A 57671-nucleotide genomic window follows, 5' to 3' on the forward strand; every position below is an offset into this window, starting at 1 on the left:
TCAATGGAGATAACATCTGCATCCATAGCTTCAATGGAATCAATCATGTCATGGAATTCGCAATAGCACATATGCGTATGGATTTGAGTCGTTTCATGCACCGTGCACGTGGAGATACGGAACGCTTTGACTGCCCAAGCCAGGTAATCGGCTTGTTCATTTTCTTTCAGCGGAAGCCCTTCACGAACAGCCGGCTCGTCAACCTGGATCATACCAATGCCTGCCTGTTCAAGTGCTTCGACTTCCTGTCTCAGAGCATACGCCAATTGATAGGCAATCTGCTCACGAGCAATGTCTTCGCGTACGAATGACCAGTTCATGATGGTAATCGGGCCAGTCAGCATGCCTTTGACAGGACGCTCTGTCTGCGATTGGGCATATTTCGTTTCTTCCACTGTCATTTCACCCGTAAATGCAACATCACCGAAGATAATAGGTGGCTTCACGCAACGTGAACCATATGATTGTACCCATCCAAACTGTGTAAAGGCAAAGCCGGCCAGTTTCTCGCCAAAGAATTCAACCATGTCGGTACGCTCAAACTCACCATGCACCAATACGTCAATTCCGATCTCTTCCTGAATCTTAATCCAGATATCAATCTGCTCCCGGATGAAGGCAGCATACTGTTCGTTGTTCAACTCACCCTTGCGCCACAACTGACGTGCTTTTCTGACTTCGGCAGATTGTGGGAAACTACCAATCGTTGTTGTCGGGAAGAGTGGCAATTGCCATTTGGCCTGTTGAGCTTCATGACGCTCTGCAAAAGGACGGGAGCGCTCCGGCTGTTGAACACTGATGGAAGCAACGGCTTTCTGTACAGCGGTACGGTTTCGATCTTCGGATTGCTGAAGCGCTTGAAGAGGAAGCTCTGCTTCGTCTATTTTGGCAGTAATCTCTGCACTTGGTGAAGATAAGGCTGTAGTCAAAAGAACAATCTCTTCCAGCTTTTCATCTGCAAATGCAAGAGCATTTTTCAGTTCAGATGTAAGTTTTGCCTCACGGTCTGTTGTTACTGGCACGTGTAGCAGGCTGCAAGATGATTGCACGATGATACGTTCAGGCGTCACGAACTCAGTCAATTCATTCAGCAAATTCAGTTTTGCTTGAAGGGAAGCTTTCCAGATCCCACGTCCATCAATAATACCTGCTCCGAGCACTTTGTCTGCCGGGAAACCGGATGTCCGAATAGATTGTGTGTTACCAGAGAGTCCGTGTACAAAATCAAGTCCTACACCTTGAACTGGCAGTGCAACAATGTCGTTGTAGTTTTCGACAGATTCAAAGTATGTTTGCAGCATGATATTCAGGCCTGGAACGGCTGCTGCAAATGTTTCATATATTTTATTCAGACGCTGTACGTCTTCATCGCTTAATTTGGTTACCAGAATAGGTTCGTCGACCTGCACCCACTGAACGCCTTCGCTCGCAAGTTCTTGAAGCAATTGAGTGTAAAGTGGAAGCAAGCGGTCCAACCAAGCGTCTGTCTCGGATTTATCATAGCCTTTGGAGAGCTTTAGGAAGGTTAACGGTCCAACGATAACCGGCTTGCCTTCAATGCCGAGTTTTTCTTTTGCTTCACGATAAGCGAGAAGTGGTTTGTTCTCCGTCAGAGTTGGGGAAGCTCCGTCCAGTTCAGGTACAATGTAGTGATAGTTCGTGTTGAACCATTTTGTCATTTCACTTGCTGCGGCATCTTTCGTTCCCCGTGCAATGCCATAATATACGGACAACGGAACCGAGCCACCATCATAAGCAAATCGTTTAGGGATAATGCCAAACATCACAGCCGTATCCAGGATATGATCATAATAGCTAAAGTCATTCACCGGAATGATGTCGATGCCTTTTGCTTGTTGCTTGCGCAAATGATCGATGCGGATCTCTTGCAAACGTGCATGAAATTCTGTTTCCTCCAGCTTACCTGCCCAGAACGCTTCCAATGCTTTCTTCCATTCCCGATCAGCACCAATACGCGGATATCCCAATACACTACTTTTTGTCATCGTTTAAAACCCCTCTGCTTTTATGTTACACAAAATTTATCACAGATCCGGAGTTATAATGTAATTCCATTAAATTATACCTAGTTATAGCCTAGGGCTATATCAAAAGGTGCACGCTATATAAATTGAACTAACAAGTATTTACACTTGCCACTCCGATGACAGAATAACCTTCCACTCAGCTAAGCATAAATAATAGATCATAATCATATTTTGTATGCTTTTGCATTCACTCGGAATAATATAAATTAAAAAAGGTTGATGAGTATGGGAAATCAGAAACGTCTTTTTCACTTTATACTTGCAGCAACATTAATGATAAATAGTGTTTCCCTATACACAGATGTTACATATGCAGATCCTGAGAGCAGACAGGAGCATGACTATAAGGCAATAGCACTTACGATGCTCAACCCATACATTGCCCGTGAGATTACCAGCTATTATCAGGAAAATCATAAGCAGGTCCCTAGCTACGGTCTATATGATATTCATATATTGGAACTTAAAAGGCGCACACAAGGTGGTTATAACTTTCGAACGGTTCTGGAAGTCAGAACGTTCTATGGTCCGCATAACCCGCCATATGGGAAAGAGATCATTACGTTTGAAATAGACCCCGCTAATGTTAAAATGGTGAACTATGTTCATACGAATGATTGAAAGGAAGGCGCTACGCATGAATCTGTATCACATCCAGTCCACCGTGCACGGAGTCAACAGAGTAACATCCTTTTTGGAAGACAATTATATTGGTATTGCTTGGTCAGGTACAGGGGATCTCGAGCGAACGCCCCCGGAGCTATGGAAGGAACAGTTGGTTCAACACTATCCCTTGGATGAAGCAGAATTGGCGAGCACACTCGCGACATTACATATGTTTGGTAACCTCATGCAGGATGGAGATTATGTATTAATTAGCGATGATGAATGGACGTATGTTGGGGATATCGGGGATTATTATTACGACGATTCCGCTGGCACAGAAAACGACTTGATCTGTCACCGTCGGGGAGTTACATGGTTGGGTCGTATTCCTCTCGCTAAGCTGAATGGCAAAGTGCAGGCACTGCAAAATGATTCAGCCATTCTTGCGAAATTTGAGTATCCCATATCACAAGCACAGCTGGATCGAGGTCTTGCAGTCAGTATAACAGCCGAAGCAACCAACTCTCTCTCAACAGGGGTAGATGAAGCCACAATTCAGACAGCTCTCCAGGTGCTGAGAGAAGCGTTACACAGTGAAGAAGAAGAGCTGCGAATTCGTGCGGCTACAGCCATTTAGCAGTATGCCAAACAATAGGAAGACTATGCTAAAACTAAGAATGGTTTCTGGGTTTAGACCGTAACCATTCGCGGATCAGCAAATTTACTATTTATGACCCTTGAGTAAGTTCTGAGATCTGTTCATTTACATTCATATCACTTCGTCCACCGTGGTAACAAATCACAGATGAAATGTCGAGTTCCATATACTTTTTCAAGGAGCAACGAGCCGTTTCGATATCCAGTGTAGTTGGTTCATGAATGCCTCCAAGCATGCCGTCTACACTGTACATTGAATCTCCGGCGATGAGCGTCTTGCTGTCCATCAAATATAGACTGATATGACCTGGCGTATGACCAGGTGTATGAATAACGCGAATTCCGCCGCAAAACGGCAGTTCCTGACCATCGATTACAATTTCATCTACTTTGCCCATTGGAGGATGCTCAAGGTGACCGTCTTTGAGTAGAGGGAGCTGTCCCTCAATATATGGCTTATCCAGCTCATGCGCATATATCTTAACTTGTGAGCCACACTCCTGCAAAATCTCGGGAAGACAGCCGATATGGTCCACATCCTGATGCGTCAAAATCACTGCTTTAAGTCGGCTGATCGGCACACCAATCTTTTCGAGTGCAATACGCAAATCGTCATATTGTCCAGGGAATCCTGTATCAATTAACACAACCATTTCTTCATCCCATATCAGAACAGGGTGAATTATATTCCCCTCAAAATCAAGCTGAAGCATCGCTATTCCCTTTGAAATTTCCATAATATCAGGCCTCCAAGAATCTAAATTCATATACATCGTTGCTCTTTATATTTCTTATGTAAACGAATAAAGACGGCAATAAGATACGTTCGGGTATTTATAGGGTGTACTTATAGAAATATTCAATGAATGGGGGAATTGACGCTTGCTGTTGGGAATGATAATTTAGATATATCATTAAAACCAATAAGTCCAATAAGATAAAGGGGGTATGTAGGATGACACATATCGTGCATGCAGCAGCTGAAGATATTCGGAGCGAGGATTCGCTGTTATTGATCAAGGAACTGAGTGAAGAACTCGGTTTGTTATATGGTGGTGATGGAACTGCAGGATTTCAACTGTCAGACGTTGAGGTGCCCCGTGCGGCTTTTATCGTTGCCAGGATCGACGGGTATCCGGTTGGTTGCGGAGCACTTAGACCCCTTGATGATACATCTGTAGAGGTTAAACGCATGTATACACGCAGTGGTTACCGCCGTAAGGGGATTGCCCAGGCTATATTGGCAGAGGCAGAGCGTCTTGCGAACGAACTTGGTTATACCAATCTGAAACTGCAAACAGGTCCCTTGCAACCAGAAGCAGCAGCGCTGTATGAGCGTGTAGGGTATTATCGAATTCCTGTGTTCAGTGGCAATTGGGACAGAGTGTTGGCCTACCAGAAAGATCTGGTACACGAAAAAGTATAATTCTACGAATTACAGCTTTTATTTGCTGAACGGACAGAGGAACACAAGATAAAAGTAAAAAAGTCGCCGATTGGCGACTTTTTGCATTTTAACATACTCCATTTACTCCAATTATCTCATCTGAAAATATAGACAAAAGCGTTCAATCCGTTGCGCTATTATTGATCAATAAAGGTTCTTGATGTTGGACACCCCATTCGCATAGTCCTTCCAAAACGGGCAATAACGTTTCAGCTTTGGCTGTCAGACGGTACTCGACTTTAGGAGGGACTTGAGGATACTCTTTCCGTTCGACCATACCATCTGCTTCCAATTCTTTGAGCTGTGAACTCAGCGTTTTATACGTGATAGCGCCGATCTGTCTTTTTAGTTCATTGAAACGGACAGGTGGGTTTTCTGCCAGAAGATACAAAATCACCATTTTCCATTTACCACCAATAACAGACAACGTATATCCAAAAGGGGTATCTTGAATGTTTTTAACTTTACCGTGGTATTCAGCCATACTCATCATTTACACTATCCTTCCGGGTAGTACCTATCATAAAAGACCGTACTATTTATTTGTTTGGGCTCAGTTTATACTAACCTTACTTGGAAGTAAAGGAGATTTACGATGACTCAAAAAACAATACGTCTGCTTATGCCACAATGGCAAGGTGGAGATAATCCAAACTACTCATTTGGAGCGGAGCTGCTTGCATGGCTTGCACCTGACAATGATCAACCTCTCATTCATGTTCCTGTTGACGCTTATGATGGAACATCTCTGGTAAGCGAGAACGGGATAAAAGGCAGAGCACAGCTACTTCAGCAATTGCAGGCTGCCTAGCATATTATTCAAGCTCACCAGCCCGATCGCATTGTCATGTTTGGCGGTGACTGTTTGGTTGAACAAGCCCCGTTTGCTTATTTAAATGAACGATATGGCGGAGAACTTGGTTTGATATGGATTGATGCACATGGTGATCTGGTTAGATACGAGGGCTATGACAACGGTCATACTTTACCGCTTGGGAACCTTCTTGGGGAAGGCGATCCGGAGTTTGCTAAACATGTGAGTGTCCCCTTGAAGCCCGAACATGTCTTCATGGCCGGGTTGACAACCCCCACGGAACAGGAAACCGAAGTAATTCAAAGATTGGGTATCCGAACGGCTGGAACTGAAGAATTAACCCATGGCATGGATTCGATTAAGAAGTGGATTAAAGAGACTGGGTTCAAACACCTGGCAATTCATCTTGATCTGGATGTGCTTGATCCCAACATGTTCCGTTCATTGTTATTCGCCAAGCCAGGAGAACCTTATGAGTTTTCACCAGCGGGAACCATGCAATTACCTCACTTGCTTCATCTGATCAAAGAACTGTCTGAAGAAACAGATGTAGTTGGATTAGGAATAACTGAGCATATGCCGTGGGATGCCATTAACTTGAAGAATTTGCTTGGAGAAATACCTATCCTGAACCAGTGATATAGGTAATAAGTCACCAGAATATATCAGAATACTGATATAAGGAGTCAAAATATAGGAAGATTACAGATAAAAATATCAATATTATTATATGGGTGGTTCGACGAGAATCAGAAATTAAACAAACTGAGGAGAGACACCCAGATGGTCACGTTATTGTTAATCATTATTTATCTCGCATTTATAGGGCTGGGATTACCGGATGCTTTACTTGGCAGTGCCTGGTCCGTTATGAAAAACGATATACATGCGACAACAGAAATGGCTGGTTACATATCGCTAATCATTTCATTTAGTACAGTAGTGTCCAGTCTAACGGCCAGCCGATTGTTACACCGGTTCGGAACGGGTAAAGTCACAGTATTCAGTATCCTCTCAACAACGATCGCGCTGTTGGGATTCTCATTTTCTGAGAATTTTGTGTTTTTACTGATTCTGGCGATCCCTCTCGGCTTAGGTGCAGGTTCGGTGGATGCGGCACTAAGTAATTATGTAGCATTGCATTTCAAGGCCAAGCATATGAACTGGTTGCATTGTTTCTGGGGAATTGGCGCAGTGACAGGCCCACTCGTTATGGCATATTGGCTGAATCAAGCAAACAACTGGCGTGCAGGATACGTTACTGTGGCGTTGATTTTGCTTGGGATCGTGGTGGTCTTATTATCAACTTTGTCTCTATGGAAGATTTTTGAGAAGGGAAGAGTAGAGGGTTCAGGCGATGAGAAGAAACGCGTAAGCAACCGTGAGGCCATACGTATCCCCGGCGTGAAAATGTCGATGATTGCGATGCTCTGTTACAACGGTTCCGAAACTGCTGCCGGTCTGTGGATGGCTTCTTTCTTCATTGTTAGCAAAGGAGTTTCTCCAGGCACTGCCGCAGCACTATCCTCTCTATTTTTCATTGGCATTATCTTGGGACGTGTAATCTCAGGTTTTCTTTCGACTCATGTAACCAGCAAAAATCTCATTAGATTTGGTGGAATCGTTGGATGTTTCGGATTAGTTATCCTGGTTATGCCGATTCCTTACTGGATTGCCGCAGGGGCTTTATTTATTGTAGGATTGGGCGGAGCACCGATCTATCCGAGTATTGTTCATGCGACACCGGAACGCTTCGGTGAGAAGGCATCCCCAAGTGTAATTGGACTCGAAATGGCCAGTGCCTATACAGGTTCAACACTCATCCCGTTAGGTATGGGACTTATAGCCAGCCAATGGGGAATGTCCATGGTACCCCTGATCCTGCTGATTCTGTTCAGTGTTATGTTCGCGGCTACAGAGCTGGTTAACAGAAGCAACAAGGCTACGCGCCTGACCGTCTAGCTCTTGCTATAGGTCATTAAGGTTCTGCCACTATACAACAAAGGAACAACCATCGCTGGTTGTTCCTTTTGGTGTGTGGACTATTTTTTATAAGAAGATCAGTAACAATGTTCCTGCGGCAAAACAGTAATACGAAAAGTATTTCAGATTGCCTTTGGCCATAATGCCCATAAACCATCTCATGGAGAAATACGTGACAAAGAGTGTCGTGATGAATGCGATCAGATAAGGGATAGCCAGTTGTGATCGATTCGGATCATTGGCAATGTCGGATACCCCCATAATGAGTCCACCAATACTTATGGGAATGTACAGCATAAAGGAGAACTTCAAAGCCGTTTCCTGTTTCATGCCAACAGCGATGGACGCAATTACAGTTGCCCCTGAGCGGCTAATCCCCGGAATAAGAGCGACCGCCTGAGCCAGACCTACCAACAATGCATCTTTCGTAGACAGATCACCATCTTGCTTGCGACCACGAAGATTACGAATAAGCCACAATGCAACCCCGGTGATTAATAGCGCGATGGAAACGGTATATACGGATGAGAAGATTTCTTCAATCCGGTCCTTGAACAGGACTGCAACGACAGCAGCAGGGATTGTACCAATAATTATGTATAAGCAAAACATGAAGTCTGCTCGATATTCTTCTTTACGAGTACGCAGGTAACCTAATGCACCAATAATCAACTTTTTGATATCTTCCCGGAAAATAAAAATAATAGCGATAAGTGATGCTGTGTTTGTTAAAATCTCAAATGACAATCCATTCTGCTTGATGCCCATTAGTTTCTGGGCGATGATCAGATGACCGCTTGAGGAGACGGGGATTGGCTCCGTCGCGCCTTGAACAATACCTAAAAACAAATACTTTAACCACAATATAATCTCTTCCATGTTGTCCTCCTTGAATACGTTTCATTGGCTTTTCAAAACTCTCTTTTTTAAAAAAAGTGAATGGTTTACTCTATTGATGATAGCTGTTTAACTTGGTGACTTGCAAGTTAGAGTTCATAGAGGGGGTGAAATAAACATAGCTTGTCAAATCCTGCATAGCATGATATCGTTGATAACGATTATCAATATCAACGAAAAGGTGGGTTTATTTTGCGTAAACAGATAAAATCAATATGGATCATGATGGCACTTATCTTGCTGATTGTACTTAGTGCATGTGGTCAGTCTGCTACGACCAATAGTACAACCGGGGACAGCACGAATGCGGCTGCGGAGACAGAAACCAAGACGAACTCGGATTCAGCTTCTCCCGTTGAATCAACGGCAACTGCCGAAGAGGAACTTGTTACATATCAATCGGATGCAGGCGAAGTACAGGTACCGAAGAATCCTAAGCGCATTATTGATTTGACATCATTTTCGACAGGCTACTTTGTTGCTCTGGATGCACCGGTAGTCGGCGCTTTATCAGGAGCGATGAACAACAAATATATCAAGGATCAACTTGCAGCAGCGGGCACCAGTGATCTGGGTCAAGAGCCTACACCAGAGAAACTAATCAGTTTAAAACCTGACTTATTTATCGTGTACACTGGAACAGAGGGCATCGACAAGCTGGAGCAGATTGCGCCTGTTGTACAGATTGCATATGGTAAGCGCAATTTCAAGGATCTAATGCTTGAAATGGGTAAGCTCACCAATAGAGAAGACGCAGCGAAAGCTTGGAATGCTAAATGGGAAGCGAAGATCAACGAACTGAAGCCCAAGGTTCAGGAAGCTGTAGGCGATCGTACCGTTTCCATACTGAATCCATACGCCAAAGGATTATTTGTATTCGGTCATAACTATGGTCGAGGTGGTGAAATTATTTACGGGGAGTTTGATCTCAAGGCACCAGCCAAGGCCCAAGCTGAAGCGATTGACAGCGGAACTGGATGGGCTTCAATCTCCATGGAACTATTACCGGAGTATGCGGGGGATATCATCTTCACCAGCCCGTGGTCGGGAGATACAACCGATCCCAAGATCGTATATGACAATACATTATGGAAGAACTTGCCTGCGGTGAAGGCAAATCATGTGTTCCAGCTTGATCCGACTTCAGACTCGTACAACGATCCGTTAACGTTGGAAGGTCAGCTTCAATTTATTTCCGATAGCCTGCTTACCGCGAAGTAAGATTAGACTGCATAAATGGTAATACTGGAGCATTTCCAAATGTCGTTACAAGACGGGGAAATGCTCTTCTTATGAGCTTAGGATGTTATATACGTCGAACTTGGATGGGTTTTGACCAATGTAATTAAGCTTGATACAATAGGATAACAGCTGATGAACATTAAATATCAAGTGGGGTGATCTAGATTGCAGCAAAAGAGTGAACGTTTGAATGTTTGGTTGGCTTTCTCTAACATTCATACCCATCTGAACGAGAAGCTGGAACAAGCTCTGCTTCAACAATATGACTTATCTTTGAAGGAATTTTATGTGTTAAACTTCATATATAATGCGGAGGGTAAGGAATTACGCCTACAGCAACTTCAAGAACTAGTGGGGTTGAGCCAAAGTGCTACTTCCAGGCTCGTCGTTAGGATGGAAGCCAAAGACTGTGGGGCTCTGGAAAGACATGCATGTGAAGATGACCGGCGTGGCATTTACACTCGAATTACGGAGCTTGGAGAGAATAAATACAAGAAAGCACTTCAAACGTTTAATCAGGTCTTGCAAACTGAATTGGAACAGGATGGATTTGAGACTCGATTAGAGAACCTCACTAAAGAATTGTTCTAAGGCTAGGGTGAATATAGGGTAATGTAGTCATTTACCCTATAAGAAGACTTGACACTCATTAATATATCCGTTAAATTAAATGCATGCGCATGAATTTAATATGGATGCGGTGATTTTGTATAAAGGAGGTATTGAACATGAGGGTGTTCGTCGTGGGATCAAATGGACAGATTGGTCAACAACTTATTCATCTTTTGAAGAATAGTGAAGAACACACCGTTCTTGCCATGGTACGAAAACAAGAACAGGTAGATTCATTTGCAGCACAGGGTGTGGAAACGGTGCTTGCCGACTTGGAAGGTACGGTTGACTCACTTGTAGCTGCTGCAACGGGTTGTGATGCCATTGTATTTGCGGCTGGTTCTGGCGGTACAACGGGATATGATAAAACACTCCTGATTGATCTGGATGGTGCCGGGAAAACCATTGAAGCGGCTCAAAAAGCGGGTATTGATCGATTTATCATGGTGAGTGCGATCCAAGCCAATAATCGTGAGAACTGGCATGATAACATCCTTCCATATTATGCAGCGAAACACTATGCTGATAGATTGTTAGAGATCAGTGGATTAACATATACCATTATACGTCCAGGGATTCTAATGAATGAACCGGGAACAGGTAAAGTTACTGCTGCTGAGAATATCACAACCGGTAACATTGCTCGTGAAGATGTAGCTCATGTGATTTTGGCCAGTTTGAGTGAGAAGAATACCTACAAGCGTTCATTTGATCTAATCGCTGGTGAGGATACAATATCTGAGGTATTGAGTGGGCTCTGATCCAAAACAAAATTTCCGACGATATCAGATGAGTTAAGAGAGGGCTATACAATGATTATGTTGATGCTTCTGACCTTCATATTAGGTATCTTCATCGTTGTACGTCAATTTTGGCCAGTGCGCAATCTTGAATATATAGATTATCAAGTATTTCTCAGACAAGAGCGTGATTTTCGGCAGTATAAAGTGATTGATATTCGAGATGCGACGGATTATATGGCTAATCCTACTCCGGATACGATTAACATCTCATTGGGACGCCTTGCTTTCACATGGGAAAAATACCTTCTTCGAGAAGATAACGTAATTATAATGTCACCTGGTATGCTTCAATCCAAAAAGGCTGTTCGTATTTTGCGAAAGCATGGATTTGAATGTATTTATGTAATGAAGTAAAAGATAAATGTGAGATCTAAATCATACGAGTTATTAATTGCAGGATTAATTTGATGCTTGCGCATGCATTTTTATTATTCATGATTCATGAAAAGGGGAGTTTTATTTTGATGACAGATTTGTTTAGTCCATATTCTTTTAAAAGCCTAGAGCTTAAAAACCGTGTCGTAATGGCTCCAATGTGCCAATATTCAGTTGAGCAAAAAGATGGTATTGCAACAGATTGGCATTATATGCACTACGTTAGTCGTGCCGTGGGAGGAACAGGTCTCATTATCATTGAAATGACAGATGTGGAGCCGGATGGCCGAATCTCAGATTATGATCTTGGGTTATGGTCAGATGAACAGATCCCGGCTCTGAAGCGGATCGTAGATGCGTGTCACAGTTATGGTGCCAAGGTTGGTATTCAGATTGCTCATGCGGGCCGCAAAGCAGAAGATGCTGAGGTACCAGTTGCTCCGTCCGCGATCGCCTTTGATGAGAATTCCAAGCAACCTCGAGCGCTTACAACGGACGAAGTAAAAGGAATGGTTGAAAAATTCCGGAGTGCTGTAGCTCGTGCTGTGAAAGCTGGTTTTGATGCGATTGAGCTTCATGGGGCACATGGATATCTGATTCATCAGTTCCATTCTCCATTAACAAACAAGCGAGAAGATGAATATGGTCAAGATTTAACGTTATTCGGACGGGAGATCATTCAGGCTGCAAAGGCAGAGATGCCCGAGGATATGCCCTTGATGATGCGTATTTCAGCCAAAGAATACGTCGAAGGTGGCTATGGCATTAACGAAAGTTCCGAGTTTGCCAAGGCTTATAAAGAGGCAGGTGTTGACGTATTTGACATCTCATCTGGTGGCGAGGGACCTATTGGTGCATCGGGCAGACCAGGAACTCACGCAGCTTATCAAGTACCTCTCGCTAAAGCAATCAAAGAAGCTCTTGATGTACCTGTGATTGCTGTTGGAAGACTGGACGACCCGAAATTGGCAAATGCAGTCATCGGAAATGAAGAAGCCGATCTCGTTGCGGTCGGAAGAGGGCTGTTAAGAAATCCTTACTGGGCCTTGGAAGCTGCGTCTGCTTTGCGCAAGACAACGGAAGTTCCAAAACAATATACGACTGGTTTTTAATGTATTGATAATTTAATGTTAATGATTTAGTGATCTTCATTAATACATGAATAAGGGAAGGACTCCGACTGGCAAAACAGAAGGAGTCCTTTTTGAGGTTAAACTAGACGAGCTAAAGGAGCGATATTAGCCAGTAACCAGTCAAGAGATGGTAGTCGTCTCATCGGTTTTACCTCGCAGGCGTTTAATATCTTCTCTGGGCGGAAATCCAAACATGCGTGAATATTCACGGCTGAATTGGGAAGGGCTCTCGTAACCTACCTGAAATGCTACATCTGCTGCATCGGTGGACTTGGATAATAACAGGCGGCGAGCTTCTTGCAGCCTCAGTTGTTTTTGAAACTGAATCGGACTCATGGCAGTCACTTCTTTAAAGTGTCTGTGCAGCGAGGCAGTACTCATATTTGCCAAATCCGCCAATTCCTCAACCCGAAAATTCCGCTCAGAATGATTCATAATATATTCAATAACGTCTCTGATCCGATAGGTATGGCTGCCTTCCATGGTAGCTTGTTCTAGTGCAATCCCATGTGGACCTTTCAGAACTTTATAGAGAATTTCCTTTTTGAACAAAGGAGCGAGCAGAGGAATATCTTCCGAATGATCTTCCAACAAACGGGCTAACCTGACGACTGCATCCAGCAGAGACGGCTCAGCTTGGCTGACAAACATGGCACGTCTCGTCGTTTTTCGCGGTCTTGCTGGGAAATCGGAATGGTTCAATACCTCCAGAATCTCACTGGATGTGAATTCAAGCTTCAGGGCCAGATAGGGAGCCTCAGACGAGGCTTGAATTACTTGTCCACTAACCGGCAAGTCAACGGTTGCCACGATATAACTTCCTGGACCATATCGGAAACGATCTTGTCCCAGCAGGACCTCTTTTTCACCCTGAACGATAATGCAAAAGGATGGTTCATTCACTCTAAATATAGGTTCAGTAACGACCGATTCACGGATTAGAAATAATGAAGGGATTGCCGTAGGATGTACCCCATCCTTGTCAGAATAACGATCAATGAGTGTGGCTAATTCGTTTTGTTGTTCATGTATTTGATCAGACATGCAAAGTTCTCCTTTTTTCCTCACAACATAATAATGACATTCTATCGTATATTGACCGAAGACGGTAGAAAACGGATAGGAATAGGCAAACATTTGATGTGAATGGATAAGGCATTCTGATTGCTGGTTACATAATCACAAGTACACAGGTCATGATATACAACAAGTACAGAAGATATACACTTACGGTTCAGCTAATACATGATCAGATGAGAATGAGAAGGGTATCTGCATCTTTTATTTACTGATCGTTCCCGATGTGTTAGATTGATTTTGGGAGGGAAGTAGAATGGCTAGAAGTAAAGAGTTTGAAGTGAACGAAGTATTGGATAAAGCAATGAAGATCTTCTGGGAACAAGGTTACGAGAAAACGTCGATGAGTGACCTGGTTGAGCATATGGGAATTCATCGCAGAAGTATATATGATACATTTGACGACAAACATTCGCTATTTTTGCAGGCAATGGATCGTTACAGAGGTAAGGTCAGCACCACATTACTTGCAGAAATCAAGGCATCCAAGACGGCAGTGGAAGCACTGCATAAAATCTTCGAAGTTATGATCAGTGAAGTAGAGGATACGCCATCGGGATGCTTGATCGTGAACTCCGCCGTAGAGCTTGGTACACGCGATTCGGACGTGGATACGCGATCTCTTGATTCATTTAATGAAGCAGAGCAGATGTTTGAGCAAATCATTCAATGGGGGCAGCGGGAGGGGGAATTCTCTTCTGATCATGATGCGAAGGAAATGGCAGAGTACCTGCACAATATTTCTGTCGGCATCAGAGCCATGGCAAGAACCTCGACGGATAAGGAAAAATTAAACCGGATTATCCATGTAACGATGAAACTTTTGGGAAAATGATGAGTAGAGACGTACCCAAAAAAGTAGCTTGAAATCCGTTAGAGGACTTCAAGCTACTTTTTTTTTGCGCTAATTTTAGAAAATAGAAAGCATGAACCATCAATTGGTGATGGCATTTTCCATCGGTTTAATTTTATGAATCTCTTCGGTCCCAGCCTCCAAAGCTGTTTCGTAGTAGGAGCGTTTGTGCTCGATGACTTCCATGGTTCTTCTTAGTTCCTCCATTTGTGCTTCCACAATAGCTTTTCGCTCCGTAAACATGTCATATCTTTGCTTCAGCGAGGAGTCCCCTTCAGAGCACCATTCAATGAAGTCTTTAATGTCTTTAATAGGCATGCCGGTCAGCTTCAGACATTGGATGATCTTTAGAAAGTCAATGTCGGAGTCTTTGAACAAACGTGTTCCACTCGTGGTACGTTCCACAAAAGGCATGAGTCCTTCCTTGTCGTAGTAACGCAATGTATATACCGTAAGGTCTAATTTTTTGGCAACTTCACCGATTGAATAGGTCATTTTCATAAAATTCCTTTCTACTGGGGGTAGACTTCGAGTTAACTCTAGGATGATCCGAGTGAATTCTAACATGTTGGATTACTGGATGTCAAAGTACGTTGGAGATAAAAAAAATAAGATAAACATTTGACCTAGAGTTAACTAGAGGGGGTAAGATTATTTTGAACTTTAAATTACTAGGAGGTTATACCATTGATTATAGCTAAAGCCAGAGCCGTTGACGGACCAGACCAACAATTCAGAAGTGCTGAAATTAAACGACGTGATCTGGATACTAATGATGTATTAATCGAGATTAAATATGCCGGTATCTGCCATTCAGACATCCATACTGCCCACGGTGAATGGGGTCCTGTGAATTATCCACTCGTTCCTGGACACGAGATTGCCGGGATTGTAACCGATGTAGGAACTGGAGTCTCCAAATATAAGGTCGGTGATCGAGTAGGAGTCGGATGTATGGTTGACTCTTGTGGCGAGTGTGATAACTGCCGCAAAGGTGAAGAGCAATACTGTCTCAAAGGAAATATTCCTACTTACGCTGGTGTAGACAAATACGGTGAGCCTACGCAAGGTGGATATTCAACTCACATTGTTGTCGTAGAGGATTTCATCGTGCGCATCCCTGATAACATTGCACTTGATGCTGCTGCACCTTTGCTGTGTGCCGGTATTACGACGTATTCACCACTTCATCACTGGGGAGCTGGCCCAGGTAAGAAGGTTGCCGTTGTAGGTATGGGTGGTCTAGGTCATATGGCTGTCAAAATTGCACATGCGATGGGTGCGGAAGTAACGGTTCTCTCCCAATCCTTGAGCAAAAAAGAAGATGGACTGCAATTTGGTGCAGATCACTACTTTGCCACAAGTGAACCGGAAACATTCGAGAAACTTGCAGGCACATTTGATCTGATGATTAACACGGTAAGTGCGAATATTGACATTAACGCTTATTTCTCACTGCTCACACTGGATGGTACACTCGTGAACGTGGGTGCTCCTGCAGAGCCTTTAGCTGTTAACGTATTCTCACTCATCGGCCATCGCCGTTCATTCGCGGGTTCCATGATTGGTGGCATTCGTGAGACACAGGAAATGCTTGATTTCTGTGCAGAACATGATATTGCGCCTAATATTGAGGTCATCTCCGCTGACCAGATTGACGAAGCATACAAACGTGTACTAGCTTCCGACGTGAAATATCGCTTTGTTATTGATATCAGCACTATGTAAGTGTGAACTGTGCAATAGTGATAGTTAAGGATAGAAGAAAGCAGCTGCCGCCAAGGTCAGCTGCTTTTTGCTTTTTAGTTTGTTAATTGCTGATCGTACTAAAACCCGCGCTCTTATCGCAACGAACAGAAGATACCTGCGTCTAATAACTAGTAACTAGTTGGAAAAATATGAAAAGAGTGGAATGAGAAAGATGACAGTATCATTTTCACATCAGCCGGAAGGTTACGAATGTCCATTTTGTCGTATTTGGGGTATCGAGCAACCTGATCAGGGAACAAAACAAAGGGATATCATCTATCAGAATGAAAAGGTAACGGCATTTATAGCGGGCAAATGGTGGCCAAACAATAAAGGACATGTTCTTATTGTTCCGAATCAACATTTCGAGAACATCTTTGAACTCCCTGCGGATTACGCTGTTGAAATTCACCGCGTGGCTCAGCTTACAGCATTTGCAATGAAAAGTACATATGGATGTGATGGGATTTCGACACGGCAACATAATGAACCAGCTGGCAATCAAGACGTGTGGCATTATCATCTGCATGTTTACCCCAGATACGTGAATGATCAACTTTATCTGACAAACGGTTCGCAGTCCGATCCAGATGAACGCGCTTTCTATGCGGATAAGTTGCGATCTTGGATAAAAGAAAACATTTAAAGTCTAGCAGGCTGCTCATTTTTTGTTGAGTTATCGGCAGATAAGGGTTTTTGAATTTGATATTCATGATAGAATGAGTTTGAATTGGACAATATAAGTAGTATATTTCATGATATAGGGGGGAACTAATGGAGACCTTTGCAGAATTTATAGCACGCATCGATAACCCGGAACACCAGGCACGAACGGAAGAAGTTTTGAACTGGGTCACTGAAAAATTCCCGAATTTAAAGCAAAAAATAGCCTGGAATCAACCGATGTTTACCGACCATGATACCTTTATCATTGGCTTTAGTGTTTCCAAGCAACACTTGGCTGTTGCTCCCGAGAAGGCAGGAATTAATCGTTTTTCGGAAGAGATCACACAGGCGGGTTATGATCACACCAAAGAGTTGGTGCGGATGAAGTGGAAACAGGAGATTGATTTTTCGTTACTTGAGAGAATGATTGAGTTCAATATAGCGGATAAGGCAGAATGTTCAACATTCTGGCGCAAATAAATCGTGATATAAAAAGAAGACCCCCAACTTCCGGATACGGAAAGAGAAGGTCTTCTATATTTTAAGCAAAAGCGATTATTGAGCACCTACTACAGGGTGAGGTACATAAGGCTCTTCAAGGAAAGTTACGTCTTCTGAGGTCAACTTAACGGAAAGAGCACCTACAGCATCTTCCAGATGCGATATTTTGGTGGCACCGATAATTGGAGCCGCTACAGTGTCTTTTTGCAGCAACCACGCAAGTGCAATGTGTGTACGAGGGACACCGTATTTTTCTGCAATGGATGCAACTCGTTCAACAACAAGCCGATCCGCATCACTTGTCGCATTGTACTTGGATTTCTGAATTTTGTCTGTCTCGGATCGCAGTGTTGATACGGACCAATCACGGGTTAACCTGCCTGAAGCTAGAGGACTGTATGGAGTTACACCAATCTTTTCTTCCTTGCATAAAGGCAACATTTCTCTTTCTTCTTCACGGTAGATGAGGTTCAAGTGGTTTTGCATGGAGACAAACTTGGTCCAACCATTTTTCTCTGCTACGTGTAATGCTTTTTGGAACTGCCATGCAAACATGGCCGAAGCGCCAATATATCTCACTTTACCGGACTTCACCACATCATGTAAGGCTTCCATGGTTTCTTCAATAGGCGTATTGTAGTCCCAACGATGAATGATATAGAGATCCACATAATCGGTTTCCAATCGTTTCAGGCTTTTATCAATCTCACTCAGGATGGCTTTTCTGGAAAGACCAGAACCGTTGGGTCCTTGATGCATTTGTCCGTGTACTTTGGTAGCAATGACAACCTCATCCCGATTGGCATAATCTTTTAACGCCCGACCAAGATACTCCTCGCTTGTACCCAGAGAGTATACATTCGCTGTATCGAAGAAATTAACGCCTAGATCCAGCGCTTTCTTTATCACCGGGCGAGAATTTTCTTCATTCAGTACCCATTCATGAACCCATTTACTGGCATCCCCAAATCCCATACATCCCAGGCAAAATCGAGATACGTCCAAGCCTGTATTACCAAGTTTCGTATATTCCATGTTATGTTCAAATCCTTTCTAATGTTTATTATTGCCACCTGTATGGTGATCTATTTACACATTATTATGTCATAACAAATGTAACAACCTGTACCACATTTCTATCAAAGTTTTGCCTATTCCTATCAGAATCTCTGAATCTGAATCAGTTGAGCCCATTAAAGTTCTCATATAAAAAGAACAAGCCACTCGTTTCTCCGTTGGAGATTCAAATGGCTTGTTCATGAATAACAGGCGAGAGGGGATTTCTAATGAAAACTATTGTTTAATCATTGTTTGATGAATCAAATCGCTTATTTTGGTTAATTTAAGATTGGCTTTGATATTATCATCCAACTCTTGATACCGTGGAAGAAGATCTGTATGCCCATCAATCCATTGGTACAATCCTTTAAGACCTGCTGCTGTCTCACTTCCCAACAAAGGCTGAATCGCTGCTTCAAAATGATCAAAAGGTAGAGACATGAAGCTGATCTTTTCACCTAATACAGCACTGAATTGTTCCGCTAATTGTGCACCTGTCAGGGCTTCTAATCCGGGTGCTGGGATAATGCTTCCTGCCAATTCCGAATGAGTCAAGGCATAATAGTGGAATTGAGCTGCATCGTTTAAGCTAATCCAGGAGATCGGCTTGTCTGCTGGTACCGGGTAGGCCAAAACGCCATTGTTCAGTATTCCGGGAATCAGGAAGTTTTCCAAGTATACAATGGGTTCCACAATGATATATGGAAGACTGCTTTGCTGCAATTCATGGATAACTTCACGTTTCAATTCAATTCCTTTGGAATGGGTGATAGGGTCAGGAACATAGGTACCCGTGTTAACTACAATCAATTTAACGTTTGCCTGTATAGCAGCATCAATTGCATTTTTGGTATATTGTCTGATCTTATCCGGATTGAACTCCACCGGCAGGTTTAGGAATACTTTACTTACACCTTCATGCGCCGTATGAAGGTGTTCCACATCTGATAGATCCCCGATGAAAGCTTCAATGTTTTGTTCCTTTAGTGTTTTGGCTGTTGCCTCATTTCGAGTAATCGTGCGAACCTCACAACCGTGTTGAACGAGTAATTGAGCGACAGCGCCGCCTTGGGAGCCCGATGCCCCATATACTAAAAATCGATCATTCTGTGTCATAGTGGTCAATAACTTCCTTTCAATATGTGATTGGAATGAATGAGTTAACACTCAGCAATGACCTCAGCATAACGAATTTAGAATAGGAGCGTAAGTACGCACATTAATGATATAGAGTATCCCTTAGGATACTATGGGAAGGCGTTTTACATATGTTTCGATCCCCAATCACCTAGCTGAAACAAGATCGAAGTCAGGCTTTGTCCTTTTTCTGTAAGGGAATATTCGACCTTAGGCGGAACTACAGGGTGGGTAACACGGTTTATCAAACCAGCTTCTTCAAGTTCTCGTAATTGCCTGGTTAACGTGCGATGCGTAATGGGGTCAAGCATTTTCTGTAATTCATTGAATCGAATTGTTGAATGGCGGATGAGCCGATTTATAATTAATAACTTCCATTTCCCACCAATCATATTGACTGCAAACTCAACAGGACAACGGTCCTCCACAGGTTCTATATTCATATTTATGTATCCCTCCCAAAAACATCAACTCATGTATCATGTTTCGTTCATTTTATCGAATTTATAAAGGGGTGTATAGCTTACAGCGCATTCAGGGTATGAACCATGCCAGAACACAAAAAAAGATGCCCCCAGTGTAGCTCGAGAGACACCTTATATAATATAAATTATTGTTCAACTCAGACAGAACAGAAAAAAAGCATTGAACGTGAAAAAGAGCCATGATATAATCTATAGCGCAATTGACATTTCTATTGGATATAAAGGGTGAATCATTATTTCTCCTAATTTAATTTTACATCCGACATTCCGATTTGTCAATGCTCTTTTTTTTGGTCCTAATAAATGGAAAAGGGAGTGGACTCATTCATGGATAAAACAAACGATTGGAAGTTGGAAGAGGAAAGATTAGTACAGGTGAGGAACAAGCTTCAGGCACGACTCGACGAACTGGAACCGAAGGTTGCAGGACTGCATGAACAGGCTGCCGAAATTCGTAAACGGTTCTGGGAAGAAGTGACGATTAATACGGGTTCGTACACCGATTTTGAAGATGCGTTCTATACCATTAATCAGCAGTCCAGAGTGTTGGCCGAGAGGGAGCGCGGGCACAGGCTGTTAACACAACAATGGAAAAATACTAAGAGACTGCTTCCGACGCCGTACTTTGGCCGTTTCGACTATAAGGAAAAAGGCATGACAGTGACGGAACAGATCTACATCGGCGTATCATCTTTCATGGATGAGGATGGATTGAACTTTCTAATCTATGACTGGAGAACACCAATTGCGAGTTTATACTATGATCACTCTCCTGGGCCAGCAAGTTATGACACACCTTCAGGACGAATCGACGGAAAGATGGAGCTCAAGCGTCAATTCCAGATTCAACATGGGCAGCTTCATAGCATGTTTGATTCAACTGAGACGATTGGTGACGAATTGTTGCAGCAAGTGCTCGCCAAGGGTGCAGACTCACAAATGAAGAGCATTGTAGCAACGATCCAGAAGGAACAAAACGCCATTATCCGTGATGACCGAAGCCGAATGCTTATCGTTCAGGGGGCAGCTGGCAGTGGCAAGACGTCCGCTGCGTTACAGCGAGTCGCTTACTTACTATATAAACACCGCCAGACCGTCAAAGCAGATCAGATTGTGCTTTTCTCGCCGAATCCGATGTTTACCAGTTATATCTCGACCGTACTCCCGGAACTTGGCGAAGAGAACATGCAGCAGACCACATTTCAGGAATATCTGAATTATTGGCTGGATTCCTCCATACGACCAGAGGATGCCTTTGATCAGATTGAATATGTGCTGACAGCTCAGAATGATCCGGGATATGAAGCTCGTCTGGAGGCGATTAAGTACAAAGCATCCGAGACATTCCTGCAAGTGCTCCAAAACTACGGTAAGTGGCTGGGGCAGGAGGGCATGCGGTTCAACGGCATTCAATTTCGGGGACGTGAATTCATCACTGCGGACCGAATTAAGACTCAATTTTACAGTTTGGATCAGAATCTTACCTTGTCCAACCGTATTTTTCTTTTGCAGGAATGGTTGCTGAGAGAACTTGTTTCGCTGGAACGTCTGGAACGGGAAGCAGACTGGGTTCTGGAGGAGTTGAATTATCTGGACACGGATGAGTATGTGGAAGCTTTCCGCATGTTGCACAAAGAAAAGCCTGTGTTTGATGTAGCGGAAAAATATGCAGCTCGAGATAGCGGTAATAACAGCGCAGTGCAAGATGAGGGTGCCTTTAACTTTGCAGTGCGAGAAGAGGAGCTGCTTCGTCAGAAACTGGTGAAAGACATGTTTAAACCGTTAAGAAAGAGTGTGCGGAAATTCCAGTTCGTGGATGTGAAAGGGATATACGAACAACTATTTGTAGATGAAGCGGCTTATCGACAACAAACGAATGGGGCAATCCCCCCACAGCACTGGCCTGAGATTTGTAAACAGACCAAGGCTATGATCCTTCAGAACAAGCTGTTCCATGAGGATGCTACTCCGTATTTATATGTAAAAGAGATGATCGAAGGCGTCCGGACGAACACAGAGATTCGTTATGTCTTTGTCGATGAAGGCCAGGATTATTCGGCGTTTCAATACGAATATCTCAAGAAACTGTTTCCTCGTGCCCGCATGACGGTGCTAGGGGATTTCGGGCAAGCGATCTTTATGCAGGCTACGGATTTGGCAGCATCCAACTCGCCATTGATTCACCTATATGGAGAAGCCGAAACTACATTGATACGGCTCGTACGCAGTTATCGTTCAACCAAAGAGATTGTTGAATTCACGAGACAGATGTTACCAGGGGGAGAAGAGATCAGACCGTTTGAAAGGGGAGATCAGAAGCCTCTTTTAACAAAATTGAAGGACAAAAATCTGCGTGGTACACAGATTCTCGCAGACATCGCCGCGCTTAAGGCGGAGGGGTTTGATTCCATCGCTGTGATTACGAAAACCGCGGCTGAAAGTCGTGATGCCTATGAAAGGTTGCAAAGTCAAGGCGGCGAAGGGATACAACTCATAACAAAGGATACACAGATTTTTGAAAAAGGAATCATGGTTATTCCTGTGTATCTCGCCAAAGGCGTTGAGTTCGATGCTGTCCTGATCTATGATGCTTCACCCGTCGCTTACAGCCAGGAATATGATCGCAAGCTTCTGTATACGGCATGCACACGGGCCATGCACCGACTTCATCTATATACAGTGAGTGACTGGTCACCATTTGTGCAGGCGTTACCTGCGAATCTGTATGACATCAAATCATAATCCATATGTAAATCCGTTCTCAATGAAGGACCAAAGAAAGATGCTCAGAGCCTTTTTTAAAAGGTTATCGGGCATCTTCTTTTTATAAAGACATGAATTATAAAAGTTATTCTTTACTGATCGTTCCCGATGTGATAGATTGTTATTGGGAGTTATGAGAATGATCATTCCCATAACAGCTCGGATGAATAAATTCTCAATGAGAGGGAGTAATAATAAATGAATATTTCCAAACAAGTTGCTATTGTAAGTGGGGCTAATCGAGGGTTGGGCAAGGAACTTGCTCTTGAACTGCTGGCGAGGGGAACCAAAGTGTATGCTGGCGCACGAAACCCTGAATCCATTGATCTGCCGGGGGCTATTCCACTGCAACTCGATATTACGGATCCACAATCTGTCATGGCTGCAGCTGAGGTAGCTAGTGATGTAACCCTTCTAATCAATAATGCTGGTTCCGCTACGGGTGCTTCTCTGTTCACGGGTGATCTGAGCGATATTCACTTGGAATTCAATACACATGTATTCGGTACGCTTTCAATGATTCGTGCGTTTGCACCGGTGATAGAGAAGAATGGGGGCGGTTCGATACTGAATATCCTGTCTGTTCTATCTTGGCTTACCCTTGGTAACTCAGGTGCATATTCAGCTGCAAAATCCGCTCAGTGGGGAATTACGAATGCATTACGTCTGGAATTAGCCCCTAAGAACGTTAGCGTTGCCGGGTTGCACGTAGCGTTCATGGATACGGATATGACGGCAGGTATCGACGCACCAAAAACGAGCCCAACGGATATTGCCAAAATTGCAATAGATTCCATCGAAGCGGATCTCTACGAGATTATTGCTGATGATACCAGTCGGAATGTACAACAGGGTCTTGCTGGTGGTATTGCTGCCCTTTACCCGCAATTGTTTCAAAAATAGAGAGGCGTAGATGCATTTTCTCGTTATAAATAAAACAACCCCCACCAGATATGGTGGGGGTTGAGTACGTCATGAATACTCCAATTCTATGCCTTGAGAACCGCGAGAATATGAGGTTTAGCCTTTAACTGCACCGGCAGTGAGGCCGCTGACAATATATTTTTGCCCGAACAGATACAGAATGAATACAGGTAGTGAAGTAAGCACGAGATTGGCGAAGATCAGGTTCCAGTCCCGGCTATATTTGCCGTAGAAATTGTAGATCGATAGTGGCATCGTCCAGGTGGAACTGTCTGTCAGGAAGTACACCGGAATTGTGATGTCATTCCAGACGGACATGAACACCATGATCGCTACCGTTGCGTTAACGGGCAGGATGAGCGGTGTGACGATGCGAAAGAACACGCCGAACACACTTGCTCCTTCCAAAAATGCCACTTCGTCCAGCGCTCGTGGAATGGTTTTGATGAACCCACTATATAGGAATACACTAAAGGCCGTGTTCAATGCGGCATAGATCAGGATGACACTTGTAATGCTGCCGTAGAATCCCAATCCCTGTACAACCTGTATGGTCGTAATAATCGACATTGGTGCAATCAATCCCATGAAGAAATACATGTAGATCGTGCCGGATAGTTTGGTTTCCCGACGTGCCAGAATGAATGCCGCTGCCGAAGAGGCAACGATATTAATGATGGAAGATACACCAGTAATCAAAATGCTGTTGAAGAACGCTCGCGACAGTCCGCCTTCCTGGAAGACACGAACATAGTTCGAGAACTGCCATGTTTCCGGAAAACTCAGGGAGAAGCTGAGCACTTCGGCGCTGGTTTTGAATGAACCAAAGATCAGAATGACAAGCGGCAACAGAACGATAAGAGAGGCCAGAATCAGGAAACCTTCCACGATATAGTTGCGGATGGCGAGTTTGCGTGTATAGCCCATGTTATTCCGTAACCTCCTTACGCCGCATGAAGATCAATAGCGGTATAGCGATAATGGTAACGACCACGAACAGAAGGGTGTTGACCGCGGTACCAAGTCCCCAGTTGCCTTCGCCGAAAGATCGCAGAATGATCGTACCTACGACCTGTGAAGCGTTACCCGGGCCACCACCGGTCATGACATATACTTCGGAGAATACTTTGAGTCCACCAATCAATGTCAACATCAAGTTAATGTTAATGGCAGGCAGCAAGAGTGGCAGTGTGATTTTGAAAAAACTTCTCCACGAACTTGCGCCATCAATCTTGGCTGCCTCGTAATACTCTTGAGAAATGGACTGCAGGCCCGCCAGATAGATGGCCATCTGGAACCCGGCACTCTGCCAGATCGAGACGATGGCAATCGTCCAGATCACAATCGATGGGTTGGTGAGCCAAGCTTGGCTTAACGAATGTAACCCAACAGATTCCAACAAATTGTTGATTGTACCTTCGGTACGCAACATGGGAGTGAACAGAATGCTGATCACAAGGATGCTGAGAATGGAAGGGGAGTAGAAGATCGCGCGTAGCAGGTTCTTTGTTCTTAGTCGCATGTTAAGTCCTACGGCCAGCAATAGACCGATGACATTTTTGCCAACGACGGTGACGATTGCAAATATTGCCGTGTTTTTCAGCGCCAGAATAAGCGTTTTGTCTGAGAAAATTTTCTGGAAATTATCCCACCCGATGAACTTCAGCTCCAGCCGATCCAGCCGCCAATCCGTGAATGAATAATAGAAAGCGGCGAGAGCAGGCACAACAAAAAAGATGGAGTAGATAATCAGTGCGGGAAATATCATGTAATACGAGTACAGATTTTTAGTCCTTTTCATGTCTCACACTCCGTTATAACTAGGCAGCATAACGATCGATCCTGTTATGCTGCCTTATATTTCACTTTTTAGAAACCTTCTACGCCTTTATCCTGCATCAACTGACTGAACTTCTCATCCCAGGATTTCAGTACTTCTTCTGGTGACAATCCACCCGCGAATTGATCCTGTAACAATCGATACAGTTCGCTGCGATCAACCAGCATGTGTGCATCCGTTGTCAGCACGGTTTTCTTCGGCGTAATATAGTTGTCTACAATATCCTGCTTGTAAGCCGGCAATTCTGGTGTGGTGACGTCACTGAAATTGGATACGTACCCTTTGGAGTCCACGATCTGTTGTGCAACTTCCTTGGAGGCGATGTAGTCCAAGAATTGTTTAGCTTCTTCCAAATGTTTGGATTTCTTCGGAATGAACAGTTGTCCGCCGAGTGGACTTGCACCCAGACTGGCATTGTCTGACGATGGAATCGGGAATACGCCCAGTTCCATATTTGGATCTTGCTCGGCCACGCCTTCAATTAACCAATCGCCCATAAACATCATGGCAACTTCCTTGTTCAGGAATTTACCTACGGCCATGTCATAGCTGTCGCTAAGCACATCCGTGTTGGTGTAACCTTTAGTGTAAATCTCATATTGTTGTTCCAGGAATGTTTTGAATTCCGGGATATCAGACCATTTTTTCTTGTTGCTGTTCAAGTCATCAAAAAACGTCGGTTCATTTTTGGCTACAAAATCGGCAAAAGCTGCAGCAGGCCAGATGTTGGCAGCCCAGGCATCTTTGTAAGGCATGAATACAGGTGTAATGCCACTCGCTTTGATTTTTTCACAGATCGCCAGGAATTCTTCGTAGTTGGTTGGAATCGACAACCCGAGTTCTTCAAAGATTTGTTTGTTATATACGACCCCTTGCATCCCTGTATCTTGGCTGACATGGAAGCTGTAGAGATGGCCACCAGAAGAGAGGACGTCTTTGTTCATAATTCTGCTCGCCCAAGGCTCGTTATCCAGAATCTCGAAGTTACGTTCAAGGTTCAGGTCCGTGACTGCGCTCGCCAGATTGTACTGAATAATATCAGGCGTTTCATCTACAGCCAGTTTGGTTTGCAGTACAGTTGTTGTTTGTTCCGCTGGAATCAGCTGCAAATTGACACGAATGTTTGTTTGTTTTTCGAATGCATCGAGAATGTCCTGCTGGATAAAGGCAGAGTCCTGAGAACTTTTAGAGATTGCCAGCTCCAATGTGACTTTGCCACTCTTGCTGTCCCCGCCAGCAGCTGTGCCGGAATCCGTACCTCCTGATCCACAAGCGGTTAACGAGACCGTTAATAAACTGGCCAGAATAATAGAAAACGCCTTTTTTCTTTTTATTGTTTTCAATGCAAATCCCCCTCTAAAACGTTTAGTGAATCCGTTTACAATTCCGATTATAGATTCTTTTCTCGCCCCGGTACATGTCTGTGCTTGAACGTTGATGTGTAAAATCCTGAACTTGAAATCGCTATCATTTCATGAAATACCGTGATAGAGTAGACATGAATATAAGGGATTTCACATCATGTCAGAACAGGAGGGCATCTCTGAGAATGGCAAAGCTCATACATAAAGCAACTCAATTCAGTTTGCAGACAAAGGTGTTTTTGACATTTCTGGCTCTGCTTTTGTTTGTGCTGGGCTGTTTTATCGTTTATGTGAATGTGATCGTTGTCCGCCCGCTCAAACTGAAAACAGAGCAGGATACGCTCGTTACAGCTACGAAGGTAAGAGAGCAAGTTGATCTATACGTAGAACAACAGAACCAGATGTCGCAGCGTATATTATCCAGCAAAAATATATTTGTAGCCATGGACAAGAGCTCCTCAGCTCATAGTAACTATGAAAGACTGAAGCAAATTCGGATCATCAAAGACATCATGTTTCAGGCCATCGGGCCGAGCATGAATATCAAGGACATGTCCATCTACGACAATCACGGGGTTCTCCTGACATCATATCTGGGTTCGGGTAATCCTCCCGCAATCCTGAACACCATGATGGAGAGTAGTCAGGTCGGACGAGATTGGACGGAAAGTGGTTTTGTTCTGCTGCGTCAAGACGATACGATCTCATTTGTGCGCACGATCAATGATCAGAACGGCAAGGTGTACGGTTATCTTAGCATCCAGATGGAACAGGCCTATATACAGAACCTAACAGAGGGTATTACCGCTGGCGAAGTCTATATTCTGAATGAACAAGGCGAGCAGATGACAGGTTCGGAAGCGGGTGTGACATTTACCAATTGGACAAAGCCTGCATCAGACGAGGGACTGGATGTGGACAAAAACGACAATTATATCACGCATTCCACTTCACCCAGTACAGGCTGGATCACGTATATCATAACGCCCAAAAAATCTGTTCTAGGCTCGATCCATTCGGTTCAGACGATGTCCATTCTGCTGATTACAGCACTGATGCTGGTTTCATTTGTGTATATCTTCCTGTCGACACGTAACCTGCTGCTGCCTATCCGCAAGCTACGCGGTCAGATCTGGCGCATGAACTACAGCAATATGAATCTGAAAGTGGATGAAACGCCGAAGAATAACGATCTCTTATTACTTAACGAAGCCTTTCAGGATCTGATGGAGAGGCTGCAGCAATCCATTGACCGGGAAAAATCGGCGCTTCATGAAGAAGTAAAGGCGCGTAATTCGGCGCTGCAAGCCCAGATTGCACCTCATTTTATTCATAATGTTCTATACCTGATCAGTATTGCCGCCCAAGAGGGGAAGACCAAAGTTGTATCGGATATGTGCAAACATCTTTCGGACAGTCTGCGTTATATTGTCTCTTCACCATACGCGCATGTGACTTTGGCTGAGGAGCTTCAACATACGAGACATTATCTGTCCCTTGTACAACAAAAGTACGAAGAGGATCTGGAGTGGGACATCTGTGCTGATGAGCTGGCGAACGATATCCGATTGCCGCGGTTGGTCATTCAGCCGTTTGTGGAAAACTGCATTGAACATGCCTTTGCCAACACCGTGCCGCCTTGGCGTATCCAGATTACCGTGAAGCAATATAACGGATTATGGGCTTTGGAGATCAAAGATAACGGAGAGGGCTTTCCACCGGATAAGATCCAGGAGATTTTAGCCAATATTCAGGCATCGGGTTCCGGAATGAACCAGACTGCTGATCGTGGAACAGCCCTTGGTAACATGGGGATTATCAATAGTGTCAATCGACTCAAACTAATGTATAACAACCGGCTTTTTATTAATATATTTAACAATCATGCGGAAGAGCAACATGGAGCAACGATTCAAATCATCGGCTCACTGACGAGAGATTTTTACTAGCAAGGGGGTATAGGCGATGTATAACGTTATGATCGTTGAGGATAGCAAACCGATATTACGTAATATTAAAATGCTCTTGGAAACGCTGAGCTTCCCGATTCGTGTAGCGGCTACGGCAACGAATGGCGAGGAAGCCTTGGCAGCGTTAAAGCAGGAACCGATTGATCTGCTGTTGACAGATATACGAATGCCAAAAATGGATGGACTGTCCTTGATCGAGCAAGCCAAAATTGCCAACCCGGATCTGAAGGTCATCTTGATTAGCGGTTATAGCGATTTTGAATACACAAGAAAAGCATTGAACCTGCAAGTGTTTGACTATTTGTTAAAACCCGTCGAGCGAGAGGCGCTTGAAGAAGTCATGGGTCGGGTAATTGACCAACTTGATCAACAGATGTCCAAGGAACTGCTGAATTTGCAGGAAATCATTCATCCCCAATGTGAGATTACGTCGAAACAAGGGGAGCATTTTCCGCCTTTATTCAGCCAGATGATGATCATTATGAGCAGACAGCCTTTTACCGCAGGGCATGAACGTTGGGTGCAGGTGGAACTTGAGGGTTTAGTGCAGGATTTTTTTGCATTCCATCCTTGTCGTGTTTACACTAGTCAAACTTCATATCAATTTATCGCTTTTGTCAACAAGAGTGCACTTGAGGTTTACTCTTCCGTACATGAATGTCTTGAATCGATGCGACGGCATTTGGTTGCGCATGACATCGATGCAATCATTGGAGGACAACTTCTATTCGCTGAGTCTGGTAATCTGCCGGAGCTCTATCACCGCATGTCGTCCATTTTGTCTGAGCAGCAACGGTTGAAACAAGGAATAGTGTTGGATACCGGGAATCCGGTGTCGATGGTCAGATCTGAGACAGGCTGTCTGGATCCGGTGCAGGAATCAGCTTTTGTACAGATGATACAGGCTCGGCAGAAAGAACGGTTTGCTTTTAAGTTATCCGAATTGTTGAATCGATGGGCAGAGGAAAATGTACATATGAGCGAGGTGGAGCGGTTTATTGGATTGATTGTAGACACGTTTGCTCATCTGTACGAGGAACAGGGGTCGGGCATGAGATTGGGTCTGGAGCTTCGGTCAAGACAATTCGCCCAGGCACAGTCCTATGCCGATTTTTGCCGGGAACTGGCGGAATGGACGGGACAGTGCTTCGATATGCTGCAATCCCACGTTCGAAAAAGCAAGGCGATCCTGTTCGAACAGATTGACGATTACGTAAAACTAAATAAATACTCTCAATTATCTATCAACGACATTGCCATGAAGTTTCACGTTAGCCCGTCGTACGTCAGCAGAGTGATCAAAAATGCAACACAAATTACGTTTGTCCAGTATTACACCCGGCTTCGCATTCAGGAGGCATGCAGACTGATGGAAAGTCAACCCGACATGAAGTTTAAGGAGGTTTCCGATTTACTGTCATTTAGCGACCAGCACTATTTCTCGAAGGTGTTCAAAGAGTATACGGGGCTAAGTCCTACGGATTATAAACAACAGATGTCTGGTATAAAGACCCAATCATAGTTAACAAACCCTTTTTAATTATGTTATAATACTAAACAAATACGGCTTGTTACTGAATTCATTCAGGCAATACCTATGTATATACATGCTCAAAGTTTCTTTGGGTGTGCATATATATGGGTTTTTTTGCGTTTACTGGCCGATTGATTCTACCAAAAATGGATAAAGAGAGGAAGATTGAACTTGAAAAAGGAAAAGAAAAAAAGGTCATTTTATAAGAAAGGAGGAGCTGGTTTACGATTAATGAGTACCAGACTCATTGCAGCTTTCCTTGCGGTACTTATTATCCCGACTGCACTTATCGGTTATTTCTCATATGATAGTGCCAAAGATCAGGTACAACAAAAAATGACAGATCCCCTCAATACAATATTAACGATGACAGGACAGCATATTAACAATCTGGTGGGGGAAAAAGCAGCATTATTGAGTTATATCGACAGTATGTATGGTTCCGCTCCCAGTCAGGCGAACAACGAAGCGGTACAAGTAGGAATCGACCAATTAGCTGATACATATCCTGATATTCTTGCCATAACCGTAGGCAACGACCAAGGCAGTAATATATCTTCTCCAGCAATTGAGGATGCAACATATGATCCACGCAGCACAGATTGGTATTCTAATGGTGAAAGTAAGAATGGATCACTCTATTTTTCGAGTATTATGCAAGATCCGGTATCCGGGAAAATTTATGTAGAGATTTCAAAAGCTCTGTCAAATGAACAAGGTGTAGCAAGTATTAAACTTGATCTGGAGCCATTAGCAAAAGCGTTATCATATGTGGATGTCGGAGGTAATGGAAGTCTTATTGTAGTGGACTCCAATCGAACGATTGCAGCTTGGTCCGGTGCGATTGCAAAAGGTGGAGGAGGAGAGCTCGGCGGAGCACTCATCGAGGGAATTCCAGTCCATCCAAATACGGCTTCAAATTCCGATGAACCGATGGCATTTTCTCAATTTGTCAGAACGGATCTGGCGTATGATCTGGAGGTATATAACGGTGTTAATGCTTTGACGGGTTGGAATGTCATTGCTTTGATGGGCCATGAAGATTTTATCGCCGCAGCGAAACCCATTATGGTATCGAGTCTAACGGTCATTGTTATATCTGTATTGATTGCCGGTGTAATTATTTTCTTCATTCTGAGATCTTTTATCGTACCTATGCAAAAACTGCGAAAGGCCACCCGCAGCGTAAGCGAAGGGAATCTGTCCGAACGGGTTAATCTGAAAACCGAAAACGAATTTGGTATATTGGCAAATGATTTTGACCAAATGACCATCTCCCTTCAATCGGTGGTTGCTGAACTTCACCAGACTTCATCGTTGTTAAGTCACTCTTCCCAGATGATTCAGGAAAGTACAGAACAAACCACCCAATCGGTTCAACATGTGGCTGAAACCATGCAACAGACTGCGGAATCAGCTATCGTTGGGGCGGAGAATTCGGAACAAACCGCGAATGCCGTAGAAGAGATGGCGAGAGGCATCAGTACAATTGCAGAATCTGCGAGTGCGATTGTGGATTCGGCTGAAGAGACGGAGCGCGCTGTTGCTAATGGTGGGAAAACGATAAACCAGGTCGGAGAACAAATGGAACACATTCTCGGAGCTGTTGAAGAAACCTCGGCATTGATTAATGAGCTGTCCAGTCTATCCGCTGAAGCCAATCGAATGAATGAAGCCATTGCGGATATCTCTCGGCAAACCAATCTTCTGTCACTGAATGCTTCTATTGAAGCATCAAGAGCAGGAGAACACGGAAAAGGTTTTGCTGTCGTTGCTGGTGAGGTGCGCACGTTATCCATGCAATCCAAACAAAGTGCGGACGAGATTGGTGCTACCATTGGCAAAATGCTTGATCTGATTGCCAAATCCACATCTCTTATGAATGATAAAGTTCGTAATCAAGTCGGTGAAGGTATGCGCATCAGCCAAGAAGCTTCAGCAACCATATCGAACATCGAACAATATACAACGCATATCGTGGATCAAATTCAGGATATTTCCGCTGTCTCAGAACAGTTGTCAGCCAGCACGGAAGAAGTCTCGGCTACAGTTGCCGCGATGAGTCATATCTCTAAAGTATCGGCTGATAGTGCTCAGACAACTTCAGCAGCAGCCCAAGAACAAATGGCGGCAATGCAGGAGATATCGGCATCATCTGCACAGCTCTCCAAAACAGCTGAGAACATGCAAGAATTGGTTCGCCGCTTTAAGCTTTAGAGTAGAAGTAAGTAAATGTGTAAAGAAATATGTAAAGAGACATGTAAAGCACCAGGCGCTCCCCTAATGGAGCGCCTTTCTGCATGTAGTAAGATTAGTAAGAATGTGACACCTCATCCCCGAACATATCCTTTTGATTCTTTTTTCGGAAACTTCGTGGTGATTCACCAACCGTTTTGGTAAATAAAATCGTAAAGTAATTGGGGTTATCGTAACCGACCAGTTTGGCAATTTCCCATATTTTTTTGTTGGTTGAGACTAATAATCGGGTGGCTTCACCCATTCTTCGTTGAATCAGGTAATGATAAGGAGAAGTGCCATAGTGATTTTTATACATATGAATTAAGTAATAAAAATCGATATGAAATTGATCTGCCAATTCTTTGAGCTTAATGTTTTGCCGATAGTTGGTATCCAAATAGTCTTTAATGCTCTCAGCAAGGGTATTGCTCTCAACTGTCTCCCCACTAGGAAGCTGTTGACGGGACTGCCGATCGATGATCAGAAGTATTGCTTTCAGGACATGCCCAGAGATAGACTCGTATCCATGTTCCCGGATTGAAAATTCATTGAAGAGAGTCTGCATTAACGAATGGAGCTCATCGGAATATCGGTTGGCTCGAATGATCGGATTGTTAGAGGGAGGGATGACCCAATCCTCAAGGGTCTGGGTGCCTTCTGTAAAACGAAAGCCGCAATAAAAGGTGGATAACGGGAATTCAGGATTGGACTTCTCCTCGTGAAGAGTACCCTTGTTATATATGAGCATGTCCCCTTTTTGAGCCCAGTGTTTGGTGCCGTCAATGGTGAACAATCCTTTGCCTTCAGTTACGTAGATAATCTCATGCAGATCGTCATGTTTATGCGTCGGAAAACTCCAATGGGGATTATCGGCCAGTTTGCCTACATAAATAATGGTGCAATCTCGATTTGGATGCCGTTGGCCGGATTCGTGGTGTGTAATCATCTATGTCTTCCCTTCAGAATCAGTAATGAAAGTCTGTGTTGAAATGACAACATATATAATGTTTTGCAATAAAACCACAACAACCTTGATTGTCGCCATGGTATATCTGACAGTACAATTTCACTATCCAAAATGTACTATATATCGAAAGTGAAGGGATGGGAAAGCAGAAAATACATGAATTAAAGATCGTAGACAGAATTGAAGCGCTTGCAACAATAGAAAGGATTAGTGAGTATTGATTTATGACTAGAAATAGAGAGAACCTACTTATTTTAACGCTTACGCTTGTTAGCTTTGTACTGGGAACAACCGAGTATGTTATCGTGGGTGTGTTGAAGGAAATTGAAAGTTACATGAAAGTATCACTTGCTGCCGCGGGTATGCTTGTCTCCGGTTTTGCGATTGCATACGCGGTGGGTACTCCATTTGCTGTGGCCTTCTTGGCCAAAATATCCAGAAGAAGTTCCATATTGATCGGATTTGCAATCGTGTTAGCATTAAATCTATTGACCGTGTTCTCAACAACGTTCTCTTCTCTGATGGCCATTCGCATCGTGTCGGCCGTTGCTTGTGGACTTACGATATCACTTTCGATCTCGATCGTAAGCGACGCAGTGAACCGGGAGCGAAGAGGGGAAGCTATCGCCTGGATTTTGGGCGGATTTTCAATCGCTAATGTGCTAGGTGTTCCGCTCGGTACTTTTATCGGACAACATCTGAGCTGGTCCATGACGTTTGTTGTTACGGCATGCATAGGTGTTGTGCCGCTGGTGTTCATGTTCCGTATTCTGCCACGCCAAACAACGATTGCAGGTTCGTTCAGTGATCAGATGTCTCTCTTTTTAAAACCACGGATATTGCTGGCCTGTCTGATCCCTGTACTGGGAAACAGCTGTATTTTCGTCGTTTTTACGTACATTACGCCACTCCTGAGTGAGACGATGGGTGTGCCAGTACATTGGATTAGTGCCATACTCCTGATCTATGGTGCCTGCAGTATCCTGAGTAACTGGATTGGTGCCAAAATAGCCAAGGGTGAATTCCTGCCCAAGCTCAAGCGGCTTTTCGTCATCCAAGCCATTTTGTTCCTAGGAATGAGTTTTACCGTTTCTAATGTGTGGCTCGGCTTGGCATTTCTATTCCTGATTGGATGTCTGTCATCCTCCATGAGCGCGGCATCCCAGTTATATTTGTTTGATGTGTCAGGATCGATCGCGCCGGGGTCCAAAGCATTTGCATCTACACTCCTGCCTGTGGCGGCCAATGTGGGTATAGCGTTAGGCTCTGGTGTCGGGGGAATTGCCGTCAATATGGGTGGTGTCCAGTGGGTGCCTCCAGTTGCTGTGATGCTTGCCTTGCTGGCTTTTGTCGTTACCCTGATATGCCAGCGTTCCATCCAATTGAATTCAGACGAAGCAACCACTGTAAAAGCAGCTTAGATGAGATGCTGTCTAAACTAAACGGATGAATGCATATATATGGTATATGAACTACAAACAAAGTCGCTGTTATGCGGCTTTGTTTGTTTTTTTAGTTTTCCAGCATTCCGGATGAAACGGGTTCGTAGATGATAGAGGTAGGATAATGCAATAATTCAGTGAATTTATATATGATGAGATCTGATAAAATGAATGAAAAGATAGGAGGGGAACCCATGAAAAAGCCGATGATCGGTGTTCTGCCTTTGTACGATACAGACAAAAAAAGTTACTGGATGCTTCCAGAATATATGAACGCCATAGAGGGAGCAGGCGGGATTCCAATTATGCTGCCTTTGACAACAGATACCGAGATCATAGCAACGCTGGCTAATCAGTTCGATGGGTTCCTGTTCACCGGGGGACATGATCTCAATCCTGAGCTGTATCATGAGCATGCAGAGGTTACCTGTGGAGAGTTGTGTATTGAACGCGATATGATGGAGTCGATATTATTACAAAAGGTAATTGAGCTTGATAAACCTACCTTTGGCATATGCCGTGGACTGCAGCTATTTAACGTTATGTTGGGTGGAACGTTATATCAAGACATTCCCACTAGCCTTCAACTTCATGGGAACAAGATCGTTAATCATAAGCAAGGTCCGCCGTATACGGATCTTGTACATGATGTACATATTGAGAAAAATAATATCCTATACGATATTTTGCAAACCGATACGATAAAAGTGAACAGCTACCACCATCAGGGAATCAAAATGTTATCGGATAAGTTAACTGCTGTGGCCGTCGCTGAAGATGGACTCGTTGAATCCGTGGTCATGCCAAACCGCTCGTTTGTTTTGGCTGTGCAGTGGCATCCAGAGTACAGCTATAAAGTAGATGACTACAGTCAGAAGTTATTTGCGGCGTTTGTTAATGCTGCTAAATCCCCACGCTATACTATCCATATTGAAGACATCACCGCATAAAATGTGAAAAAGAAAAAAGACCTCCTGTTTATAAAAACAGAGGAGGTCTTTGTATTGGTGAATTTAGTCGTAATAGTAATCATGGTATCACCGTTCTATTGGCAGGATTATTTTAATCCAGACTTCGTGTTGGCATGCTCTTCAGCATTCAGGGAAGCAATCAGCTTCTCGCCTTCAACATCCAGGTTTGGCAGAATGCGATCCAGCCATTTTGGAAGTGCCCAAGCTTTGTCTCCGAAAATAGCCATGATGGCAGGGACCAAGCCCATACGGATGATGAAAGCATCAATCAGAATGCCTACCGCCAAAGTGAAACCAATCTGTTTGATCATGACATCGTCAGTGAATATAAATCCTGCAAATACAGAGACCATAATCACTGCTGCGGCAACAACCACGCGACTTACCTGATTGTACCCATGAACGACGGATTCGGTCCCGCGATGACCATGCACATAGGATTCCCGCATGGAGCTCACAAGGAAGACTTGATAGTCCATCGCCAGGCCATACAGGATACCTGTTACGATGATCGGCATAAAGCTCAGCAACGGGCCGCCGGTATCGAAACCAAAGAGCGAATGCAACCAGCCCCATTGGAATACAGCAGTGGTGATCCCGAATGTAGCCAGGATACTAAGCAGGAAACCGATGGTGGCTTTAATTGGAACGATAATCGAACGGAATACGAGTAACAGGATGATCAGCGAGAGCAGGATGATGATGCCTACATAAATAGGGAACACCTGCGCCAGTTTGGCGGACATATCGATGTTAACAGCTGTGAGTCCAGTAACTCCGAGTTTCACATCATAGGTCTGTGCGATGCCGGAATCAGCCGAGCGCAGATCAGTGACCAGTGTTTTAGTGAGATTATCGTTAGGACCCGTTTTTGGAATGAGACTGAAAATAGCTAAATCTTCTGTCATCCCAAGTGGTGTGACTTGTGCAACGTTATTCTGACCTTGAAGTTCCATCACCAGACCGCCCAAGAGTTCCGGTGTAACTTTTGCGGAAGACTGATTAGGCTCTGCGACCAGAATAAGGGGTCCGTTGAATCCTTCTCCGAAGCCTTCGGAGATGGCATCATAACTTTGTCTTGCAGTTGTATCCAGATTCGCTGAGGAAGCGCCGGGGATACCCATTTCCATTTTGGTGATCGGCGTCGCGGCAAAACCAAGAATGACGATGATGGCGATAATGGTAGCCCAGCGATTTTTGATAACGAATTTCACCCATCTGTTCGCGACTCCGTGGTTAGTGGCTTTAGGATGTTTCGCGCTTTTCTCACGAGCTTTGGCGGAACAGATGCGTTCTCCTACCAATCCCAGTAAAGCCGGCAACAGGGTTAAAGCAACAAATACGTTGATGAGCACGGTGGCAGCTGCGACTAAAGCCATCGTAGACAAGAATGTAAGACCGATGACAAGCATACCGCACAGTGCAATAATGACGGTTAATCCGGCAAAAAATACTGCGCTACCCGATGTACCAATGGCTCTGGCCGTTGCTTCTTTTGCGCTCAAGCCTTGATCAATGATCATTCGACGCTGGCGATTAACAATGAAGAGCGCATAGTCGATTCCAACAGCCAATCCAACCATTAGAGCTAGAACGGAAGTGACACTAGGCATTTCGATGAATTTGGAGATGGAGAACGCACCACCAACTCCAATGGCAACTCCTAGGAGTGCAGTGATCAGAGGCAGACCTGCTGCAACAACGGAGCCAAGGGTGATCAGCAATACAATGACAGCAATGACCAGTCCAACAATCTCTGCCGAGCCGACTCCAATCGATACCGTTTTGAGCGTTTCGCCCGGCAACACCTTAATATTGGTTCCTTGCTCTACCGTCATAACGGACTGAATAACGGAATCAAATACATCCTGTGTTATGGCAGACTGTTCAATTGTAAATTGGAACTGGAACAGTGCAATGCTGCCGTCCGAAGAGATCAGCATTCCAGGTACAGGAACACCATCCACCATCAAAGGTCCATAGGGAGGAGGCGTGGTTGTTGCGGATTGCGCCATATCAGTAGCCTGAGCATTCTGAGCCATCTCCGCCTGAGCACCCGAATTACCCGCTTCAGCTGCATAGTCCGCAGGGTTAATGACTTTGTCTAATCCGTAAACCTCATTAACACCTTTCATCATGGCCGCCAAACGTTCAGGCGTATCCAAACGCTCGTTGTCTGGAGCTTTGAAGACAACACTTCCTTGACCGCCGGAGGCGGCAGGCAGTTCTTTTGCCAATTGATCCAGAACCTTCTGTGACTCTGTGCCTTCAATCTTCATTTCGGAACTGATGTGAATACCATTGATGCTGATCATGGAGATGACAATTCCCAGAATTAAAACCCAGCCAATGATGAAATAGGCAGGTTTGCTAAAAGCGGTTTTCCCCACTCTGTATAATAATGTAGACATTTCTCTATTTTACACTCCTCTATGATGAATGTGGATGGTTGGCATGTTCAAATCCTGCCCGTAAATGATTAAACGTGGTTTCCAAAAATTGATCGAATGTTAAAACACCGGGCTTGGTATCTTCAGTAATGACTTGTCCGGGTAGTAACACATTGAGTCTTCCATCAATTAATGGCAGTATTGTTCCATATAGTGCGTTGATCAAAAGATAAGTATAGATCTCGTCATACTTCCCGTTAGATAAGTCTAATAAGGTATCTTGTGCCTGCGTCTGCATCCGGTGCATGGCTCCAAGGTAATGCGGTTCAAGCACGGGATAGGTCTGGGATAGCGATAGTAGCTGATGAAGTCTTCCTATTAGTTCTGTTGTAAGCTGCATCTTGATCAGGTTATACAGTACGTCAAGCAAGGAGACGTTGTCGGGCAATTCGGTAAGCAACTCTTCGAGTTCCGTTGTATTCTGAACGGATATTGCGCCTCTTGCTACGGCTTCTTCTTTACATGTGAAGTAGTTTGCAAATGTTCTGCGGGAACAACCCACCTGATGCACGATATCTTCGACCGTAAAGCCATCAAGCCCATGTTCAAGGGTAAGTTCAAATGCAGCACTAGCAAGTGCTTTTTCAGTTGCTTCTTTCTTCAAATGTCGCAAGTTTCGTTTGATCATTATTCTCCGCTTATGCGTTCACCTCCAACACCAATGACTATGGTTTAATTCTTTTAAGAAGAGCACACTTACTGAATATGCACTTTGTGAGGTTTATCATAACAAACAAGTTGCTCATTGTGCAAATTTACTCATTGTGCAATTATTTTATATGACAGCTATACTGCGAATCAATGCTTCAACTCCTGAGGAATGAATGTTAAAATCAATAGAAAAACTTGGGGCGATAACGAGATATGAGTAGTCGTAAACAAAGTTTATTGGAAACAGCACTTGCACTATTTTTAGAGCACAGCTATGCAAATACAACAATCCAGATGATCTTGGATCAATCGGGTGTATCCAAAGGCACATTCTACAAATTCTTCAGTTCCAAAGAAGACTGTTTATATTCTATTATTGATCAGCGTATGCAAGAGGATGTTTTCATTCGCAAAGAGCTTGAACAAAATCACTATACATCGGATTATGACCTGCTCGTAGATCAGATTGCGATTCCTATGTCTGTACCTAATAAAGAGCGAGTATGGGAATTATATTGGACGGGTTTTTATTCCGGGGAGATCAACTCAGCCAAACTGGCTACAGTTCACCTAAAATGGCTGTCCACACGCTTGATTCAGGTTTACGGGAACGATATTAGCTTATATGCCAACGAAGGGGCCATATTGTGCTACGGCATATTACATCAGATTGCCAACACATCAAGAAGTCTAAATACGCAAAAACCGGTATGGAGCGAAGTGGTTCCCAAAGTATTAACGTACATTGAAGTGATCCTAAGAACAATGCATCAGAGAAATGAACATATTTTCGACTTTCAGTCTCTCTATTTCCTGAATGCCGATGAGCGTAACCATGATATGGGTCTGGACATCGATAATATATTGATCGAATTTTATGAGTTCAACAACCGTGTACAAAAATCCAAGGAATCTGCATCATTCAAGCAACTTTCGAAGGGGCTCTTAGCGCTATTACAAGATCAAGAGGATTTAAATATTCCTGTAATCGAAGTGGTGCTGCAAGCGTTTCACAAAGAGTACAAATCCAGTGCGTTTCAATCTGAAGCCAATAGACTGACCGAAGCCTGTTGGTGGTATTTGGAACTAGTGAAGCAACGTAATTAATATGGGGGTTGGCTCGTAGCCGACCTCTTTTTTTGTTTTTTTATGTCTGTGGTTATTATTAATATACTATTAGTATATTAATAAATTGTTGTTATAACAGTTGTTTTGTACTGTTTAAACTATGATATTTGAAATTAATTATACGAGTAGTATATAATTGGAATGAACATATATTTCCATAGATTTGAAGCACTTCACTTCGAAAGGAAGATTTATATGAATAATTCGAATAACCAGACCTCAGAAAAAGTAGAATTTAATTTGTTTAGCGAAGAAAATAGTAAAGATCCATTTGCCATGTTTGCACAGATGCGTGCCAAAGGTTCCGTTGTCCCTATTCCTAATCCAATGGGTGGAGCAGGGCAAACCTGGATTGTAACTCGGATGGACGTTGCCATGGAAGTGCTGAAAGATCACTCTCGATTTACGGTAGATATGAACTCTATTGATAGTGGCAATGATATTCGAAAGAATCTCTCAGGTGAGCTTGGTTCATCGGAACCCCAGACCTTTTTTACCGGAAAGTCGATGCTCTTTGTTGATGAACCGGATCACCGAAGACTGCGTAGCCTGGTTTCCAAAGCGTTCACGCCAAGATATATGGAAAGCCTGCGTCCACGCGTCCAGGAAATTGCCGATGAGTTGATTGACCAATTCGAAGGAAAAGGAGAGATGGATCTTGTAAAAGACTATGCCTATCCTTTCCCAATCAACGTTATTTCCGAGATGTTGGGTATACCTCAGGAAGACCGACCTCAGATCCATGTATGGTCTGAAGCCATTGCAAAAGGTCTTGGTTTTGGTAAACAGGACCCTGCCGTAGCGCAGCACTTGCGATCATTCGCAGAGTACACCTCACAACTTGTGGCGAACAAACGAGTAGAACCTTCAGATGACCTCATCAGTCAATTGATTGCGATTGAGGAGGAGGGAGATCGACTGAATGAAGATGAATTAATATCCATGATCACGTTATTGATATTTGCTGGACATGAGACAACTTCCAATCTGATTGCAACTGGTTCTTATCTTCTTCTGACCCATCCCGAACAACTGGAACAACTGAAACAAGATCTGAATCTGGTTCCTTCTGCGGTGGAGGAGTTGCTACGATATAACGGACCCGCCACTTCCTCAGGTCCTCGTTATGCAACGCAGGACACGGAGCTGGATGGACAATTGATTCAAAAGGGAGACGTTGTGATTCCCCTTCTGAAATCAGCGAATCGGGACGAGCAGCAGTTCACTGATCCCGAAGAGTTGGATATCGAACGCAAAATAAAACGGCATTTGGCCTTTGGACACGGCATTCATATGTGTCTTGGCGCTCCGCTTGCTCGTGTAGAAGGGGACGTGGCGTTTACTACGCTTTTACGTCGGCTACCGGATATTCAGCTCAGTATTCCTCAGGAAGAGATTCATTGGCACTCTGCTTTGTCATCACAGGGATTGGCAGCATTGCCCGTAAAATTTTAATAGATAAACTTAGTGTAACCCATTGGAGTATGACGAATTTTCGTCATACTCTTTATTTGTATAGATGATAGAATGGAATGAACAAGAAACATATTAATGGATTGAACACTGCTTAATGTAAAAGATAAAGTGGGATACATAATTTTTGTGGTGGAGGTAAACCTTATGAATAAAGATGAACAATTCATGCATAAAGCCATTGAGATTGCTCTGCAAGCTCGCAAAGAAGGAAACGAACCATTCGGCTCATGATCAATTAGCGGAAATTGCTGGCGGCAACATCATGATCTCGTGTGAAGAAGTATTCGACAAAAGTCCTCAAAAGCCTGAAGTAACAGGGAAATTACTTAACACAGAAGGCTTAAAAGTTTTCGAAGGATATCAATTTCATTCCAACGCGTAATCAGATCAAAAAATTAATTTTAAATTATTGCTTGATTTTTTTTTCGACGTCTGATAGTGTAAGACCTGTGATTTTGGGAAGTTAATTTATCAATATGAATTAGAGCTTTCCAGCAGATAATTTTGACCACTTCACCAGGAAGTTAAGGCCATACGGACAGCCGGGTCAAACGCCGATTGGCAACTTATGTTGCTTTATTGATTGAGTTCAAAGCTCAAATTTTATAAGTTGGTTACTTTACAACCAGTGCAATTGCACATCAACTTGTGAAACGGTCAATAAGAGTGGTAAAGGCGAATTATTTGCTATATAGACTCTGATCCAATATTGATATACATGAAGAAGCTTTCCGCCAAAGGAGTTCTTGTGAACTTTTTTGGTCATGGAGACTTCACGTCTTTTTTATGATGTATATCGATAAGCAAGTGTGATGATGCGCGATTGCGAGCATTTTTCACCTTGCTTTTTTTGTTGTCTTGTTGTCACCGTATTAAACCAATTTTAAAAAAAATACATATTGGGATAGGAGAATGTAAAATGGGAAAAGCACTAATCATCGGCGCCGGCGGCGTTGCTTCCGTGGCAGTACACAAATGCGTTCAAAACAGCGAAGTTTTTGAGGAAATCTGCATCGCGAGTCGTACAAAATCAAAATGTGATGAACTCAAAGCCAAGCTGGACGGCGGAAAAACAAAAATTACAACAGCACAAGTTGATGCTGACAATGTTGACGAACTGATCGCTCTGATCAACGAAGTTAAACCGGATATCGTTATGAACCTCGCTTTGCCGTATCAAGATCTGACAATCATGGATGCTTGTCTTGCAACTAAAACAAATTACATGGACACAGCTAACTATGAGCCACATGATACAGCGAAGTTTGAATACAGCTGGCAATGGGATTACAAAGAGCGTTTTGAACAAGCAGGCATCACTGCATTGCTCGGTAGTGGATTTGACCCAGGTGTGACTGGCGTATTCTCCGCTTATGCCCTGAAGCACTACTTTGACGAAATTGAGTACATCGACATTCTGGACTGCAATGGCGGCGACCACGGCTATCCGTTCGCAACCAACTTCAACCCTGAGATCAACATTCGCGAAGTATCTGCGAACGGAAAATATTGGGAAAATGGTGAATGGATCGAAACGAAGCCGATGGAAATCAAACGTGTCTACGACTTCAAAGAAGTTGGCGAGAAAGACATGTACCTGTTGTACCATGAGGAATTGGAATCTTTGGCAAAAAACATGCCAGGTCTGAAACGTATCCGTTTCTTCATGACATTTGGTCAAAGCTACCTGACTCACTTGAAAGCTCTTGAAAATGTAGGCATGACTTCAATCGAGCCTATTGAATATGAAGGTAAACAAATTATTCCACTGCAATTCCTGAAAGCAGTACTGCCGGATCCAGCATCCCTTGGACCACGTACTGTAGGTAAAACAAACATCGGTTGTATTTTCAAAGGTAAAAAAGACGGCAAAGACAAAACATATTATGTTTACAATATCTGTGATCACCAAGAGTGTTATAAAGAAGTGGGTTCCCAAGCGATCTCTTACACTACAGGCGTTCCAGCAATGATCGGTGCAGCAATGGTCATGACAGGCAAATGGAACAAACCAGGCGTATATAATGTAGAAGAGTTCAACCCAGATCCATTCATGGAAGAGTTGAACAAATGGGGCCTCCCATGGGTAGAAGACTTCAACCCGGTACTCGTTGATGAGCTGCCAGAAGAAGTTAAAGAATCGGAGCTTGTTCGCTAAAATGCGGTTCGAGCAATTACCGACACCATGTTTTGTTGTTGACGAGGCGCTTATTGAGAAAAACCTGAAAATCCTGAACGGTGTTATGCAGCGTACAGGTGCCAAAATCGTGCTGGCTCAAAAAGCATTCTCCATGACTGCGATGTATCCGCTGATTGGAGAATACCTGAGCGGTGCAACGGCGAGCGGTTTGTATGAAGCGCGTCTGGGCCATGAGGAAATGGGCAAAGAGAATCATGTCTTTGCTCCAGCATATCGTGCAGAAGAGATCGACGAGATTATCTCTATCTGCGACCACATTATTTTCAACTCATTTTCACAGCTTGCAAAATTCAAGGATAAGGCGCTTCAAGCTGGCCGTAAGGTCGGCTTGCGCGTCAACCCTGAATGCTCTACTCAAGAAGGACATGAGATCTACGATCCGTGTTCTCCGGGTTCGCGTTTTGGTGCGAAACTGGAGGATTTCGATGCAGACTTGTTGGAAGGTGTCTCCGGACTTCACTTCCACACACTGTGTCAGCAAAACTCCGATGATCTGGAGACTACGCTGAATGCAGTGGTCGATAAATTCGGACAATGGTTGCCACAAATGGAATGGATCAACTTCGGCGGTGGGCACCATATCACACGTGAAGATTATGATATTCCAAGACTGGAAGCATGCATCACACGTATGCAGAATGATTATGGCCTGGAAGTATATCTGGAGCCGGGAGAAGCTGTTGCGCTGAACGCGGGTTATCTGGTGACCTCTGTGCTGGACTTCCATAAAAACGGTATGGACATCGCTATTCTGGATACTTCAGCTACGTGTCATATGCCGGATGTGCTGGAAATGCCATATCGCCCGCCGCTCATCGGTTCGGGAGAAGTGGGTGAGAAGGCTCATCTGTATCGTCTAGGTGGACAAACCTGTCTGTCTGGTGACGTGATTGGGGATTATTCATTCGATCAGCCTTTGCAAGAAGGCGACCGTCTGGTATTCGAAGACATGGCGATTTACTCCATGGTGAAAACCAATACGTTCAACGGCATGCCGCTTCCAGCGATTGCAGTCAAAAGAAAAGACGGCGATTGTGAAGTTGTCCGTGAATTCGGATATCAGGATTTCAAAATGAGGCTGGCATAATTACTTCATTATATAGTAAGTATTAATATAGAATTGAAAATAAATACAAAAAAGGGAACCTGGAGACAGGTTCCCTTTTTAACGTTAACTGAAGTTTAACGATTAGATTCAATGATGTTTATCAGTGGGGTTAGGTGAATGTTTTCCGGTATTAAGCCGACTTAGCTTCGACTTCAGTTTTCGGGTTAATTTTTCGGTTTAGAGGTTGCTCGTGCAGCGTAGGGAAAAATCGGTTCTCTTAGTTCAAAGTCATACGTCAACCCATCCACAATGCCGACTACACTTTCACTGTCATACAACTCCAGCAAAAATCCAGCCATTTGTTCCGCCGTATGGAATTTGGGAACTCTGCCTTCATATTCAAACTCGTCTACATTAAAGGAATGTTTCGCAAACTCAGTCTCGGTTGCAGCCGGTGCGAGAACTTTGGCTTGCATCGCTGCGTTCTTACCTTTTAACTCTTGCGCAAGTCCTTCGGTAAAGGCACTTACATAGAACTTGGTTGCGCAGTAGGTTACTGCATCGGCTACAATCGTATATCCACCACCAGAGGAGATATTAATGATCTGTGTGCCATCAACATCTGCATAATCACGTACATACAGGGAAGAAAGAATCGTAAGAGCTTCTATATTAAGATGAAGCATCTGCTCAATCTTGGGCAGGTGTTGTTCGCCAACGGAAGCAAAATTCCCGAATCCTGCGTTGTTAATCCACGTCTCAATGGAGTAAGCCTGAAGACTCTCATAGAATTCATACACATTAGCGGCAATGGACAGATCCACTGTACGAATGACAACATCCAGATCAGGATTGATTTCAGCTACCTTTGCTTTTAATTTGTCCAATTCATCGGTTCTGCGTGCTGCCAGGATTATATTTTTGCCACGAGCTGCAAAAGCTAAAGCCGCTTCATATCCAATGCCCGAACTGGCACCGGTAATCACTGTGTATTTCATGGGAATTCCTCCTGGATCTGATTTCATTTTTTATTGTGATGTGACCACGAGTTGATTATACTGATTAGAGCTTACTCTAAGTCAAGCGGGAAAATGGAGGGGAGGTTAACCATGCATACCATTGGTGAAGTGGCAGAATTACTCCATATCAGTGCACATACGTTGCGTTATTATGAGAAGGAACAGATTGTAACTCCTCTCCGAGATGCCAGTGGAGACAGGCGATACAACGAGTCACACCTGAAGTGGCTGCAATTTGTGATCAAATTAAAAGAGACTCAAATGCCCATTGCTATTATTAAGAAATATGCGTCCTTGTTTCAGGAAGGGGAGCATACGGCGGCGGATCGTTTGAAGCTGCTGGAGGAGCATAAAGAGTCGATTCAAAAACAGATGCACATACTTAACACAGCAGATGAGATGCTTGAGCATAAAATTTCGTCGTATCGAACGCTCATCGGACAATGAACTAACACACACCAATGACGATCTATTGCCAAAACAGTGATTTTTATTATAGACTGTTTTTTATCGGTTGTTCATCAAGGGGGAAATGCAATGCATCAAAACAGAAAACAAAAGTCAAACAAGTTAAAGATCCTCTCCAAAGTATTATTGATTATCATTGGGGGATTTATAACGGCATATGGCCTCGAAGCCATATTGATCCCGAATAATGTCTCAGATGGTGGTGTCACAGGTCTGAGTATCGTAGGATCACAGCTGTTCGGATTACCACTGGGGATGCTCATCGGGATTATTAACATTCCATTTGTGTGGCTCGGGTACAAGCAAATCGGAAAAAGCTTTGCGTTATATTCGATCATCGGTATTGCTTCACTCGCAATCAGCACCAGTCTGATGCACCATGTACCAACCATCATTGAAGGTGATACCTTGCTTGTTACGGTTGTCGGCGGGATTATCATCGGTTTTGGTATGGGACTTGCATTACGTAATGGCGGGGCATTGGATGGCATAGATATGCTGGCTGTACTCCTTTCGCGAAAAGTACCTTTTGGAACCAGTGATCTCATTCTGTTCCTCAACATGTTTGTCTTTATTGTTGTTTCTACCGTGTTTGGTCTGCAAGGCGCGATCTTGTCAGGACTTGCGTATTTCATTGCTTCCAAAGTAATACATATTGTTGAAGAGGGCTTAAGCGGCTCCAAAACGTTTAAAATTATTACGAATCAACCTGAGATTATGGTTGAAACCATTCGGGACCGCTTAGGCCGTGGAGCAACGTATACCGAGGCTTACGGTGGCTACTCTAATGAGCAATTCAAGGAAATTACTTGTGTCATTAACCGGATGGAAGAGAGTAAAATTAAAGATATCATTCACGAAATTGACCCAACTGCTTTTGTAGTCGTATACGATGTAGCTGAAGTGAGAGGCGGCAATTTCAAAAAGAAAGATATTCACTAACATACAAAAACGCGCTGACAGGAGGAATACTCTTGCCAGCGCGTTTTTGTTTACCTTATGTATATAAAAAAAATCAAGCTTCCGTAAAAACTGTACTGAAGCTACTGTCAACACCTTCAATATATAATGGAACAGCATATACCTTTTCAATTCCAGATAAATTATGGTTTAAATTCATATCCTCTATAAGTAGAATGAACTTGCCATCAACCCGACCTTTCCCGAGCATAATTTGATGAAAAGCGATAGCTTCATCCACATGAATCACAGAGCCTGAAGAGATCATATCCATCCCAACTGCTCGCAATGAATCAAAAACCATCAGGTAGCTTGCAGCATCCGCTGCAAATCCTGGGTTATGATCACTATAACGAATAGGGTCAGATGATCGAAACTTGCCAAAACCTGTACGTATGAGCAGTAGATCAGAGCCAGCGATCTGGTGCTCATACGGCTCCAGGTCAGCTTTGGTAATAAGTTCATCATTACCTTTGGGAATATCGAGGATTGTTGGATGAGTAAAGATAAAATAGTCTATTGGAATCTCGCTTATTTTTAGACCTTGCGGATTGAAATGCCAAGGCCCGTCAATATGAGTTCCATTATGGTTGAGGGATGTGATGATAAATTGGTTATACAGGTCTCCTTGATCTATGCTGGACTGCTGCTGAATCTCAACAGAAGGGTTATCTTTATAAACGGGAGTATTTACACTAAGAGGATAGGACAAGAGGATCCGCTTCATCTATTGTTCTCTCCTTTATGTCACACAGGATTTATATAATGTTTGGTGAATGTATGGACTCATATTATGAAAGGAATCGGTACTTCATGCATAAGCACAGCTCTATTATGGAAAACTTCTGTAGTGTGATTAAATAGCATGATTCCTATGGGAGGTTAGCATAGTGACAAAGCAGGACCCGCAAGAGCTTTTGAAGCAAAAACATGAACTGGATGAACAAAAAAGACAGTTCACTAATTTTTCCCGAAATATTTCAGGTCATGGTGAGGTTGAAGCTGGTCAAGAGTTCAGTGTTGACCGAGTGCCAGATGACCAAAACCGTATGAAATCGGTTGAGAACAGACGCGGCGAAGTCTAAAACGTTACAACATAAGCCGATCCTTTCATGGATCGGCTTATTCGTGCGTAGCATTTTATCTAACAGGAAGATATATGTTGTAGTTGAGAATGATTATCGATAGAATGGAGAAAAGTGAAAATATCCGCTGATTTTGCTGATGTTTTGCTAACTTAATGGGTTGTGGAAGGTGAAGGAAGAGATGCACGTAGAAGAGCATGTGAAGTTATGGAATCTGGCCTCAATTAAAATATGGGATGTGCGTCACGTCGTCGTGCGCGCTGGCGAACCCATCCATGCCTATCGATTTCCAATTAGCGGTTTTATATATACAGTTCGCGGCAATGCAACGATTACGCTGGATGACACGATGTACGCGATCGATCAGATGCAAGTCTTACATGGAGGCAAGGGGGTATGGATGAATATCTCCCTGAGCGAGGATTCATTCGAATTTTATTTGATGTTTTATCGGGCTAATTTGTCGTTATCCAATACTCGTGAGAATCAAGCTCTGCTCAGGCAACATGTCCCGTTTCACGTGCAATATGCTTTCGCCCCAAGCTATCCCATTGACTTATATGATAAAGTCCAAAGAATAGAGCAACATTGGGAACGGACGGATGCGTTCTCGAAATTTCAGGTAAAGACGTTATTTTATCAATTTATTAATGAATTAATGAGGCAGTTAAGTGCACAAGGAATTGAGACTGCCAAGCCCGATCTGGTAGCTCAAGCCGTTCGTTATCTTCAAGAGAACTACATGTTGCCCGTTATGGTCGATCCGCTCGCAGAACTTCTGGATTGCAGTGCAGGGCATCTGTCGAGAACGTTCAAGAAAGAGACAGGCAGCAGTCTGATTACCTATTTAACTCGGATACGGATGTACAAAGCCAAGGAGCTGCTGTTGCACACAGATGCATCTCTTCAGAAGATTGCCGAGGCAATCGGCATTCCAGATGTGATCTATTTTAATCGTTTATTTAAAAAGCATGTTGGCCTTTCACCAGGTCGGTTCAAACAAAAATGTATCGCCCTGCCAACCGGTCAGAATAATGCTATTCAAGAATCAGAATTGTCCATTGTCAGTCCCATGCATCGCGGTTATGATCCTATTGATGATGATAATTATTATCAATACAACTCAAAAGGAGAATCACTTACATCTATGAGATCGAGAAAACCCGTTGCATTGCTTTTGATGCTCAGCCTTACTTTATTAATATCAGCCTGTTCCCCTTCTCAGGGCAGTTCAGCAACAAGCAGTAATGGAACAAGCGGTAACAATGCTCCAACCACCGAAGTCGCGCAATCCACCGAATCAACAGTACAGGAGCGTGTTGTTAAACATCCTTGGGGAGAAACTGTCATCAAAGGTGATCCTCAGCATATTATTTCGTTGTTCCCGGCTGCAACTGACTATTTGTTAGCACTCGGTATTGTACCCCAGGCAGCATCCAGTAATGAGGAGGGGAGTGATCAGTTTCCTACCTACCTGTCCGATCAACTACAAGGAAAAGAAAATCTGGGCTGGCAGGTTGATCCCAACTACGAAAGCATATTGGCGGCAGAGCCAGACCTGATTATCGGTCAGGATTTCATGAGTGATGCCTATGACAGTCTCAGCAAAATTGCCCCTACCTTGCTGGCAGAGAAGCTGCAGGACGAGCAAGGTATTATTCGTATGAAGACAAGCCTGTTACATATGGGAGATATGTTAGGGAAGACGGATCAGGCCAAACAGGTCATTGAAGAATACGAAAAGAAGGCTGCAGAAGCCCGTGAGAAAATCAAGCAATCCATCGGAGACGAGACCGTGATGTTCCTGCGTTTATCCGATAAAGAAGTGCGTTATTACAGTAAAAGAAACTACGAGGTTCTGTACGACGATCTAGGCTTGACACCTCCTGTATCCATACCTGACCCGACAGATTCAATGAAAGTAATCTCCATGGAGTCGTTACCATCGTTTAACCCGGATCATATTTTCCTGTTGTCATCAGACGAAAATGAAACGACAGAATTGCAAAAAACAGCAGTGTGGAAAAGCCTGAATGCTGTTAAAAACAACAATGTCTACATCGTTGACTACGGCTTGTGGTTCCAAGGTCCGGGAGGACCCATTGGACAGAGCAAGATTATCGACGAAGCGGTAAGTTTCCTTACCCAATAAATAAGGAAACTAGACAGGAGGATTAATGCATATGGAAACGTCCGTCGTAGAGAAGCTCATTCGTGAACGAAGAACCATTCGTCAGTTCAATGGCAAACCGCTGGCGAAAGAAACGATCATGCACTTGCTGGAAGCGGCCGTGTGGGCACCTGTTCATTCCCGTAAAGAGCCATGGCGCTTCATATTATTTGTAGAAGAAGGTCGGAAGCAATTTGCTGATGCGGTGCTACATACGTTTTCCAAAGATGAGCGGGAGCGCTGGACAGAGAAGCTGCAAAAGGACTATTGCGAATCTATCCAAGCCCATCTGCTGGTTGTGATTGAGGCTGATCCGAGACAACGGGTATGGGAAGATGCTGTGGGGGCTAGTGCTGCCCTTATTCAAAATATTCAACTCCTGGCATGGGAGCAGGATATCGGCGTAGTGTGGAAGACGAATGAATATAATTTCGATCCTGATTTCTACTTCAAGACCGGTGTGAGACCAGGGGAGAGAATCATTGGCACACTTCATCTGGGGTACTTTGATCAGGATAAGATTCCCAAGCCTCGTCCTCGTACTCCAGCAGAAGAGTTATTGACCTGTGTCTCGGTGGCAGGAGAAGACGCGCAACAGCATTAGTTGCCATTAGTAACGTACTATCAGATGTTCAAAAATTCATAGAATATTTCTCACCAAGCCGCTAAATTAGCGGCTTTTTTGGCGATCTTTGAATTTTGCGTAACAGTCAGGCTTTCATTTTGTTCCAATGTCCCGGATTGGTATCATCTGGGATGATTAAGTTAATAATATCCTGATAATGGTCTGCTTTATTGATCATATATTGGACTCGTTGTTGGGCTTCTTCCAACTGAGCAAACGCGGCTTCCTTCTGCCGTAAAATGATCTCATAGCGCTTTTGTATGGTTGAGTTCCCCTCAAGGCAGAGATCCACATAAGCTTTAATTTGTTCCACAGACATACCGCACTGTTTTAGATATTTTACACCCGTAAGCCAGTTTACGGATTCTTCGTCAAAAAGACGGTTATTGTTTTTGTCGCGTTGCAGATTTGGAACGAGCCCTTTATCTGTATAGAAACGAACCGTATGTTCGGAAAGGTCGAGCAGTTTGGCGACTTCTTTGACGTTATACATGACGAAACTCCTTATGTCTTCAAGTATGGAATGAAAAATGATAGAAAAAGATTGACTTCGAGTTACTCGAAGGTGATACCCTAAGTATAGTTTAAGGTTATTAGACTGTAAATCTCAAAAAATTATAACTAACAAGGAGTGTCACTCGATGGAATATGTTACGTTGAATAACGGAGTTCAGATGCCTATTTTGGGATATGGTGTGTACCAGATTGCTGATCAGGAAGAATGCGAGAAATGTGTGCTTGATGCAATCAGCGTTGGGTATCGTTCTATTGATACAGCACAAGCCTACCGTAACGAAGAAGCCGTGGGCCGCGCTATTCAAAAAAGCGGAGTACCTCGAGATGAATTTTTCATCACGACCAAGGTATGGATTTCAAATGCAGGGTATGAAAAAGCCAAAGCATCCATAGAGGAATCTCTGCGGAAACTCCAACTGGAATATCTGGACCTGGTCCTGATCCATCAACCGTTTAATGACTATTATGGAACATATCGAGCTATGGAAGAGTTATATAAAGCGGGGAAAATCAAAGCTATCGGAGTAAGCAATTTCTATCCGGACCGATATATCGATCTTGTTCAGTTCAGCGAAGTCGTACCGGCAATTAATCAAGTTGAAACCCATGTGTTCAATCAGCAGACAGAGGCACATGAGATCATGAAAAAATATAATACGCAGATTGAATCCTGGGGACCATTCGCGGAAGGCAAAAATGACTTATTCACGAATGCGACGTTGCATGAAGTAGGTCAAAAATACAACAAATCGACGGCCCAAGTCGCTCTGCGTTTCTTGATTCAAAGAGGAGTGGTTGTTATTCCGAAAACGGTCAACAAAAATAGAATGGAAGAGAACTTCAATGTATTTGATTTTGAATTGACCTTGGAGGATATGGAAAAGGTAGCAGCACTGGATACAGGAACAAGCTCCTTTTTCTCACATTATGATCCTCAAACCGTAGAATTCTTGACTGACTATGGCAAGAAAGGACTGTAATCCAACTTATTCAATATCGTGCTCATTGTAGACGAACTTATGAAATTACAACAAGCCAGACAGATCATCTGTCTGGCTTGTTGTATTACAGGAAGAGAATCTCAGTTAACCAGCTGTTCCTGTTACGATCATTGAAGCAATATAGATGGTAGTCAATCGTTGTAAAAGGTCGTATATTAATAATATGTCGATTGTGGGAGTGAACATGTACCACATCGCAAAATGATAAACGATTTTACATAGAAGGACGGGAAAAAATGGACTTTAAACCGCTTGCTTCATTTATTGACCGCATTACATCCTGGCGTATACCGTGGGCAGAGGTGCTGGTGATGCATCGAAATGATACCGTTTTCCATTATCGTAATGGATACGCCAATCTGGAAGAGAAAACACCTATCGGTGATGGAGCGATCTTCAATCTATACTCCATGACCAAAATTATGACCTGCGTGGCAGGATTGCAACTGGTGGAGAGAGGTGAAATGCTGCTAAGCGACCCACTGTCTGATTATCTGCCAGAGTATGCTGAGATGACGGTAAAGAAAACGATGGCGAACGGCGAGATCCGGCTGGAAAAGGCGACAAAAGCCATTACAGTACGTGATTTGTTCACCATGACCGCCGGGTTCTCGTATGACGTGGGTAGTCCAAGCATTCAAGAAGCTGTAAAAAGCACCGACGGAACATTACCAACACGTGACTTCGCGAGAGCGCTTGCGAAAGAACCACTGCTGTTTGAACCAGGGACACACTGGAATTACAGCATGTGCCATGATGTGTTAGGAGCCTTGGTGGAAGTGGTAAGTGGCAAACGCTTTGGTACGTATCTGCGGGACGAAATCACCGGACCCCTTGGCATGAACGATACAGCGTTTAATCTGAACGATGAGCAGCAGACACGCCTGATTCCACAGTATGCTTATAATGATGAGCTTGAAAAGGCTGTACGTTTTGACGGTAATGGATTCCGTGTGGGTACGGAGCTGGAAAGCGGCGGTGCAGGGTTGCTATCAACCGTTAGCGATTATGCACGTTTTCTGAACGCGCTTACTGGGCATGGTACGAGTCCACAAGGCGTGCGCATTCTGTCACAAGCTTCAGTGGAACTGATGCGAACGGACCACCTGAACGAGATGACTCGTGCTGATTATTCCTGGGATCATATGTATGGATACGGCTATGGACTAGGTGTCCGTACACATATCTCCAAAGCAGGCAGTGGTTCGCTGAGCCCAATTGGCGAATTTGGTTGGAGCGGCGCTGCTGGGTGTATGGCTATTATTGATCCGGATTCAGAGCTTACAGTCATGTATGCACAGCACCTGCTGAACAGTCAGGAACCATACGTTCAACGACGCTTACGTAATGTGGTTTACTCCTGTCTATAAATCATATCGTATTCGAAGATACTTGAAGAGCCGCTATATAGCGGCTTATTTTATGTTATATGATTCGAAATCTATTAATTAGATTGTTATTTCTTTATTAGAAAGGGTATGTTATCATTCTTAGGAAATTAGTACTAGTAGGAGGATATGCTTATTGAACATGAATCTATATTAACTACATAGTTTGATCAAGATTACACGCTAGCAAGTACCTGTTTGAATGTTGAGATTGTGAACGATTCATAATTAGAAAAAGCTGTTAGATTTTATTTTTTTACTCAAAGGAGAGTCATCAATGATACACCCTAAACACAATGCAAAATGGGCTTCTCTGGCCTTACTTACCTTAATCACCTATGTTCTGAGCGCATTGCTTCTGCTACCACCTAATGCCGCTGCCAAAGGAGAGCAAATCTCCGCCAAACAGCTCGAAAGTATGAGCCGGCTTTCATTTACGCTTCGTGATGCCAAGCAAACGGCTTACACCGTTTATATTTTTGCTTATGATGAACAGAAGAGTACACTAACCGAAGAAAATGGTTGGACAAACAATAAAAAAGGCGACAAGAGTTATTCAGGCACGTATCGTGCAGCCTTGCTGAAAAAAGGTGCAGCATACGGAACTGTTCAGGCAGCAAAACTGGATCTGAGTACGATTATTTTGCCTCAAACCTGGAACTTTGTTGTGAAAAGCAAAGAGTCTAGTACACCAGACATGCTGATGATCACCGATTGGGGAACTTCTAATTTCAATGAGGTAAAAACGTATATTGTTCGTTCCGGGGAATTGCGCCGTGTAACATATGTCGATAATAAGGGAAAAAAAATCGACGATTCCTACTCTGCAAGCAGAGATGATGGAATCCGTACTCTTTCAGGTGCCCGAGTGCAGTTCAAAAATTACAACAACCTTCAATTTGTCTATGGGGTTGATACGTTTAAGCTGAATGTGAACAAATTGGAATTGCGGTTGGAAGATACACGTAACCTCCGTTCAGAAGCTTGGCCAAACTCGGGTGTTGGCGATCGCGCTTACCTGAAAAGCCTGAAGGAAGCTGCTATAAAGGGTGTGTTGCCAGGCCGGACGGACATCAAGATTGGCATGACGCTTCAAAATGCGCAAAAAAAGCTGGGGAAACCCAATTCTCGTTCAAACGGGGAATGGGGAGCGTACTATTATTATTCTAAATTCGGCATCGGGTTTGATTCATACATGCACGAGCTTAGCAAGAAATCACGTATTGCGGTTATCCAGCTGTACAATGAAAAGCAGTACCTCTCACCATGGAATGTGAAACGATGGATGGGAAAACCCACCTCGGAATATTATAATGAAGTTGTGGGTGGTTATGAGATGGAATATGAGCTGGGTAAGCACACTATAGTTTTTAATTATTTGGAAGAAGAAGACTTAATTGACTTTACGAATATATATTAAGGTATAGCATCGTAAAGAAATGAAAGCATAGCTTGATCACATTTACAAAAAAAAGCCGCTGATTAGCGGCTTTTTTTGTTATCCATGAAAGTGGGACGCGTAGTCTATTTCATTGGAGTGTTATTAGAGCTTTGCACAGAACGTACACGATTGACTAAATAAATGCCAACCGACACGAACAGCAATGCGACCAGATTTTTCAGTTCCAAGATCGTTTCCCCCAGGAATAACGCTGATAATAAAGCTCCAAATACAGGGATTAGGAAGTTATAGACAGACACTCTTCCGACCTTGTTGTACTTGAGAAGCATATTCCACAGACAAAATGCGACAGATGACAGCAAAGCCAGGTAGATTAAGTTACTCGTGGATTCCAAGGTGAAATGGGTGACACGACCGCCGAGTGATAGACCTAACAGCGTAAGTACCAGTCCCCCGACGAATAAGCTGACACCTGTTATGATCAGAACATCGATGGTGGCGGTGAGACGTTTTGCGTAAAGGGCTGTAACGGAAAAAACAAGTGCCGCTATAATAACGAAGCCTTCGCCTGTGAATGAAAAGGAAAAAGCAAGCAGATCCGTATGGAAGTTTACGATGATTACGCCAACGAATCCAAGCAAGCAACCAACGATTTTATTTCTGCTTAATTTGTCGTTTTTATAGATGAAATGGGCCAGAACAACACTGAAAAAGGTCGTAGTTGCGTTCATAATAGAGCCTTTGACACCTGTGGTATTGGCTACGCCAACGTAGAAAAACATATATTGCAAACCGGTTTGCAATATACCTAACATGATGAGGTCTGTCCACTGAGGCTTGGTTAATTGGAGCTTCTGTTTTCTAACGATACGAGACAGGAGCAAGAGCAGCATACCCGCCAGTGTAAACCGGTATCCAGCAAATACATACTTGGAAGCAATATCTTCCGGCAGAATGTTAAACGCGATATATCCAAGTTTGATGGATGGGTACGCACTTCCCCATAACAAGCAACACAGGCTTGCCACGAGCATGACAAAAATGGGATCACTAAATTTACTCGGTTTCTCAAGGGTATTTCTCTCTATCACTTTCGATCTTCTCCTCACATTTCATGTACATATGTATGTATGAATCTATTAATATTCTCACTGACCATATCACATATCGCTAATCTTTGTAATGATAATTAATAAACCGCTCCTCAGCTGATAAGAATATCAAGAAGGAACGGTTCATGAGGAGTCTATGTTATAGATTCCTTTCTAGTAAAATCCCTACTTGTTCTGCGACAATATGAGGTTGCCGGGGTAATCCATTCGTGAAATAGGATTCCACGATACCCACGATTGCTGTACCAAAGAACGTGAGAATCACTTCTTTTGTTAGTCCTTTATTTTTCCCCTCCGTTACATTCACCTCATCTTCCAGTTCTTCAATGACAAGAGCCAGGAAGCGATTGCGGAAAAAAGGGGCTCCTTTACTCAGTAACATAGCCGAGAAAAATGAATAGTGAACTTCAAAATATTCGAACCAAAGTACATTGCTTTCTATAAAATCCAGATCGGATGCTTCCTTGCACAATCTTCGTAGTTCATCGATATGTTCTTCAATTAATTTATCCAGCAAGTCAAATTTGTCCGAATAGTGATGGTATATCGTTCTGCGGCCGACATTTGCATGATCAGAGATATCTTGCATCGTAATGGTATCAAAAGGTTTCTCATTCATGAGTTTGATAAAAGCGGATTTGATCGCCTCCTGAGACTTAAGTATTCTTCGATCTGTGATAGAAACGATAGTAATCACCATTCTTTCCAGAGAGTAATTGCACAAATGTTGTTCCTTTGCGCCATAAGGCACAGATCGGGTTCATTTGATCCTTGCAGAGGCAGTGCAATTATTTTATATTATACACAAATGTGCG

General features: G+C 43.5%; 52 protein-coding genes and 1 pseudogene (1 of these 53 running past the window's edge). 33 read left to right on the forward strand and 20 right to left on the reverse strand.

Going from position 1 to position 57671, the window contains the following annotated elements; genetic code table 11:
* Positions 1-2006, reverse strand: the 5' portion of a protein-coding gene (gene metE / locus MKY95_RS15255) for a 5-methyltetrahydropteroyltriglutamate--homocysteine S-methyltransferase (RefSeq protein ID WP_339199561.1). Its footprint begins 289 nt before the window's first position; only the first 2006 of its 2295 coding nucleotides appear in the window; its start codon is at positions 2004-2006; its stop codon lies beyond the left edge, outside the window.
* A gap of 267 nt (positions 2007-2273) precedes the next feature.
* Here metE and MKY95_RS15260 point away from each other — a divergent pair, with 267 nt between their 5' ends.
* Together MKY95_RS15260 and MKY95_RS15265 are read left to right on the forward strand one after the other, a co-directional pair.
* Positions 2274-2669, forward strand: coding sequence for a DUF3888 domain-containing protein (locus tag MKY95_RS15260; RefSeq protein WP_339199564.1), 396 nt, complete (start codon positions 2274-2276; stop codon positions 2667-2669).
* A complete protein-coding gene (locus tag MKY95_RS15265; protein WP_339199567.1) occupies positions 2662-3291 on the forward strand; it encodes a hypothetical protein in 630 nt (209 codons plus the stop codon). Before MKY95_RS15260 ends, MKY95_RS15265 begins: the two co-directional genes overlap by 8 nt.
* A 91-nt stretch (positions 3292-3382) precedes the next feature.
* Here the strand turns inward: MKY95_RS15265 and MKY95_RS15270 are convergent, their stop codons facing one another.
* Positions 3383-4048, reverse strand: a complete 666-nt coding sequence (locus tag MKY95_RS15270) for an MBL fold metallo-hydrolase (RefSeq protein ID WP_339199570.1) — start codon at positions 4046-4048, stop codon at positions 3383-3385.
* 218 nt (positions 4049-4266) lie between these two features.
* Between MKY95_RS15270 and MKY95_RS15275 the strand changes: the two genes are divergently transcribed.
* Positions 4267-4737, forward strand: coding sequence for a GNAT family N-acetyltransferase (locus MKY95_RS15275; protein WP_074095010.1), 471 nt, complete (start codon positions 4267-4269; stop codon positions 4735-4737).
* Between the two features lie 142 nt (positions 4738-4879).
* Here MKY95_RS15275 and MKY95_RS15280 read toward each other — a convergent pair whose 3' ends face one another.
* Positions 4880-5248 (reverse strand): helix-turn-helix domain-containing protein, encoded by a 369-nt coding sequence (locus MKY95_RS15280; protein ID WP_127548799.1) that lies wholly within the window; start codon positions 5246-5248, stop codon positions 4880-4882.
* A gap of 105 nt (positions 5249-5353) precedes the next feature.
* On the opposite strand from MKY95_RS15280, the pseudogene MKY95_RS15285 reads away from it, so the two are divergent.
* Both MKY95_RS15285 and MKY95_RS15290 read left to right on the forward strand, forming a co-directional pair.
* Positions 5354-6211: pseudogene (locus MKY95_RS15285) on the forward strand (arginase family protein).
* A gap of 144 nt (positions 6212-6355) precedes the next feature.
* Entirely contained in the window at positions 6356-7534 is a 1179-nt protein-coding gene (locus MKY95_RS15290; protein WP_339199573.1) for an MFS transporter, read from the forward strand.
* An 87-nt stretch (positions 7535-7621) separates the two neighbouring features.
* On the opposite strand, the gene MKY95_RS15295 is transcribed toward MKY95_RS15290, so the two are convergent.
* Positions 7622-8434, reverse strand: coding sequence for an undecaprenyl-diphosphate phosphatase (locus MKY95_RS15295; RefSeq protein ID WP_036608062.1), 813 nt, complete (start codon positions 8432-8434; stop codon positions 7622-7624).
* Positions 8435-8674: 240 nt separating this feature from the next.
* Here MKY95_RS15295 and MKY95_RS15300 point away from each other — a divergent pair, with 240 nt between their 5' ends.
* The 5 genes from MKY95_RS15300 (at position 8675) to MKY95_RS15320 (ending at position 12596) form a co-directional block, all read left to right on the forward strand.
* Positions 8675-9673, forward strand: a complete 999-nt coding sequence (locus MKY95_RS15300) for an ABC transporter substrate-binding protein (protein WP_339199576.1) — start codon at positions 8675-8677, stop codon at positions 9671-9673.
* Positions 9674-9880: 207 nt separating this feature from the next.
* Positions 9881-10285, forward strand: a complete 405-nt coding sequence (locus tag MKY95_RS15305; protein ID WP_282321482.1) for a MarR family transcriptional regulator — start codon at positions 9881-9883, stop codon at positions 10283-10285.
* A gap of 137 nt (positions 10286-10422) precedes the next feature.
* Complete coding sequence (locus MKY95_RS15310; RefSeq protein WP_339199579.1) at positions 10423-11067, forward strand: SDR family oxidoreductase; 645 nt, start codon at positions 10423-10425, stop codon at positions 11065-11067.
* Between the two features lie 51 nt (positions 11068-11118).
* Entirely contained in the window at positions 11119-11463 is a 345-nt protein-coding gene (locus MKY95_RS15315; protein WP_047842903.1) for a rhodanese-like domain-containing protein, read from the forward strand.
* Between the two features lie 110 nt (positions 11464-11573).
* On the forward strand, positions 11574-12596 hold the full coding sequence (locus tag MKY95_RS15320) for an NADH:flavin oxidoreductase/NADH oxidase (RefSeq protein WP_076317927.1): 1023 nt from the start codon (positions 11574-11576) through the stop codon (positions 12594-12596).
* A gap of 141 nt (positions 12597-12737) precedes the next feature.
* Here the strand turns inward: MKY95_RS15320 and MKY95_RS15325 are convergent, their stop codons facing one another.
* A complete protein-coding gene (locus tag MKY95_RS15325; RefSeq protein WP_339199585.1) occupies positions 12738-13661 on the reverse strand; it encodes an AraC family transcriptional regulator in 924 nt (307 codons plus the stop codon).
* A 289-nt stretch (positions 13662-13950) separates the two neighbouring features.
* On the opposite strand from MKY95_RS15325, the gene MKY95_RS15330 reads away from it, so the two are divergent.
* Positions 13951-14529 carry a TetR/AcrR family transcriptional regulator gene (locus MKY95_RS15330; RefSeq protein WP_339199587.1) on the forward strand — a complete coding sequence of 193 codons (579 nt, stop codon included), beginning with the start codon at positions 13951-13953 and terminating at the stop codon, positions 14527-14529.
* Positions 14530-14628: 99 nt separating this feature from the next.
* Here MKY95_RS15330 and MKY95_RS15335 read toward each other — a convergent pair whose 3' ends face one another.
* The gene (locus MKY95_RS15335; RefSeq protein WP_036608041.1) at positions 14629-15048 is read right to left on the reverse strand and encodes a MerR family transcriptional regulator; all 420 of its coding nucleotides are present in this window, start codon (positions 15046-15048) and stop codon (positions 14629-14631) included.
* A 186-nt stretch (positions 15049-15234) separates the two neighbouring features.
* Between MKY95_RS15335 and MKY95_RS15340 the strand changes: the two genes are divergently transcribed.
* The 3 genes from MKY95_RS15340 to MKY95_RS15350 all read left to right on the forward strand — a co-directional run bounded on the left by MKY95_RS15340 (position 15235) and on the right by MKY95_RS15350 (position 17442).
* On the forward strand, positions 15235-16275 hold the full coding sequence (locus MKY95_RS15340) for an NAD(P)-dependent alcohol dehydrogenase (RefSeq protein WP_047842906.1): 1041 nt from the start codon (positions 15235-15237) through the stop codon (positions 16273-16275).
* Positions 16276-16435: 160 nt separating this feature from the next.
* Positions 16436-16942: an HIT family protein gene (locus MKY95_RS15345; RefSeq protein ID WP_339199591.1), complete on the forward strand. Its 507-nt coding sequence runs from the start codon at positions 16436-16438 to the stop codon at positions 16940-16942.
* A 128-nt stretch (positions 16943-17070) separates the two neighbouring features.
* Entirely contained in the window at positions 17071-17442 is a 372-nt protein-coding gene (locus tag MKY95_RS15350) for an iron chaperone (protein WP_076317922.1), read from the forward strand.
* Between the two features lie 75 nt (positions 17443-17517).
* Here the strand turns inward: MKY95_RS15350 and MKY95_RS15355 are convergent, their stop codons facing one another.
* From MKY95_RS15355 to MKY95_RS15365, 3 genes are all read right to left on the reverse strand, one after another.
* The gene (locus tag MKY95_RS15355) at positions 17518-18498 is read right to left on the reverse strand and encodes an aldo/keto reductase (RefSeq protein WP_339199594.1); all 981 of its coding nucleotides are present in this window, start codon (positions 18496-18498) and stop codon (positions 17518-17520) included.
* Between the two features lie 258 nt (positions 18499-18756).
* Positions 18757-19638: an NmrA family NAD(P)-binding protein gene (locus tag MKY95_RS15360; RefSeq protein ID WP_339199597.1), complete on the reverse strand. Its 882-nt coding sequence runs from the start codon at positions 19636-19638 to the stop codon at positions 18757-18759.
* Between the two features lie 146 nt (positions 19639-19784).
* Entirely contained in the window at positions 19785-20102 is a 318-nt protein-coding gene (locus tag MKY95_RS15365) for a helix-turn-helix domain-containing protein (RefSeq protein ID WP_017688544.1), read from the reverse strand.
* Positions 20103-20471: 369 nt separating this feature from the next.
* Here MKY95_RS15365 and helD point away from each other — a divergent pair, with 369 nt between their 5' ends.
* Together helD and MKY95_RS15375 are read left to right on the forward strand one after the other, a co-directional pair.
* On the forward strand, positions 20472-22886 hold the full coding sequence (gene helD / locus MKY95_RS15370) for an RNA polymerase recycling motor HelD (RefSeq protein ID WP_339199600.1): 2415 nt from the start codon (positions 20472-20474) through the stop codon (positions 22884-22886).
* A gap of 219 nt (positions 22887-23105) precedes the next feature.
* A complete protein-coding gene (locus MKY95_RS15375; RefSeq protein WP_339199603.1) occupies positions 23106-23810 on the forward strand; it encodes an SDR family oxidoreductase in 705 nt (234 codons plus the stop codon).
* 117 nt (positions 23811-23927) lie between these two features.
* Here MKY95_RS15375 and MKY95_RS15380 read toward each other — a convergent pair whose 3' ends face one another.
* From MKY95_RS15380 to MKY95_RS15390, 3 genes are all read right to left on the reverse strand, one after another.
* Positions 23928-24758, reverse strand: a complete 831-nt coding sequence (locus MKY95_RS15380) for a carbohydrate ABC transporter permease (RefSeq protein ID WP_339199607.1) — start codon at positions 24756-24758, stop codon at positions 23928-23930.
* A gap of 1 nt (position 24759) precedes the next feature.
* On the reverse strand, positions 24760-25632 hold the full coding sequence (locus MKY95_RS15385; protein WP_036670879.1) for a sugar ABC transporter permease: 873 nt from the start codon (positions 25630-25632) through the stop codon (positions 24760-24762).
* Positions 25633-25700: 68 nt separating this feature from the next.
* Positions 25701-27014, reverse strand: a complete 1314-nt coding sequence (locus tag MKY95_RS15390) for an ABC transporter substrate-binding protein (protein ID WP_339199610.1) — start codon at positions 27012-27014, stop codon at positions 25701-25703.
* Between the two features lie 206 nt (positions 27015-27220).
* On the opposite strand from MKY95_RS15390, the gene MKY95_RS15395 reads away from it, so the two are divergent.
* The 3 genes from MKY95_RS15395 to MKY95_RS15405 all read left to right on the forward strand — a co-directional run bounded on the left by MKY95_RS15395 (position 27221) and on the right by MKY95_RS15405 (position 32756).
* Complete coding sequence (locus tag MKY95_RS15395) at positions 27221-28984, forward strand: histidine kinase (RefSeq protein WP_339199613.1); 1764 nt, start codon at positions 27221-27223, stop codon at positions 28982-28984.
* A gap of 16 nt (positions 28985-29000) precedes the next feature.
* Positions 29001-30527, forward strand: coding sequence for a response regulator (locus tag MKY95_RS15400; RefSeq protein WP_339199616.1), 1527 nt, complete (start codon positions 29001-29003; stop codon positions 30525-30527).
* A 243-nt stretch (positions 30528-30770) separates the two neighbouring features.
* On the forward strand, positions 30771-32756 hold the full coding sequence (locus tag MKY95_RS15405) for a methyl-accepting chemotaxis protein (protein WP_339199618.1): 1986 nt from the start codon (positions 30771-30773) through the stop codon (positions 32754-32756).
* 94 nt (positions 32757-32850) lie between these two features.
* On the opposite strand, the gene MKY95_RS15410 is transcribed toward MKY95_RS15405, so the two are convergent.
* Positions 32851-33723 (reverse strand): AraC family transcriptional regulator, encoded by an 873-nt coding sequence (locus MKY95_RS15410; RefSeq protein WP_339199621.1) that lies wholly within the window; start codon positions 33721-33723, stop codon positions 32851-32853.
* Positions 33724-33968: 245 nt separating this feature from the next.
* Here MKY95_RS15410 and MKY95_RS15415 point away from each other — a divergent pair, with 245 nt between their 5' ends.
* Both MKY95_RS15415 and MKY95_RS15420 read left to right on the forward strand, forming a co-directional pair.
* Positions 33969-35165 (forward strand): MFS transporter, encoded by a 1197-nt coding sequence (locus MKY95_RS15415; RefSeq protein ID WP_339199624.1) that lies wholly within the window; start codon positions 33969-33971, stop codon positions 35163-35165.
* Between the two features lie 215 nt (positions 35166-35380).
* The gene (locus MKY95_RS15420; protein ID WP_339199627.1) at positions 35381-36136 is read left to right on the forward strand and encodes a gamma-glutamyl-gamma-aminobutyrate hydrolase family protein; all 756 of its coding nucleotides are present in this window, start codon (positions 35381-35383) and stop codon (positions 36134-36136) included.
* A 107-nt stretch (positions 36137-36243) separates the two neighbouring features.
* Here MKY95_RS15420 and MKY95_RS15425 read toward each other — a convergent pair whose 3' ends face one another.
* Together MKY95_RS15425 and MKY95_RS15430 are read right to left on the reverse strand one after the other, a co-directional pair.
* Positions 36244-38568 carry an MMPL family transporter gene (locus tag MKY95_RS15425; RefSeq protein WP_339199629.1) on the reverse strand — a complete coding sequence of 775 codons (2325 nt, stop codon included), beginning with the start codon at positions 38566-38568 and terminating at the stop codon, positions 36244-36246.
* Positions 38569-38587: 19 nt separating this feature from the next.
* Entirely contained in the window at positions 38588-39235 is a 648-nt protein-coding gene (locus tag MKY95_RS15430) for a TetR/AcrR family transcriptional regulator (protein ID WP_076253018.1), read from the reverse strand.
* A 236-nt stretch (positions 39236-39471) separates the two neighbouring features.
* On the opposite strand from MKY95_RS15430, the gene MKY95_RS15435 reads away from it, so the two are divergent.
* The 4 genes from MKY95_RS15435 (at position 39472) to nspC (ending at position 45149) form a co-directional block, all read left to right on the forward strand.
* Positions 39472-40365: a TetR/AcrR family transcriptional regulator gene (locus MKY95_RS15435; RefSeq protein WP_076253019.1), complete on the forward strand. Its 894-nt coding sequence runs from the start codon at positions 39472-39474 to the stop codon at positions 40363-40365.
* 216 nt (positions 40366-40581) lie between these two features.
* Positions 40582-41841, forward strand: coding sequence for a cytochrome P450 (locus MKY95_RS15440; RefSeq protein ID WP_036616012.1), 1260 nt, complete (start codon positions 40582-40584; stop codon positions 41839-41841).
* Between the two features lie 940 nt (positions 41842-42781).
* Positions 42782-44020 (forward strand): saccharopine dehydrogenase family protein, encoded by a 1239-nt coding sequence (locus tag MKY95_RS15445; protein WP_036616010.1) that lies wholly within the window; start codon positions 42782-42784, stop codon positions 44018-44020.
* 1 nt (position 44021) lies between these two features.
* On the forward strand, positions 44022-45149 hold the full coding sequence (nspC, locus tag MKY95_RS15450; protein ID WP_339199982.1) for a carboxynorspermidine decarboxylase: 1128 nt from the start codon (positions 44022-44024) through the stop codon (positions 45147-45149).
* 185 nt (positions 45150-45334) lie between these two features.
* Here the strand turns inward: nspC and MKY95_RS15455 are convergent, their stop codons facing one another.
* Positions 45335-46108 carry an SDR family NAD(P)-dependent oxidoreductase gene (locus tag MKY95_RS15455; protein ID WP_339199631.1) on the reverse strand — a complete coding sequence of 258 codons (774 nt, stop codon included), beginning with the start codon at positions 46106-46108 and terminating at the stop codon, positions 45335-45337.
* Positions 46109-46219: 111 nt separating this feature from the next.
* On the opposite strand from MKY95_RS15455, the gene MKY95_RS15460 reads away from it, so the two are divergent.
* Complete coding sequence (locus tag MKY95_RS15460) at positions 46220-46576, forward strand: MerR family transcriptional regulator (RefSeq protein WP_036670900.1); 357 nt, start codon at positions 46220-46222, stop codon at positions 46574-46576.
* A gap of 90 nt (positions 46577-46666) precedes the next feature.
* Entirely contained in the window at positions 46667-47539 is an 873-nt protein-coding gene (locus tag MKY95_RS15465; protein WP_036670902.1) for a YitT family protein, read from the forward strand.
* Between the two features lie 73 nt (positions 47540-47612).
* On the opposite strand, the gene MKY95_RS15470 is transcribed toward MKY95_RS15465, so the two are convergent.
* Positions 47613-48269: a cyclase family protein gene (locus tag MKY95_RS15470; RefSeq protein WP_235200839.1), complete on the reverse strand. Its 657-nt coding sequence runs from the start codon at positions 48267-48269 to the stop codon at positions 47613-47615.
* Positions 48270-48447: 178 nt separating this feature from the next.
* On the opposite strand from MKY95_RS15470, the gene MKY95_RS15475 reads away from it, so the two are divergent.
* The 3 genes from MKY95_RS15475 (at position 48448) to MKY95_RS15485 (ending at position 51416) form a co-directional block, all read left to right on the forward strand.
* Positions 48448-48642, forward strand: a complete 195-nt coding sequence (locus tag MKY95_RS15475) for a hypothetical protein (RefSeq protein WP_017688524.1) — start codon at positions 48448-48450, stop codon at positions 48640-48642.
* 181 nt (positions 48643-48823) lie between these two features.
* Positions 48824-50794 carry an AraC family transcriptional regulator gene (locus MKY95_RS15480; protein ID WP_339199635.1) on the forward strand — a complete coding sequence of 657 codons (1971 nt, stop codon included), beginning with the start codon at positions 48824-48826 and terminating at the stop codon, positions 50792-50794.
* A 31-nt stretch (positions 50795-50825) separates the two neighbouring features.
* Entirely contained in the window at positions 50826-51416 is a 591-nt protein-coding gene (locus tag MKY95_RS15485) for a nitroreductase (protein ID WP_036615999.1), read from the forward strand.
* A gap of 106 nt (positions 51417-51522) precedes the next feature.
* Here the strand turns inward: MKY95_RS15485 and MKY95_RS15490 are convergent, their stop codons facing one another.
* Positions 51523-51930: a MerR family transcriptional regulator gene (locus MKY95_RS15490; protein WP_036615998.1), complete on the reverse strand. Its 408-nt coding sequence runs from the start codon at positions 51928-51930 to the stop codon at positions 51523-51525.
* Between the two features lie 148 nt (positions 51931-52078).
* On the opposite strand from MKY95_RS15490, the gene MKY95_RS15495 reads away from it, so the two are divergent.
* From MKY95_RS15495 to MKY95_RS15505, 3 genes are all read left to right on the forward strand, one after another.
* Positions 52079-52933, forward strand: a complete 855-nt coding sequence (locus MKY95_RS15495; protein WP_036615995.1) for an aldo/keto reductase — start codon at positions 52079-52081, stop codon at positions 52931-52933.
* 257 nt (positions 52934-53190) lie between these two features.
* The gene (locus MKY95_RS15500) at positions 53191-54324 is read left to right on the forward strand and encodes a serine hydrolase domain-containing protein (RefSeq protein ID WP_076253023.1); all 1134 of its coding nucleotides are present in this window, start codon (positions 53191-53193) and stop codon (positions 54322-54324) included.
* 295 nt (positions 54325-54619) lie between these two features.
* Complete coding sequence (locus MKY95_RS15505; RefSeq protein ID WP_339199639.1) at positions 54620-55762, forward strand: DUF4309 domain-containing protein; 1143 nt, start codon at positions 54620-54622, stop codon at positions 55760-55762.
* Positions 55763-55866: 104 nt separating this feature from the next.
* Here MKY95_RS15505 and MKY95_RS15510 read toward each other — a convergent pair whose 3' ends face one another.
* Positions 55867-56835: a DMT family transporter gene (locus tag MKY95_RS15510; RefSeq protein ID WP_339199641.1), complete on the reverse strand. Its 969-nt coding sequence runs from the start codon at positions 56833-56835 to the stop codon at positions 55867-55869.
* A gap of 160 nt (positions 56836-56995) precedes the next feature.
* Positions 56996-57556 (reverse strand): TetR/AcrR family transcriptional regulator, encoded by a 561-nt coding sequence (locus MKY95_RS15515; protein WP_339199644.1) that lies wholly within the window; start codon positions 57554-57556, stop codon positions 56996-56998.
* Between the last annotated feature and the right edge of the window lie 115 nt (positions 57557-57671).

Origin of the sequence: Paenibacillus sp. FSL P4-0176, assembly GCF_037975265.1 — a bacterium.
In the GTDB taxonomy this organism is placed as follows: Bacteria; Bacillota; Bacilli; order Paenibacillales; family Paenibacillaceae; genus Paenibacillus; species Paenibacillus amylolyticus.

Excerpts from the sequence above, each read along its gene's own strand:
- MKY95_RS15405 (WP_339199618.1), top strand. The coding sequence starts at position 30,771 with ATGAGTACCAGACTCATTGCAGCTTTCCTTGCGGTACTTATTATCCCG.
- MKY95_RS15395 (WP_339199613.1), top strand. The coding sequence starts at position 27,221 with ATGGCAAAGCTCATACATAAAGCAACTCAATTCAGTTTGCAGACAAAG.
- MKY95_RS15420 (WP_339199627.1), top strand. The coding sequence starts at position 35,381 with ATGAAAAAGCCGATGATCGGTGTTCTGCCTTTGTACGATACAGACAAA.
- MKY95_RS15260 (WP_339199564.1), top strand. The coding sequence starts at position 2,274 with ATGGGAAATCAGAAACGTCTTTTTCACTTTATACTTGCAGCAACATTA.
- MKY95_RS15330 (WP_339199587.1), top strand. The coding sequence starts at position 13,951 with ATGGCTAGAAGTAAAGAGTTTGAAGTGAACGAAGTATTGGATAAAGCA.
- MKY95_RS15480 (WP_339199635.1), top strand. The coding sequence starts at position 48,824 with ATGCACGTAGAAGAGCATGTGAAGTTATGGAATCTGGCCTCAATTAAA.
- MKY95_RS15320 (WP_076317927.1), top strand. The coding sequence starts at position 11,574 with ATGACAGATTTGTTTAGTCCATATTCTTTTAAAAGCCTAGAGCTTAAA.
- MKY95_RS15375 (WP_339199603.1), top strand. The coding sequence starts at position 23,106 with ATGAATATTTCCAAACAAGTTGCTATTGTAAGTGGGGCTAATCGAGGG.
- nspC (WP_339199982.1), top strand. The coding sequence starts at position 44,022 with ATGCGGTTCGAGCAATTACCGACACCATGTTTTGTTGTTGACGAGGCG.
- MKY95_RS15490 (WP_036615998.1), bottom strand. The coding sequence starts at position 51,930 with ATGTATAACGTCAAAGAAGTCGCCAAACTGCTCGACCTTTCCGAACAT.
- MKY95_RS15435 (WP_076253019.1), top strand. The coding sequence starts at position 39,472 with ATGAGTAGTCGTAAACAAAGTTTATTGGAAACAGCACTTGCACTATTT.
- MKY95_RS15415 (WP_339199624.1), top strand. The coding sequence starts at position 33,969 with ATGACTAGAAATAGAGAGAACCTACTTATTTTAACGCTTACGCTTGTT.
- MKY95_RS15430 (WP_076253018.1), bottom strand. The coding sequence starts at position 39,235 with ATGATCAAACGAAACTTGCGACATTTGAAGAAAGAAGCAACTGAAAAA.
- MKY95_RS15445 (WP_036616010.1), top strand. The coding sequence starts at position 42,782 with ATGGGAAAAGCACTAATCATCGGCGCCGGCGGCGTTGCTTCCGTGGCA.
- MKY95_RS15515 (WP_339199644.1), bottom strand. The coding sequence starts at position 57,556 with ATGGTGATTACTATCGTTTCTATCACAGATCGAAGAATACTTAAGTCT.
- MKY95_RS15460 (WP_036670900.1), top strand. The coding sequence starts at position 46,220 with ATGCATACCATTGGTGAAGTGGCAGAATTACTCCATATCAGTGCACAT.
- MKY95_RS15425 (WP_339199629.1), bottom strand. The coding sequence starts at position 38,568 with ATGTCTACATTATTATACAGAGTGGGGAAAACCGCTTTTAGCAAACCT.
- MKY95_RS15290 (WP_339199573.1), top strand. The coding sequence starts at position 6,356 with ATGGTCACGTTATTGTTAATCATTATTTATCTCGCATTTATAGGGCTG.
- MKY95_RS15280 (WP_127548799.1), bottom strand. The coding sequence starts at position 5,248 with ATGAGTATGGCTGAATACCACGGTAAAGTTAAAAACATTCAAGATACC.
- MKY95_RS15385 (WP_036670879.1), bottom strand. The coding sequence starts at position 25,632 with ATGAAAAGGACTAAAAATCTGTACTCGTATTACATGATATTTCCCGCA.
- MKY95_RS15505 (WP_339199639.1), top strand. The coding sequence starts at position 54,620 with ATGATACACCCTAAACACAATGCAAAATGGGCTTCTCTGGCCTTACTT.
- MKY95_RS15325 (WP_339199585.1), bottom strand. The coding sequence starts at position 13,661 with ATGTCTGATCAAATACATGAACAACAAAACGAATTAGCCACACTCATT.
- MKY95_RS15270 (WP_339199570.1), bottom strand. The coding sequence starts at position 4,048 with ATGGAAATTTCAAAGGGAATAGCGATGCTTCAGCTTGATTTTGAGGGG.
- MKY95_RS15335 (WP_036608041.1), bottom strand. The coding sequence starts at position 15,048 with ATGAAAATGACCTATTCAATCGGTGAAGTTGCCAAAAAATTAGACCTT.
- MKY95_RS15455 (WP_339199631.1), bottom strand. The coding sequence starts at position 46,108 with ATGAAATACACAGTGATTACCGGTGCCAGTTCGGGCATTGGATATGAA.
- MKY95_RS15500 (WP_076253023.1), top strand. The coding sequence starts at position 53,191 with ATGGACTTTAAACCGCTTGCTTCATTTATTGACCGCATTACATCCTGG.
- MKY95_RS15295 (WP_036608062.1), bottom strand. The coding sequence starts at position 8,434 with ATGGAAGAGATTATATTGTGGTTAAAGTATTTGTTTTTAGGTATTGTT.
- MKY95_RS15400 (WP_339199616.1), top strand. The coding sequence starts at position 29,001 with ATGTATAACGTTATGATCGTTGAGGATAGCAAACCGATATTACGTAAT.
- MKY95_RS15360 (WP_339199597.1), bottom strand. The coding sequence starts at position 19,638 with ATGACACAGAATGATCGATTTTTAGTATATGGGGCATCGGGCTCCCAA.
- helD (WP_339199600.1), top strand. The coding sequence starts at position 20,472 with ATGGATAAAACAAACGATTGGAAGTTGGAAGAGGAAAGATTAGTACAG.
- MKY95_RS15300 (WP_339199576.1), top strand. The coding sequence starts at position 8,675 with ATGATGGCACTTATCTTGCTGATTGTACTTAGTGCATGTGGTCAGTCT.
- MKY95_RS15275 (WP_074095010.1), top strand. The coding sequence starts at position 4,267 with ATGACACATATCGTGCATGCAGCAGCTGAAGATATTCGGAGCGAGGAT.
- MKY95_RS15310 (WP_339199579.1), top strand. The coding sequence starts at position 10,423 with ATGAGGGTGTTCGTCGTGGGATCAAATGGACAGATTGGTCAACAACTT.
- MKY95_RS15440 (WP_036616012.1), top strand. The coding sequence starts at position 40,582 with ATGAATAATTCGAATAACCAGACCTCAGAAAAAGTAGAATTTAATTTG.
- MKY95_RS15355 (WP_339199594.1), bottom strand. The coding sequence starts at position 18,498 with ATGGAATATACGAAACTTGGTAATACAGGCTTGGACGTATCTCGATTT.
- MKY95_RS15465 (WP_036670902.1), top strand. The coding sequence starts at position 46,667 with ATGCATCAAAACAGAAAACAAAAGTCAAACAAGTTAAAGATCCTCTCC.
- MKY95_RS15315 (WP_047842903.1), top strand. The coding sequence starts at position 11,119 with ATGATTATGTTGATGCTTCTGACCTTCATATTAGGTATCTTCATCGTT.
- MKY95_RS15350 (WP_076317922.1), top strand. The coding sequence starts at position 17,071 with ATGGAGACCTTTGCAGAATTTATAGCACGCATCGATAACCCGGAACAC.
- MKY95_RS15495 (WP_036615995.1), top strand. The coding sequence starts at position 52,079 with ATGGAATATGTTACGTTGAATAACGGAGTTCAGATGCCTATTTTGGGA.
- MKY95_RS15365 (WP_017688544.1), bottom strand. The coding sequence starts at position 20,102 with ATGAATATAGAACCTGTGGAGGACCGTTGTCCTGTTGAGTTTGCAGTC.
- MKY95_RS15380 (WP_339199607.1), bottom strand. The coding sequence starts at position 24,758 with ATGGGCTATACACGCAAACTCGCCATCCGCAACTATATCGTGGAAGGT.
- MKY95_RS15485 (WP_036615999.1), top strand. The coding sequence starts at position 50,826 with ATGGAAACGTCCGTCGTAGAGAAGCTCATTCGTGAACGAAGAACCATT.
- MKY95_RS15410 (WP_339199621.1), bottom strand. The coding sequence starts at position 33,723 with ATGATTACACACCACGAATCCGGCCAACGGCATCCAAATCGAGATTGC.
- MKY95_RS15265 (WP_339199567.1), top strand. The coding sequence starts at position 2,662 with ATGATTGAAAGGAAGGCGCTACGCATGAATCTGTATCACATCCAGTCC.